Annotated in this window: 56 protein-coding genes and 1 riboswitch (1 of these 57 running past the window's edge); of the genes, 34 read left to right on the top strand and 22 right to left on the bottom strand. The window is 68.0% G+C overall.

The features are described from left to right. On the bottom strand, positions 1–138 hold the start of the coding sequence (locus ACFULV_RS27280; RefSeq protein WP_378661464.1) for a sugar kinase. Its footprint begins 960 nt before the window's first position; 138 of the gene's 1098 nt are visible here — the first part of the coding sequence; its start codon is at positions 136–138; its stop codon lies off the left edge, out of view. A 91-nt stretch (positions 139–229) separates the two neighbouring features. Here ACFULV_RS27280 and ACFULV_RS27275 point away from each other — a divergent pair, with 91 nt between their 5' ends. The 5 genes from ACFULV_RS27275 (at position 230) to ACFULV_RS27255 (ending at position 6566) form a co-directional block, all read left to right on the top strand. Beyond that, a complete protein-coding gene (locus ACFULV_RS27275; RefSeq protein ID WP_378661462.1) occupies positions 230–1525 on the top strand; it encodes an amino acid deaminase in 1296 nt (431 codons plus the stop codon). Between the two features lie 9 nt (positions 1526–1534). Further along, on the top strand, positions 1535–3148 hold the full coding sequence (locus ACFULV_RS27270; protein WP_378661459.1) for an amidohydrolase family protein: 1614 nt from the start codon (positions 1535–1537) through the stop codon (positions 3146–3148). Then, positions 3145–3786 (top strand): bifunctional 4-hydroxy-2-oxoglutarate aldolase/2-dehydro-3-deoxy-phosphogluconate aldolase, encoded by a 642-nt coding sequence (locus ACFULV_RS27265; RefSeq protein WP_378636977.1) that lies wholly within the window; start codon positions 3145–3147, stop codon positions 3784–3786. Before ACFULV_RS27270 ends, ACFULV_RS27265 begins: the two co-directional genes overlap by 4 nt. 10 nt (positions 3787–3796) lie before the next feature. Then, entirely contained in the window at positions 3797–5230 is a 1434-nt protein-coding gene (locus tag ACFULV_RS27260; RefSeq protein WP_378661457.1) for a GntP family permease, read from the top strand. A gap of 238 nt (positions 5231–5468) precedes the next feature. Then, positions 5469–6566, top strand: a complete 1098-nt coding sequence (locus ACFULV_RS27255) for an FAD-dependent monooxygenase (RefSeq protein ID WP_378661454.1) — start codon at positions 5469–5471, stop codon at positions 6564–6566. A gap of 2 nt (positions 6567–6568) precedes the next feature. Here ACFULV_RS27255 and ACFULV_RS27250 read toward each other — a convergent pair whose 3' ends face one another. Beyond that, entirely contained in the window at positions 6569–7468 is a 900-nt protein-coding gene (locus tag ACFULV_RS27250) for an MBL fold metallo-hydrolase (protein WP_378661451.1), read from the bottom strand. Between the two features lie 134 nt (positions 7469–7602). Between ACFULV_RS27250 and ACFULV_RS27245 the strand changes: the two genes are divergently transcribed. Further along, entirely contained in the window at positions 7603–8010 is a 408-nt protein-coding gene (locus ACFULV_RS27245) for a MerR family transcriptional regulator (protein ID WP_378636966.1), read from the top strand. A 20-nt stretch (positions 8011–8030) separates the two neighbouring features. Here the strand turns inward: ACFULV_RS27245 and ACFULV_RS27240 are convergent, their stop codons facing one another. After that, positions 8031–9011, bottom strand: a complete 981-nt coding sequence (locus ACFULV_RS27240) for a helix-turn-helix transcriptional regulator (RefSeq protein ID WP_378661448.1) — start codon at positions 9009–9011, stop codon at positions 8031–8033. Between the two features lie 62 nt (positions 9012–9073). Between ACFULV_RS27240 and ACFULV_RS27235 the strand changes: the two genes are divergently transcribed. Genes ACFULV_RS27235 through ACFULV_RS27190 form a run of 10 tightly spaced genes read left to right on the top strand, consistent with a single transcriptional unit; the run spans position 9074 to position 17916 of the window. Then, positions 9074–9565: a pyridoxamine 5'-phosphate oxidase family protein gene (locus ACFULV_RS27235; RefSeq protein WP_378636960.1), complete on the top strand. Its 492-nt coding sequence runs from the start codon at positions 9074–9076 to the stop codon at positions 9563–9565. 50 nt (positions 9566–9615) lie between these two features. After that, positions 9616–10185, top strand: coding sequence for a TetR/AcrR family transcriptional regulator (locus ACFULV_RS27230; protein WP_378661445.1), 570 nt, complete (start codon positions 9616–9618; stop codon positions 10183–10185). Continuing rightward, the gene (locus tag ACFULV_RS27225) at positions 10182–10748 is read left to right on the top strand and encodes a hypothetical protein (RefSeq protein WP_378661442.1); all 567 of its coding nucleotides are present in this window, start codon (positions 10182–10184) and stop codon (positions 10746–10748) included. Before ACFULV_RS27230 ends, ACFULV_RS27225 begins: the two co-directional genes overlap by 4 nt. 58 nt (positions 10749–10806) lie before the next feature. After that, positions 10807–12030, top strand: coding sequence for a cation:proton antiporter (locus ACFULV_RS27220; RefSeq protein WP_378661439.1), 1224 nt, complete (start codon positions 10807–10809; stop codon positions 12028–12030). Positions 12031–12057: 27 nt separating this feature from the next. Next, positions 12058–13116, top strand: coding sequence for an N-acetyl-gamma-glutamyl-phosphate reductase (gene argC, locus ACFULV_RS27215; protein WP_378661436.1), 1059 nt, complete (start codon positions 12058–12060; stop codon positions 13114–13116). Then, complete coding sequence (gene argJ / locus ACFULV_RS27210) at positions 13113–14339, top strand: bifunctional glutamate N-acetyltransferase/amino-acid acetyltransferase ArgJ (RefSeq protein WP_378661433.1); 1227 nt, start codon at positions 13113–13115, stop codon at positions 14337–14339. Before argC ends, argJ begins: the two co-directional genes overlap by 4 nt. Continuing rightward, a complete protein-coding gene (gene argB / locus ACFULV_RS27205; RefSeq protein WP_378661431.1) occupies positions 14336–15250 on the top strand; it encodes an acetylglutamate kinase in 915 nt (304 codons plus the stop codon). Before argJ ends, argB begins: the two co-directional genes overlap by 4 nt. Next, the gene (locus tag ACFULV_RS27200) at positions 15247–16449 is read left to right on the top strand and encodes an acetylornithine transaminase (protein WP_378636941.1); all 1203 of its coding nucleotides are present in this window, start codon (positions 15247–15249) and stop codon (positions 16447–16449) included. Before argB ends, ACFULV_RS27200 begins: the two co-directional genes overlap by 4 nt. After that, positions 16446–17378 (top strand): ornithine carbamoyltransferase, encoded by a 933-nt coding sequence (gene argF / locus ACFULV_RS27195; RefSeq protein WP_378636939.1) that lies wholly within the window; start codon positions 16446–16448, stop codon positions 17376–17378. The genes ACFULV_RS27200 and argF overlap by 4 nt, the downstream gene beginning before the upstream one ends. Positions 17379–17412: 34 nt before the next feature. Next, positions 17413–17916 (top strand): arginine repressor, encoded by a 504-nt coding sequence (locus tag ACFULV_RS27190; RefSeq protein ID WP_378636937.1) that lies wholly within the window; start codon positions 17413–17415, stop codon positions 17914–17916. On the opposite strand, the gene ACFULV_RS27185 is transcribed toward ACFULV_RS27190, so the two are convergent. Further along, a complete protein-coding gene (locus ACFULV_RS27185) occupies positions 17913–18476 on the bottom strand; it encodes a TetR/AcrR family transcriptional regulator (RefSeq protein ID WP_378661428.1) in 564 nt (187 codons plus the stop codon). The genes ACFULV_RS27190 and ACFULV_RS27185 overlap by 4 nt on opposite strands. A 126-nt stretch (positions 18477–18602) precedes the next feature. Here ACFULV_RS27185 and ACFULV_RS27180 point away from each other — a divergent pair, with 126 nt between their 5' ends. Further along, complete coding sequence (locus tag ACFULV_RS27180) at positions 18603–20018, top strand: MFS transporter (protein ID WP_378661427.1); 1416 nt, start codon at positions 18603–18605, stop codon at positions 20016–20018. Here ACFULV_RS27180 and ACFULV_RS27175 read toward each other — a convergent pair. The 5 genes from ACFULV_RS27175 to ACFULV_RS27155 form a co-directional block, all read right to left on the bottom strand. Further along, positions 19902–20723, bottom strand: a complete 822-nt coding sequence (locus ACFULV_RS27175) for a DUF4184 family protein (RefSeq protein ID WP_378661425.1) — start codon at positions 20721–20723, stop codon at positions 19902–19904. The genes ACFULV_RS27180 and ACFULV_RS27175 overlap by 117 nt on opposite strands. A 30-nt stretch (positions 20724–20753) precedes the next feature. Then, complete coding sequence (locus ACFULV_RS27170; RefSeq protein WP_378661422.1) at positions 20754–21575, bottom strand: aldose 1-epimerase; 822 nt, start codon at positions 21573–21575, stop codon at positions 20754–20756. A gap of 73 nt (positions 21576–21648) precedes the next feature. Then, a complete protein-coding gene (locus tag ACFULV_RS27165; protein WP_378636924.1) occupies positions 21649–21804 on the bottom strand; it encodes a hypothetical protein in 156 nt (51 codons plus the stop codon). Between the two features lie 62 nt (positions 21805–21866). Beyond that, positions 21867–21998, bottom strand: coding sequence for a hypothetical protein (locus ACFULV_RS27160; RefSeq protein WP_281258043.1), 132 nt, complete (start codon positions 21996–21998; stop codon positions 21867–21869). A 31-nt stretch (positions 21999–22029) separates the two neighbouring features. Continuing rightward, on the bottom strand, positions 22030–22170 hold the full coding sequence (locus ACFULV_RS27155; RefSeq protein WP_378636920.1) for a hypothetical protein: 141 nt from the start codon (positions 22168–22170) through the stop codon (positions 22030–22032). Between the two features lie 226 nt (positions 22171–22396). On the opposite strand from ACFULV_RS27155, the gene ACFULV_RS27150 reads away from it, so the two are divergent. From ACFULV_RS27150 to ACFULV_RS27140, 3 genes are all read left to right on the top strand, one after another. Further along, positions 22397–23599, top strand: coding sequence for an argininosuccinate synthase (locus tag ACFULV_RS27150; protein ID WP_056824327.1), 1203 nt, complete (start codon positions 22397–22399; stop codon positions 23597–23599). 232 nt (positions 23600–23831) lie between these two features. Beyond that, complete coding sequence (gene argH / locus ACFULV_RS27145) at positions 23832–25250, top strand: argininosuccinate lyase (RefSeq protein WP_378661420.1); 1419 nt, start codon at positions 23832–23834, stop codon at positions 25248–25250. 65 nt (positions 25251–25315) lie between these two features. Beyond that, positions 25316–25380: riboswitch (guanidine-III (ykkC-III) riboswitch) on the top strand. A 10-nt stretch (positions 25381–25390) separates the two neighbouring features. After that, positions 25391–25705, top strand: coding sequence for a multidrug efflux SMR transporter (locus ACFULV_RS27140; RefSeq protein ID WP_358114922.1), 315 nt, complete (start codon positions 25391–25393; stop codon positions 25703–25705). Positions 25706–25755: 50 nt separating this feature from the next. Here the strand turns inward: ACFULV_RS27140 and ilvA are convergent, their stop codons facing one another. Then, positions 25756–26979 (bottom strand): threonine ammonia-lyase, encoded by a 1224-nt coding sequence (ilvA, locus tag ACFULV_RS27135; RefSeq protein WP_378637338.1) that lies wholly within the window; start codon positions 26977–26979, stop codon positions 25756–25758. An 80-nt stretch (positions 26980–27059) separates the two neighbouring features. Continuing rightward, a complete protein-coding gene (locus ACFULV_RS27130; protein ID WP_378636913.1) occupies positions 27060–28238 on the bottom strand; it encodes a serine hydrolase domain-containing protein in 1179 nt (392 codons plus the stop codon). 106 nt (positions 28239–28344) lie between these two features. On the opposite strand from ACFULV_RS27130, the gene ACFULV_RS27125 reads away from it, so the two are divergent. The 3 genes from ACFULV_RS27125 to ACFULV_RS27115 all read left to right on the top strand — a co-directional run bounded on the left by ACFULV_RS27125 (position 28345) and on the right by ACFULV_RS27115 (position 31367). Continuing rightward, positions 28345–29067 carry a GntR family transcriptional regulator gene (locus tag ACFULV_RS27125; RefSeq protein ID WP_378636910.1) on the top strand — a complete coding sequence of 241 codons (723 nt, stop codon included), beginning with the start codon at positions 28345–28347 and terminating at the stop codon, positions 29065–29067. Between the two features lie 84 nt (positions 29068–29151). Continuing rightward, positions 29152–30639 (top strand): NCS1 family nucleobase:cation symporter-1, encoded by a 1488-nt coding sequence (locus ACFULV_RS27120; protein WP_378661417.1) that lies wholly within the window; start codon positions 29152–29154, stop codon positions 30637–30639. Beyond that, positions 30639–31367 (top strand): aspartate/glutamate racemase family protein, encoded by a 729-nt coding sequence (locus ACFULV_RS27115; RefSeq protein ID WP_378661414.1) that lies wholly within the window; start codon positions 30639–30641, stop codon positions 31365–31367. Before ACFULV_RS27120 ends, ACFULV_RS27115 begins: the two co-directional genes overlap by 1 nt. A 7-nt stretch (positions 31368–31374) precedes the next feature. Here the strand turns inward: ACFULV_RS27115 and ACFULV_RS27110 are convergent, their stop codons facing one another. From ACFULV_RS27110 to ACFULV_RS27090, 5 genes are all read right to left on the bottom strand, one after another. Further along, a complete protein-coding gene (locus ACFULV_RS27110; RefSeq protein WP_378636902.1) occupies positions 31375–31746 on the bottom strand; it encodes a hypothetical protein in 372 nt (123 codons plus the stop codon). Positions 31747–31917: 171 nt separating this feature from the next. Beyond that, positions 31918–32478 (bottom strand): isopentenyl-diphosphate Delta-isomerase, encoded by a 561-nt coding sequence (gene idi / locus ACFULV_RS27105; protein WP_378661412.1) that lies wholly within the window; start codon positions 32476–32478, stop codon positions 31918–31920. Continuing rightward, positions 32475–33347 carry a geranyl diphosphate 2-C-methyltransferase gene (locus ACFULV_RS27100; RefSeq protein ID WP_378636896.1) on the bottom strand — a complete coding sequence of 291 codons (873 nt, stop codon included), beginning with the start codon at positions 33345–33347 and terminating at the stop codon, positions 32475–32477. The genes idi and ACFULV_RS27100 overlap by 4 nt, the downstream gene beginning before the upstream one ends. Continuing rightward, the gene (locus ACFULV_RS27095; protein WP_378661410.1) at positions 33344–34621 is read right to left on the bottom strand and encodes a family 2 encapsulin nanocompartment cargo protein terpene cyclase; all 1278 of its coding nucleotides are present in this window, start codon (positions 34619–34621) and stop codon (positions 33344–33346) included. Before ACFULV_RS27095 ends, ACFULV_RS27100 begins: the two co-directional genes overlap by 4 nt. Positions 34622–34633: 12 nt before the next feature. Next, a complete protein-coding gene (locus ACFULV_RS27090; protein ID WP_378636890.1) occupies positions 34634–36040 on the bottom strand; it encodes a family 2B encapsulin nanocompartment shell protein in 1407 nt (468 codons plus the stop codon). A gap of 560 nt (positions 36041–36600) precedes the next feature. Here ACFULV_RS27090 and ACFULV_RS27085 point away from each other — a divergent pair. Then, positions 36601–39558, top strand: coding sequence for an AMP-binding protein (locus ACFULV_RS27085; protein WP_378661408.1), 2958 nt, complete (start codon positions 36601–36603; stop codon positions 39556–39558). Between the two features lie 57 nt (positions 39559–39615). Here the strand turns inward: ACFULV_RS27085 and rffA are convergent, their stop codons facing one another. Beyond that, a complete protein-coding gene (gene rffA / locus ACFULV_RS27080; RefSeq protein WP_378661406.1) occupies positions 39616–40752 on the bottom strand; it encodes a dTDP-4-amino-4,6-dideoxygalactose transaminase in 1137 nt (378 codons plus the stop codon). Further along, the gene (locus ACFULV_RS27075; protein ID WP_378636883.1) at positions 40749–41789 is read right to left on the bottom strand and encodes a glycosyltransferase; all 1041 of its coding nucleotides are present in this window, start codon (positions 41787–41789) and stop codon (positions 40749–40751) included. Before ACFULV_RS27075 ends, rffA begins: the two co-directional genes overlap by 4 nt. A 266-nt stretch (positions 41790–42055) precedes the next feature. On the opposite strand from ACFULV_RS27075, the gene ACFULV_RS27070 reads away from it, so the two are divergent. From ACFULV_RS27070 to ACFULV_RS27060, 3 genes are read left to right on the top strand one after another with little or no spacing between them, the layout of a single operon-like run. Continuing rightward, positions 42056–44251, top strand: a complete 2196-nt coding sequence (locus tag ACFULV_RS27070; RefSeq protein ID WP_378661404.1) for a hypothetical protein — start codon at positions 42056–42058, stop codon at positions 44249–44251. Continuing rightward, on the top strand, positions 44248–44685 hold the full coding sequence (locus ACFULV_RS27065) for a GtrA family protein (RefSeq protein WP_378636878.1): 438 nt from the start codon (positions 44248–44250) through the stop codon (positions 44683–44685). The genes ACFULV_RS27070 and ACFULV_RS27065 overlap by 4 nt, the downstream gene beginning before the upstream one ends. Before the next feature lie 9 nt (positions 44686–44694). Then, positions 44695–44919, top strand: coding sequence for a Trm112 family protein (locus ACFULV_RS27060; protein ID WP_378636876.1), 225 nt, complete (start codon positions 44695–44697; stop codon positions 44917–44919). Positions 44920–44944: 25 nt separating this feature from the next. Here ACFULV_RS27060 and ACFULV_RS27055 read toward each other — a convergent pair whose 3' ends face one another. The 4 genes from ACFULV_RS27055 to ACFULV_RS27040 form a co-directional block, all read right to left on the bottom strand. After that, complete coding sequence (locus tag ACFULV_RS27055) at positions 44945–45580, bottom strand: TetR family transcriptional regulator (RefSeq protein ID WP_378661401.1); 636 nt, start codon at positions 45578–45580, stop codon at positions 44945–44947. Positions 45581–45611: 31 nt separating this feature from the next. Continuing rightward, positions 45612–46373: an ABC transporter permease gene (locus ACFULV_RS27050; RefSeq protein ID WP_378661398.1), complete on the bottom strand. Its 762-nt coding sequence runs from the start codon at positions 46371–46373 to the stop codon at positions 45612–45614. Next, complete coding sequence (locus tag ACFULV_RS27045) at positions 46370–47104, bottom strand: ABC transporter ATP-binding protein (RefSeq protein ID WP_378661395.1); 735 nt, start codon at positions 47102–47104, stop codon at positions 46370–46372. Before ACFULV_RS27045 ends, ACFULV_RS27050 begins: the two co-directional genes overlap by 4 nt. 72 nt (positions 47105–47176) lie before the next feature. Next, complete coding sequence (locus ACFULV_RS27040) at positions 47177–48691, bottom strand: multicopper oxidase family protein (protein ID WP_378661392.1); 1515 nt, start codon at positions 48689–48691, stop codon at positions 47177–47179. Positions 48692–48878: 187 nt separating this feature from the next. Between ACFULV_RS27040 and ACFULV_RS27035 the strand changes: the two genes are divergently transcribed. From ACFULV_RS27035 to tyrS, 7 genes are all read left to right on the top strand, one after another. After that, positions 48879–50057: an NAD(P)/FAD-dependent oxidoreductase gene (locus ACFULV_RS27035; protein WP_378661389.1), complete on the top strand. Its 1179-nt coding sequence runs from the start codon at positions 48879–48881 to the stop codon at positions 50055–50057. 89 nt (positions 50058–50146) lie between these two features. Then, the gene (locus ACFULV_RS27030; RefSeq protein WP_378661386.1) at positions 50147–51025 is read left to right on the top strand and encodes an RNA polymerase sigma-70 factor; all 879 of its coding nucleotides are present in this window, start codon (positions 50147–50149) and stop codon (positions 51023–51025) included. A gap of 43 nt (positions 51026–51068) precedes the next feature. Continuing rightward, complete coding sequence (locus tag ACFULV_RS27025; protein WP_378661383.1) at positions 51069–52214, top strand: low temperature requirement protein A; 1146 nt, start codon at positions 51069–51071, stop codon at positions 52212–52214. A gap of 84 nt (positions 52215–52298) precedes the next feature. Next, positions 52299–52907, top strand: a complete 609-nt coding sequence (locus ACFULV_RS27020; protein ID WP_378661380.1) for a DNA-3-methyladenine glycosylase — start codon at positions 52299–52301, stop codon at positions 52905–52907. Between the two features lie 108 nt (positions 52908–53015). Continuing rightward, positions 53016–53441 (top strand): DoxX family protein, encoded by a 426-nt coding sequence (locus tag ACFULV_RS27015; RefSeq protein ID WP_378661377.1) that lies wholly within the window; start codon positions 53016–53018, stop codon positions 53439–53441. 188 nt (positions 53442–53629) lie between these two features. Then, entirely contained in the window at positions 53630–54478 is an 849-nt protein-coding gene (locus tag ACFULV_RS27010; protein ID WP_378636849.1) for an alpha/beta fold hydrolase, read from the top strand. 28 nt (positions 54479–54506) lie between these two features. Further along, positions 54507–55793 (top strand): tyrosine--tRNA ligase, encoded by a 1287-nt coding sequence (tyrS, locus tag ACFULV_RS27005; protein WP_378661375.1) that lies wholly within the window; start codon positions 54507–54509, stop codon positions 55791–55793. The last annotated feature ends 462 nt before the right edge of the window (positions 55794–56255 follow it).

Here is a 56255-nt window from a genome sequence, read left to right as displayed (position 1 = left end):
CGCGCCCGCGATCAGGACGGCCAGCCCCTCGCCGACAGTGACCGCCCTGGGCGGAGTGGATGTTGCCTGGGTCACCTTGTTCGCCCTTTCGTGCTTGCGGTCACTGCCTTCGAGATGCACAATAACGAGCAGAAACATTCAGCGCAACCACCGTTGCATACTGTGCAATGTTTGTTCGATATGACTGATCGAGCCGCCATCCCGGGCTCGGTCGACAGAAAGGGATGCTGTGATCATCGACAACGACGTCGTGGACGCCCTCGCCGACGAGTTGCTCGGACCCCATGCCAAGAGCGCGCCGCCTGCGGCGTGGGGGAGCACCGTGCGCGAATATCTCGCCGGCGCACCGCGACTCGACCAGTGGCAGACGCCGTTGCTCACCCTCGACCGCGGCAGGCTCGACGCGAACCGCGACCTCATGGCCGAGTGGACCGCCACGGCGGGCGTCGCGCTCGCCCCGCACGGCAAGACGACGATGGCGCCGCAGCTGTGGCGCGAGCAGCTCGTGGCCGGATCGTGGGGGATCACCTTGGCCACCGCGTGGCAGGCGCAGCTCGCGCGCTCGTTCGGTGTCGGCCGGATCATGCTCGCCAACACCCTGCTCGACCCGGTCGGGTTGGCGTGGGCCGCAGCGGAATCGGCACGCGAGGCCGACTTCGAGTTGTACTGCTGGGCCGACGGCGTCGCCACCGTCGAACTGATGGACAAGATCCTGCGCGAGACCGCCGCGGGTTCGCGGGTGCGGGTGCTGGTCGAGCTGGGGGGACCGCACGGCCGGACCGGTGCCCGCACCCGGGCCCAAGCGCACGCGGTCGCCGCCGCCATCGGCGCGAGCGAGCGGCTGAGCCTGGCCGGAGTCGCGGGCTACGAGGGCGCGCTGGCTCACGATCGCAGCGCCGAGGGTGTCGCAGCGGTGCGCGGCTATCTGCGCGAACTCGCCGCGCTGCACACTGAACTCGGTGCGGCAGGCGCCTATTCGGGCCCGGCGGTGGTCACCGCGGGCGGCAGCGCCTACCCCGAGCTCGTGGTCGAGGAACTCGCCGGACTGGCCGACCCCGAGGGTGCGCGCGGCGTGCCGACCACGGTGGTTCTGCGCAGCGGCGCTTACGTCGTTCACGACGACGGCTTCTACGCGGGAATCTCCCCGCTCGCCGCGCCCGTGAAGGAGCCGGGGCTGCGGTCCGCCATGCACGGCTGGGCCAGGGTGGTCTCGCGGCCGGAACCGGAGCTGGCCCTGCTCGACGGCGGCAAACGCGATTTCCCCTTCGACGAGGGTCTGCCGGTGCCCCAACTGGTGGTCGGCGGCACTCTTGCGCCGAACGCGGTGGTCACCGCGCTCAACGATCAGCACACCTTCCTGCGGTTGCCCGGCGCCGATGCGGCCGATCTCCCGGTCGGCTCCGTCGTGCGCCTCGGTCTCTCACACCCGTGCACCGCGTTCGACAAGTGGCGCCTGATCCCGGTGATCGACAGCGTCGACGCGCCCGACCCGCGCGTGGTCGACCTGATCCGCACCTACTTCTGACGGATGACCATGACGCACTTGCTCTTTCGTGACATCGATATCGTCGACGGCACCGGCGGCCCACGCACCAGGGGCGACGTGCTGGTCCGCGACGGCCGCATCGCCGAGATCGCGCCACCGGGCACTATCGGCTCCGACGCGAGAGTCGTTCCGGTACAGCCGGGTTCGGTCATCGCACCCGGATTCATCGACATGCACGCGCATTCCGACCTCTACCTGCTCACCCATCCCGATCACTTCCCGAAGATCACCCAGGGCGTCACCACCGAGGTGATCGGCCAGGACGGGCTGTCCTACGCGCCGATCGACGATGCCGCACTCGCGGTGGTGCGCAAGCAGATCGCGGGCTGGAACGGTAACCCGGGCGACTTCGACTTCAGCTGGCGCACCGTCGCGCAATACCTGGACCGCCTCGATCAGGGCATCACGCCCAACGCCGCCTACCTCGTTCCGCAGGGCACGCTGCGCATGCTCGTCGTCGGCAGCGAGCAGCGGGCGGCCACCGCCGCCGAGATCGACCGGATGTGCGCACTGCTGGCCGAGGGGTTCGAACAGGGTGCGGTCGGCATGTCCAGTGGGCTCACCTACACGCCCGGAATGTACGCCGACACAAGCGAACTCGCGGCGCTGTGCGCGGTGGTTGCCTCCTACGGCGGCTTCTACGCACCTCACACCCGCTCCTACGGCGCGGGCGCGCTCGAGGCCTACGCGGAGATGATCGGCCTGGCGAAAGCGACCGGCTGCGCGCTGCACCTGACCCACGCCACCATGAACTTCGGCGTGAACCGCGGCCGCGCACCGGAATTCCTCGCGATGCTCGCCGCGGCCCGCGCCGACGGCTGCGACATCACCCTCGACACCTATCCCTATCTGCCCGGCTCGACCACCCTGTCCGCGCTGCTGCCCAGCTGGGCGATGTCGGGCGGTCCCGACGCCGCGCTCGCCCGGCTCGACGATCCGGCCGAGCGCGCCAGGATCACCGACGATGTCGATGTCAACGGCTCCGACGGCTGCCACGGCGTCACCGTCGAATGGGAGACCATCCAGATCAGCGGCGTCGGCGACGACGCGCTCTCGGATGTAGTGGGCCGCACCGTCGCCGAGCTCGCGACCGAGCGCGGCATCGCCCCGGCGGAGGTGTTCTTCGACCTGCTGCGCCGCGACCAGCTCGCCACGACGATCCTGCAGCACGTCGGTCACGAGGAGAACGTGCGCGCCATCATGGTCGACCCCGGCCACATGGGCGGCAGCGACGGACTGCTCGTCGGCGCCCGGCCGCACCCGCGCGCCTGGGGCACCTTCCCGCGCTACCTCTCGCGCTACGTCCGGGAACTGGGCGTGCTCGGTCTCGAGGACTGCGTGCATCACCTCACCGGCCGCCCGGCCGCGCGGCTCCGCCTGGCCGAACGTGGCCTGATCCGGCGCGGTTACGCCGCCGACCTGGTCGTCTTCGATCCGGCGACGATCCACGACACGGCGACGTTCGAGCATCCCCAGCAGCAGGCCCGTGGCATCCAGCACGTACTGGTCAACGGTGAATTCGCGCTGGAGAACGGCACCGCGACCGGTGTGCGCGCCGGTCGCTCCCTGCGCCTGGACACCACGAAGGAGGAAACCCGATGAACCCGATGCTGAGCTCGTCGTCGGAGGCCATGGACGTGATCCGCGCGGATCGTGCCCTCACGGTGGTCCGCGCCCCCGACATCCCCGACCCGGCCGCGCTGGCCGAAGCGCTCGCCGGCGCCGGTCTGCGGGCGGTCGAACTGACGTTCACCACGCTCGGTGTGCTCGACGCGATCAGCAAGGCGAGCGCGGTCACCGACGCCGTGATCGGGGTCGGCACCGTCACCACCCGTGCGCAGGCCGAAGCGGCCATCGAGGTCGGCGCCCGCTTCCTGGTGACACCCGCGCTGCGCCCCGAGGTCGCCGAAGTGGCAGCGGCACACACGATTCCGGTGATCATGGGCGCGTTCACGCCGTCGGAGGTCCTCGCCGCGGCGGAGCTGGGGGCGGCGGCGGTGAAGATCTTCCCGGCTCGCGCGCTCGGCCCGCAGTACTTCAAGGATCTGCTCGGGCCGTTCCCGCACATGTTCCTGATCCCCTCCGGCGGCGTCAATTCCCACAACGCCCGCGATTTCCTCCGAGCGGGCGCGATCGCCGTCACCGCGGGCACCGAAGTGGTCGCCCCGGCCGACGTCGAGGCCGCGCGCTGGTCCCACATCGGCTCCAAAGCCGCGCATTTCGTTCATTCGCTGGATTGAGAGGTTTTCCATGGGCGCCACCATCGACTGGTTGCGCACCACCACCCCCGGGTTGCTGGTGCTGTGCGGTCTCGCGATCGCTGTCCTGCTCATCGCCATCATCAAGGTCAAACTGGAGCCGTTCGTCGCGCTGCTGCTGACCGGACTCCTGCTGGCGCTGGCCGCCGGGCTGCCGATCTCCCAGATCGTCGGCACACCGCTGAAAGCCGGTGAGTCACTGCTGGAAACAGGCTTCGGTGGCATCCTCGGCCACATCGCGGTGATCATCGGTCTGGGAACCGTGCTCGGCGCGATCCTCGAAAGATCTGGTGGCGCCGATGTTCTCACCGACAAACTGCTGAAGATGTTCGGCGAGAAGGGCGCTCCGGTCGCGATGGGCCTGCTCGGGCTCATCTTCGGTATCCCGGTGTTCTTCGACATCGGTATCTTCGTGCTCGCGCCACTGGTCTATGTCGCGGCCAAGCGCGGCGGGCGCTCGCTGGTCCTCTACGCCATGCCGATGCTCGCCGGTCTGTCGATGACGCACGCCTTCCTGCCGCCGCACCCCGGCCCCGTCGCACTCGGTGGGCTGCTCGGGGTGAGCCTGGGCTGGCTTATTCTCATGGGCTTCGTCTGTGGCATCCCGGGTTTCATCGCCGCGGGCATCGTGTGGGGCTCCTATATCGGTAAGCGCGTGCAGGTTTCGGTGCCCGAGGAGTTCGTGCCGTTGGAGCCCGAGCCGGAGCCGGAGCAGGCCGACGGTTCGGGCGGGACCGCGGTGCTCACGAAATCGCCGCCCTCGGTCGCGCTGATCGGCGGCATCATCGCGATCCCGCTGGTCTTGATCCTGGGCGCCACATTCGGTTACCAGCTGCTGGACAAGGATTCGACGCTGCTGCAGGTGCTCACCTTCTTCGGTACCCCGGCGGTCGCGCTGCTCATCACCGTGCTCGTCGCGTTCTATCTCCTCGGGATCCGGCGCGGTTCGACGGTGCAGGAACTGAGCACCATCACCGCCGAATCGCTCAAGCCGGTCGGCATGGTGCTGCTGGTGGTCGGCGCGGGCGCCTTCTTCGGCAAGGTCATCTCGGCCACCGGCATCGGGACGGCCCTGGCCGACACGATGTCCGCGGCGGGACTGCCGATCATCGTGCTCGCCTACCTGATCAGCTGCGGACTGCGCATCGCCCAGGGTTCGGCAACGGTCGCCATCGTCACCACCGGCGGCATCGTCGCGCCGCTGGTGGCCGAGCAGGGCTACTCGCAGATGTCGATCGCGCTGATCGCCATGGCGATCGCGGCGGGCTCGATCATCCTCAGCCACGTCAACGACGGCGGCTTCTGGATCATCGCGAAGTACTTCAACATGACGGTGAAGCAGACCCTGCAGACCTGGACGGTTCTCGAAACCATCCTGTCGGTGGTCAGTTTCGCGGTCGCGGCCCTGTTGTTCTCGATCGTCTGACACCTACCGCGAAGCCGGGCTGTCCCCACGGGGCAGCCCGGCTTCGTGTTGGCCGAGCACGGATCGGCGGACGGCCGCGACCGGCCCGGACGAAGTCGGGACATGCCGGGCGCGCAGCCGCTGGTGCCCACGATGCACCGACTCGGCGAGAATGGGCATCGTCTGCGACTCGCCGAACAGCCGAGCGCGGCTGTGTGCGGACGCGGTTCGTGTCGTACTCGAAACGAGGGAGTGTGCGATGTCCACAGCAATCGTCGTCGGCGGCGGAATCGGCGGAACGGCCGCGGCGCTCGCGCTCGTTCGGAAGGGGTGGTCGGTTCAGGTGCTGGAACGGGCGCCGGAGGTCGCCGACGTGGGATCCGGGATTTCCCTGTGGTCCAATGCCTTACGGGCGCTGGATGCCCTCGGTGTCGGTGACACGGTCCGTGCGCAGGGCCTGGCGGAGGTGTCGGCCGGGATCAGGGACGACCGTGGGCGATGGCTCTCACGCACCGATGTGGCGACCCTGCGCGAGCGGTTCGGTGCTCCGGTGGTGATCCACCGCGCCCGGCTGCTGGACATTCTGCGCGGGGCGCTTCCCGAAGGGGTTGTGCGCACCGGGATCTCGGTGCGTGAGGCGACGACCGACGGAGTGGTGGTGCACTCCTCGGGCACCTCCTCCGCCGATCTGGTCGTAGGTGCCGACGGGATTCGCAGCGTCGTCCGGCGTGCGGTCTGCGGGGAAGTCGCGCCACGCTACGCCGGCTACACCGCCTGGCGCGCGGTGGTCGACATCGACGAGCCGCTCACCGAGTTCGGTGAAACCTGGGGTCGCGGCGCACGTTTCGGCATGGCCCCGCTCGCGGACGGTCGCGTCTACTGCTTCGCCGTCTACGACGCCCCCGAGAACGCCCCCGGCAGCCTCGCCGAAGTGCGCGACCGCTTCGACAACTGGCACCACCCGATCTCGGCCCTCCTCGCCGCCGCGGACCAGAACACGGTGCTGCACAACGACATCTATGACCTACCGGCGCTGCCGACCTTCACCGCCGGCCGCATCGCCCTGCTCGGCGACGCCGCCCACGCGATGACGCCGAACCTCGGCCAGGGCGGCTGCCAGGCCCTGGAGGACGCGGTGGTCGTGGCCCGCTCGGCGAGCGAGCCGAACGGCCTCGCCCGCTACGACCGGGAGCGCCGCGCCCGAACCCAGATGATCGTCGCCCGCTCCGCCCGGATCGGCACCATCGCCCAGTTGTCCGCGCGCCCCCTGGTCACCCTGCGCAACACGGCACTACGCCTGACCCCCACCTCGACCCAGTTGCGTTCCCTGGCAGAGATTCTCGACTGGAAGTCTTGAGGTCAGATCTCCCTCGACCGAAGTGCGCGCGGGTTCTCGTGCCATGCGCACGCCGCCCGATGGTCGTGACTGGGAATGATGCGAACCGCGCTGCGGATCGCGTGCAGCCGGTGGACAGTACGCCAGGTCTCGGTGCGGTCGTTGTCGGCCAGCATGCCGGGATAGCCGGACTTCTGTCGTAGCTCCTCGGTCTGGAGGTTGTGCCAGATCGCGTCCCCCGCGAGCAGGACCGGACCGTGCTCGGTGCGTAAGAGCACACCGACGCTGCCCGGGGTGTGGCCGGACAGGTCGACGAGGACCACCGCGCCGTCCCCGAAGAGATCGCGGCTGCGGGCGAAGGTGAGAACGGGTGGACCGTCCAGATCGTAGACATCGAGAGGTCGTTCGCGAACGGCGCGCCGCACGCCGCCGACCGGCGCCACCGGACCCTTCATCGCCCACTCGTGCTCTGGTCGGTGCAGGCGCAGTGCCAGCCCGGGGAGATCGAGAAGGCCGGCGATATGGTCCCAGTGCAGATGTGTCGGCAGCGCGAAGTCGAGGGCGTTCGCCTCGATTCCACTGCGACGCAGTGACTCGCGTATGTCGAGTACGTCCTTCGGAGGCGTCACCGCGAGCCGCAATATCCGGGGGAGTTCCACCACCGCTCGGTCTTGGACGTCGACGCAGATGCCCGGGTCGACGAGAAAGGTCGCCCTCGGATGCCGGACCACGAAAGCCGTCATCGCGGAATCGATCCGTTGCGGGGCGAACAGGCCTTCGACGATCGCTGCCGTCGGCACACTCTTGGCGTTCTGCGCCAGAACTGTCAGCTCGACCGTCGTTGTGCCGCGTGGTAGGCCGTGATCGGGCAACGAGGCCAGGAACCGGCGGTCGGGTTGTCGTGGCCGCAGCGCGCCCGTCACCGCCGATCCCACGGATCGGCAACAGCGCCACAAGTCCGGTGCCGCGACCGAGTCGATCAATGGAGTCCGATTGTCGTTGTGTCCCATGCGAAGTACGCTAAAACTTCAGGTCGACCTGAAGTAAAGGGGTGAATATGCCGCGTGCCGACGAGCTGCGCCGCATCGGTGACGCCGCCGCCGAATTGGGCGTCGCCGCTCATGTCCTGCGTCACTGGGAGGACGCCGGTGTCCTGGTTCCGCCCCGCGCGCCCGGCGGGCAACGGATCTACAACGGCGCCCTGATCGTTCAGGCCCGCCTCGTCCAGCTCTGTCAACGAGCGGGGCTGTCCCTGGCGGAGATCAAAGATCTTTTCGACACGAGGTCGAGGGCCCGGCGCGTAGCGCTCTTCGCGGACAAGCAAGCCGAACTGCGAGCCCACGTCGACGACCTCACCCGAACCATCGACTTCCTCGGTCACGTGCTGCGCTGTACTCACCCGATCGTCGACGAATGCCCTGACTGCGTCGAGTTCAGCCGGCCGGGCACCTCGCAGTCGGCGTAGGTTTCGCGGTGCTCGGGCGCCTAGATCGCCGTCGAGCGCTGGTAGCGGGCGAGCATGGCTGCGGCGGTGGCGGTCATGGTCGCGCGGAGCTCGGGTGGGGTGAGGACTTCGATGTGTTCACCGAGGGGGAGTAGGGCGTGGGCCAGGACTTCGTAGGACTCGGCGGGGATGGTGATGTCGGCCCAGCCGTCCGCGTCGGGGGTACCCGTCGAGGCGAGGGCTTCGCGGACGGCGGCGGGATCGTTCATGAGGCGCAGCAGGCTCAGGTGGTCGATGGAGATCCGGCAGTGTGCGCTGACGCGCAGCATGGATCGGGCGAACTCCTCGGCGGCGGACTGCCAGTGCTCGGCCAGGTCGAAAGGCGTTGGGCGGATGAATGATTCGCCGGTGTGGACCGCGGTGGCGATGCGGCTCGCCCGGTACGAGCGGATGTCGGTGTGTTCGCGGGCGATCAGGTACCAGGTGCCTGCCTTCATGACCAGGCCGAGTGGGTCGAGGGTCCGTTCCACCGTGCGATCGCGGCGCCGGTAGGTGATCGCGAGGCGGCGGTCGTGCCAGAGGGCATCGGCCACCGTGGCGAGGGTGGGGGTGTCGTCGGGGCGCTGGAACCAGCCGGGCATGTCGATGTGGACGCGTTCGGCGATGCGGGTCGCCCGGCCGCGGAGTTCCGGTGGCAGCGCGGCGAGCATCTTCAGCTGGGCGGTGGCCAGCACGGTCCCGAGGCCGAGGTCGGCGGCAGCGCCGGGGAGGCCGGCGAGAAGGACCGCGTCGGCTTCGTCGGAGGTGAGGCCGGTGAGCCGGGTGCGGTAGCCGTCGATCAGCCGGACACCGCCACCGCGCCCCGGCTCGCTGTACACCGGAACGCCTGCGGCCGAGAGCGCTTCCACGTCCCGATACACCGTGCGCACCGACACCTCGAGCTCGCGGGCCAACTCGCTCGCGGTCGCGCCGCCGCCCGCTTGTAACAGCAGCAGCAACTGCACCAACCTGCTCGCTCGCATATTCCGAGACTAGCCGCGAAACCTGACACAAGGTGTCAAGGTTGAGTCGTACCGTACGAGATATGACCACGTGGAGCCAGTTCACCGAAGAAGCACCGAGCATCGCGGCCTTGTTCCAGCGCAGACACCAGGCCACCGGCAAACTCTGCATGCTCGGCACCCTGCGCGCCGACGGATCGCCACGCATCAGCCCGATCGAGCCGATGGTCTTCGAGGACATGCTGGTTCTGGCCGGCATGCCCAATACCCGAAAATTCGACGACCTCGCGCGCGACCCACGCTTCTGCCTGCACACCGCCACCGTCGACACCATGGTCTCCGACGGCGACGCGAAACTCTTCGGCACCGTCACCGACCTGAAGGACGAAACCGTCCACGCCCGCTTCGCCCAAAAGCTGTTCGACGACAGCGGTTTCGACATCCGCGGCGAGAAATTCGACCACTTCTACGTCGCCGACCTCACCGGAGCCTCCACCGTCGAAACCAACGACGACCACCTCGACATCACCGTCTGGAAACCGGGCGCGGGCGAAACCGTCGTTCGCAAGCACTGAGTCACTCACCCTTCGTTGATTATGACTGTCCAGTCAGTCATAATCGGAGCATGCCGAAGCGAGTGGACGTGCATGCCCGGCGCACCGAAATCCTGGATGCGGCCGTCCGGGTGTTCGCGCGCAAGGGCTTCGCCGCATCCCGGATCGAGGATGTCGCGGCCGAGGCCGGTGTCGCGAAAGGCAGTGTCTACCTCGCGGTCAGCAGCCGAGAGGAGTTGCTGACCGCGGCGTTCGACCAGTACCGCGCTCGCGCGCGGGAACAGCTCGCCATTTCTGGCGCCGGTTCGGCACTGGATCGGCTGGCCGCGCTGATCCGGGCGACAGTCACGATGCTGGCCGCTCATCCCGACCACGCACGCGTGCTGCTGGACGTGTGGGCCGCCCGCACCCCGATAGACATGGCCACCGTGTACGCGGAATACCGCGCGGCGATCGCCGAGCTGCTGCGTGAGGCAGGCGCCGACGGACAGTTGCGGGCGGGGATCGGGCCGGGGCACGCGGCCGTGATCGTCGGTGCGATCGAAGGCTGCCTGGTGCAGTGGCTGGCCGACGATCAGGTCCGGCTCGCCGATCTGGCCGAACCCCTGGTGCAGATCTGTGTGGACGGGGTCCGGCGATGACGATCACCGACCGGCTGATCGCCCCGAACGCGACGAGAAGTGAAGCCGCCCTGTGCTATTCGGCGGCGGTCGCCGGCGCGGCGGTGGCCGGTCTGCTGGCTCGGCACGCGGGTGGATCCGCGGTGGTGATCATCGTGGTCGCGCTGGTCGGGTTCGACCTGTTCGGCGGCGCGGTGGTGAACGCGACCGACTCGGCGAAGCGCTGGTTCCACCGGCCCGGCCGCGATGCTCGCCACCACCTCGCGTTCGTGGCGATCCACGCACAGCCGTTCCTGCTCGCCCTCGTCGTGCCCGGGTTCGGCTGGTGGACGGCGGCCGCGATCTACGGATTCGTCGTCGTGGCCGCCATAGCGGTCACCGCGACGCCACGCCACCTCCGCACCCCGGTCGCCTTCGCCGCCACCGTCTTCGGTGCCACGCTCACCACCGCCGTGCTCGCGGTCCCGACGTTCCTGGTCTGGTTCGGACCCGTTCTGCTGATCAAACTCCTCCTCGCCCACCTCTTGCCGGAGCCGGGCGCCGTCGACGAGCGCCTGCCGATCACGCCGCGCCCGGTGGCGTGACCGATCGCCCGCGCGCGGTTTCGGGGATCGGGCATGCCGCTGTGCCACGATGACCTGCATGGATCTGCTCGCGTCCGAAGGTGTCGGCGATCCCTCGCCGATCGTCTCGCTGTTCTGGATCGCGCTCATCGCGGTGATCGCACCGCTGCTGTCGCGGCTGGTGCGCGGGTATCTGCCGGATGTGGTGATCCTGCTGGTGGCCGGGGCGGTAGTCGGACCGCATGTGCTCGGGTGGGCGAGCAGCGAGGGCGGGGTCGACCTGGTCAGCGAGTTGGGCCTGGGGATGCTGTTCCTGCTGGCGGGCTACGAGCTCGATCCGCAGTTGCTGCGCGGCCGCTCGGGGCGGACGGCGTGGGTGGTGTGGATCGTGTGTCTGCTGTTCGCGTTCGTGATCGTGATGGTCGCGACGGACACCTCGAGCGGCACCCGCGTCGCGGTCGCGATCGCGTTGACCTCCACCGCGCTCGGCACCCTGCTGCCGATCCTGAAGCAGGCGGGAATCCTCGACACACGGCTGGGCCGGGCGGTGATGACGCACGGCGCGGTGGGCGAGCTGGGGCCCATCGTGGCGATGTCGGTGCTGCTCACCAGTCGTGATGCGGGCAGCGCGGTGGTGGTCGTCGTGATGTTCGTGGTGGCGGCCGTGGTCGTCGGATTCGTGCCGGTGCGGATGCTCGATCGCATGCCGGGTCTGGGCGCCGGGCTGGCCAAGCTGGGCGGTGGCACCTCGCAGCTGCCCGTGCGCGGGGTGGTGCTGCTGCTGTTGGTGCTGATGGTGGTCGCCGAGGTCTTCGATCTGGACGTGGTCCTCGGCGCGTTCGCCGCGGGCATGATTCTGCGGCGGCTCATCGCGGCGGGGCATCCGGATGTGGACTCCTCGCTCGAGGCCATCGGCTACGGGTTGCTGATCCCGGTGTTCTTCGTGGTGTCGGGCATGGGCATCGACGTGGCGGCGGTCGGCCGGAGTCCAGCACTGTGGTTGTGGTTCGTGGTCACCATCGCGATCGCCCGCGGGTTGCCCGTCTGGCTGAGCGAGCGGTTCGTGCCGCGCGCGGACACCCTGCCGACCGCGCGGGAGCGCGTCGAATTGGCGCTCTTTGCCGCCACGGGCCTGCCGATCATCGTCGCGGTGACCCAGGTGGCCACCCAGACGGGCTTGCTGACCGCTGATGTCGCCTCGATCCTGGTCGCGGCGGGCGCGACGACCGTTCTGGTGTTTCCACTGGTCGCGCGCCTGATCGGGGCGTCGGAGGCGAAGTCGGTCACACCCGCTCATGAATGAGCTTGCATAGTCGTGCATAATCATCACATGGTTGATTCGTCGGGAGGACCCGTGTTGCGGGTGGCGGTTGCCGGTGCGAGTGGATACGCCGGTGGCGAAGTGTTGCGTCTACTGCTCGGTCATCCCGAATACCGAGCGGGGCGCCTCGAGATCGGGGCGCTGACCGCCGGATCCAACGCGGGTACCGCCCTGGGCGCGCTGCAGCCGCATCTGCTGCCCCTGGCGGACCGGATTCTCGAGGAGACCACTCCCGAGGTCCTGGCCGGTCACGACATCGTGTTCCTCGGCCTCCCGCACGGCCAGTCCGGCGCCATCGCGGCAGCCCTGCCCGACGAGACCGTCATCATCGACTGCGGCGCCGACTACCGGCTCACCGACGCCGCCGCCTGGGAGCGGTACTACGGCAGCCCCCATGCGGGCAGCTGGCCCTATGGTCTGCCCGAACTGCCCGGTGGGCGGGCGAAGCTCACCGGCGCCCGGCGCATCGCCGTGCCCGGCTGCTACCCGACCGTGTCGAGTGTGGCGCTGGCCCCGGCGATCGCCGCCGGAATCATCGAGCCCGCCGTGAATGTCGTCGCCGTGAGCGGTACTTCGGGTGCCGGCCGCAAGCTCGATGTCGGTCTGCTCGGTTCCGAGGTGATGGGCAGCGTTCGGGCCTACGGCATCGCGGGCGCGCACCGGCACACTCCCGAGATCGCGCAGAATCTGAAAGCCGCTGGCGGCGTAAATGTCTCGGTGTCGTTCACCCCGGTGCTGGCCCCGATGCCGCGCGGCATCCTCGCCACCTGCACCGCCCCGGTGAAGGTCGACGCCGCGCAGGCGCGCGCCGTCTACGAAAAAGCCTATGCCGACGAGCCTTTCGTGCACCTGCTGCCCGAAGGCGTACTGCCGCAGACCGGTTCGGTGCTCGGCTCCAACGCCATCACCCTGCAGGTCACCGTCGACGCCGACGCGGGCCTGCTCGTGGTGATCGGCGCGATCGACAACTTGACCAAGGGCACCGCGGGCGCCGCGGTGCAATCGATGAATCTGGCCGTCGGATTCGACGAGACCGCAGGACTTTCCACCGTAGGAGTGGCACCGTGACGACCCCTGATCCGCAGACCCCGGACCACGGCAAACTGATCCACACCCAGGGCGTCACCGCGCCACTGGGATTCCGCGCGGCGGGCATCGCGGCCGGTATCAAGGCCAGCGGCAAGCCGGACCTCGCGCTGGTGCTCAACGAGGGTCCCGAATACGCGGCGGCCGGTGTCTTCACCAGCAACCAGGTCAAGGCCGCGCCGGTGCTGTGGTCGCAGCAGGTGCTCAAGACCGGTCACCTGCGCGCGGTGATCCTGAACTCCGGCGGTGCGAACGCCTGCACCGGCCACGGCGGTTTCCAGGACACCCACAAGACCGCCGAGGAACTCGCCGCGGCACTGAGCAATTGGGGCACCGAGACCGGCGCGGGCGAGATCGCGGTCTGCTCCACCGGTCTCATCGGTGACCGCCTGCCGATGGACAAGCTCATCCCGGCGGTCACCGAGATCGTGCACGAGATGGGCGGCGGCATGTCGGGTGGCTCCGACGCCGCCCACGCCATCATGACCACCGACACCGTGCCGAAGGAGTCGGCATTCCACAGCGAGGACAAGTGGAATGTGGGCGGCATGGCCAAGGGCGCGGGCATGCTCGCGCCGTCGCTGGCCACCATGCTCGTCGTGCTCACCACCGACGCCGTGGCCACGCCCGAGCAGCTCGATTCCGCCCTGCGCAAGGCCACCAAATACACCTTCGACCGGCTCGATGTCGACGGTTCCTGCTCCACCAACGACACCGTGCTGCTGCTGGCCAACGGCGCCAGCGGCGTCGCGCCCACGCAGGAGGATCTCGACGCCGCGGTGTTCACCGTGTGTGACGACCTGGCCGCCCAGCTGATGGCCGACGCCGAGGGCGTCACCAAGCGGGTCCAGGTCACCGTCGCCGGCGCGGCGTCCGAGGACGAGGCGCTCACCGTCGCCCGCGCGGTCGCCCGCGACAGCCTGGTCAAGACCGCGCTGTTCGGCTCCGACCCGAACTGGGGTCGCGTGCTCGCCGCAGTCGGCATCGCGCCGGTGACCCTGGATCCGAACCGGATCACGGTGTCGTTCAACGGCAATCCGGTCTGCGTCGACAGTGTCGGCGCGCCCGGCGCCCGCGAGGTCGACCTGTCCGGCGAGGACGTCGACGTGCTGATCGAGCTCAACGTGGGCGAGGGCACCGCGATGGTGCGCACCACCGACCTCTCGCACGCCTACGTCGAAGAGAACTCGGCGTACAGCTCATGAGTAGCAGTGCGGTGCACGACCTTTCGGCGCTGGACAAAGCGCACGTGCTCGCCGACGCGCTGCCGTGGCTGCAGAAGTTCCGCGGCAAGATCGTGGTCGTGAAGTACGGCGGCAACGCCATGGTCGACGACGAACTCAAGGCCGCCTTCGCCGCCGACATGGCGTTCCTGCGCACCGTCGGCGTGCATCCCGTAGTCGTGCACGGTGGCGGCCCGCAGATCAACGCCATGCTGAAAAGGCTCGGCATGGCAGGCGAATTCCGCGGCGGCTTCCGCGTCACCACCCCCGAGGTGATGGACGTGGTCCGGATGGTGCTGTTCGGTCAGGTGGGCCGTGAGCTCGTCGGGCTGATCAACGCGCACGGCCCGTACGCGGTCGGCATCTCCGGCGAGGACGCGCACCTGTTCACCGCCACCCGGCGCACCGTCGCCGTGGAGGGTGTCGCCACCGATATCGGCCTGGTCGGCGACGTCACCGAGGTCAACCCCGGCGCCGTGCTCGACCTGATCGACGCGGGCCGCATCCCGGTGGTCTCCACCATCGCCCCCGATGCCGACGGCGTGGTGCACAACATCAACGCCGACACCGCCGCCGCCGCGCTGGCCGAGGGTATCGGCGCCGAGAAACTCGTCGTGCTCACCGACGTCGAGGGCCTCTACACCGACTGGCCGGACCGCTCCTCGCTGACCAGTCGGATCGACACCGACGCGTTGGCGAAGTTGCTGCCACGGCTGGATGCGGGCATGGTGCCGAAGATGGAAGCGTGCTTGCGCGCCGTGCTCGGCGGGGTCCCCAGTGCCCACGTGATCGACGGGCGGGTCCCGCATTCGGTACTACTGGAGCTGTTCACCGGAGAAGGAATCGGAACCATGGTGACCCCCGCAGGGTCGCCGGATGGAACGCAATCATGAGCGAAGTAGAGAAGCTGCAGCAGCGGTGGTCGGCCGCGATGATGGACAACTACGGCACCCCGAAGGTCGCGCTGGTGCGCGGCGCCGGTGCGGTGCTCTACGACGCCGACGGCAAGCGCTATATCGACTTCCTCGGCGGTATCGCGGTCAACAGCCTCGGCCACGCCCACCCCGCCATTCTGGAAGCGGTGACCCAGCAGCTGGGCACGCTCGGCCACGTGTCGAACCTGTACGCCAGCGAGCCCGTGATCGAGCTGGCCGAGAAGCTGCTGGCCCACTTCGGTGACGGTGAGGGCAAGGCGTTCTTCTGCAACTCCGGCACCGAGGCCAACGAGGCCGCGTTCAAGATCGCGCGGCTCACCGGGCGGTCCAAGATCGTCGCCGCCGAGGAGGCGTTCCACGGTCGCACCATGGGCGCGCTCGCCCTCACCGGTCAGCCCGCCAAGCGCACGCCGTTCGAGCCGATGCCGCCCGGCGTCGTGCACGTGCCCTACGGTGACGCCGCCGCGCTCGACGCGGTGGTCGACTCCGACACGGCCGCGGTGTTCCTCGAACCGATGATGGGGGAGAGCGGTGTGGTCGTCCCGCCGTTCGACTATCTCGCCAAGGCGCGGGAGATCACGTCCAGGGCCGGGGCGCTGCTGATCCTCGATGAGGTCCAGACCGGAATCGGGCGCACCGGAACATTTTTCGCGCACCAGGCGGCGGGCATCGTGCCCGACGCGATCACCCTGGCCAAGGGGCTCGGTGGCGGCCTGCCGATCGGCGCGGTGCTGGCCCAGGGCCGCGCCGCCGAACTGCTCACGCCGGGTCTGCACGGCACCACCTTCGGCGGCAATCCCGTCTGTGCCGCAGCGGCTTTGGCCGTGCTGCGCACGATCGACTCCGACAACCTGCTGACCCATGTGGAGTGGGTGGGCAAGAAGCTCAGCGACGGTATCGCGTTGCTCGAGCATCCCGAGATCGACCACGTGCGTGGTGCGGGTCTGCTCATCGGCATCGTGCTGAAGAACGACATCTCCGCGTATGTCGACGAACGGGCGCGCGAGGCCGGCTACCTGCTGAACCCCGCCAAGCCCAACGTGATCCGGTTGGCGCCACCCCTGGTGCTCACCGAAACCCAGGCCGACAATTTCGTCGCCGACCTGCCCGAGATCCTCGACAAGGCCGCCGCCGATGCTAAGGGAGCGACCAAGTGACCCTGCGTCATTTCTTGCGCGACGACGATGTGACGCAGGCCGAACAGGCCGAGATCCTCGCCATCGCCGCCGAATTGAAGAAGGACCCCTTCGCGCACCGGCCGCTCGACGGCCCGCGCGGAGTCGGGGTGATCTTCGAGAAGAACTCCACCCGCACCCGCTTCTCGTTCGAGCTGGGTATCGCTCAGCTCGGCGGGCACGCGGTGGTCGTCGACGGTCGCGACACCCAGCTGGGTCGTGAGGAGACCCTCGGCGACACCGGCAGCGTGCTCTCGCGCTACGTCGACGCCATCGTGTGGCGGACCTTCGAACAGTCCCGCCTCGACGAGATGGCCGTCACCGCGACGGTTCCCGTGGTGAACGCACTGTCCAACGAGTTCCACCCCTGCCAGGTGCTGGCCGATCTGCAGACGATCAGCGAGCGCAAGGGATCGCTCGCGGGGCTGAACCTCACCTACTTCGGCGACGGCGCCAACAATATGGCGCACTCGCTGTTGCTCGGTGGCGTGACGGCGGGCATGAATGTGACCGTGGCCGCGCCCGCGGGCTTCGAACCGCTGCCGTGGATCCTGGACGCCGCCGCCAAGCGCGCCGCGGAAACCGGTGCGACCGTGTCGGTCACGGGTGACCCGGTGGTCGGCGCGACCGGCGCGGACGTGCTCGTCACCGATACCTGGACCTCCATGGGGCAAGAGAACGACGGCCTCGACCGTGTCGGCCCGTTCCGCCCGTTCCAGCTCAACGCCGAGCTGCTCGCCCACGCGACTCCGGAAGTGATTGTGCTGCACTGTCTTCCGGCGCACCGCGGCGAAGAGATCACCGACGAGGTCCTCGACGGTGGGCACAGTGTGGTCTGGGACGAAGCCGAGAATCGCCTGCACGCGCAGAAGGCGCTGCTGGTGTGGCTGCTCGCGAAAGCCGCCGCGTGAGACCGCGAACCGGGGCCGGCGTAGGGGCTGGGCGATGAGCGCGCCTGAAAAGGGCTCGCCCGCGATCGCTCGCACCCGCGCCGGCCGCCAGTCACGCATCATCGAACTGCTGACCTCGCATTCGGTCCGCAGTCAGACCGAACTCGCCGCGCTGCTGTCGGCCGAGGGTATCGAGACCACCCAGGCCACCCTGTCGCGCGACCTCGACGAACTCGGCGCGGTGAAACTGCGCGCGGCCGACGGTGGCGCGGGCGTCTACATCGTCCCCGAGGACGGCAGCCCCGTGCGTGGGGTCACCGGCGGTACCGGCCGTCTGTCCAAACTCCTCGGTGACCTGCTCGTCTCCACCGACGCCAGCGGCAATCTCGCCGTCCTGCGCACCCCGCCCGGCGCCGCCCACTTCCTGGCCAGCGCCCTCGACCGCGCCGCCCTGCCCTACATCGTCGGCACCATCGCCGGCGACGACACCATCGCCGTCATCGCCCGCGAACCACTCACCGGCGCCGAACTGGCGGCGAAGATCGAGGGCCTGGCCTAACGCTGGACGCGCAGGCCCGCGAGCGCCACGTCGGTGAGCAGTGGTGCGGAGTCGGCCGCGGCTTGGCAGCCCGCGCCGATGCCGTGGCCCAGGCGCAGGATGTCGCGGGGGCTCACTTCGGGGCGGATGATGCCTGCCTCCTGCACCGGAATCAGCACGCTGCCCGCGGCTTCGGCCAGCAGGGTGGAGCAGGCGGTGAAGGTCTCCGAGGTGCGGTCGATGGCCGCTTTGAGAGTGGTTGCCAGGCCGTGCTTTTCGAGGATATAGGTGACCAGTTCGCCGAACCAGGCGTCGAACGCGTCGAGGGGGGCGTGGGTTCGGCGTAATTCGTCGGCCCGTGCGGCGAGGGTCTCGATGTTGGAGCGGTACACCGCCTCCATGAGCGTGGTGCGATTCGGGAAGTGGCGATACAGCGTCCCCGGGCCGACCCCTGCGCGCCGTGCGATGTCATCGAGGGGCGCGTCGGTGCCGTGCTCGGCGAACGCGTCGCGGGCGCAGTCGACGATGCGCTCGTAATTGCGGCGTGCGTCGGCGCGCATCGGCCGCGACGGTGCGTCCACGAGATCCTCCACTGGAAACGGATGAAGTCTCCGTTTAGTCTTGCGGAACCGGAGACTTTCTCCCTATGCTAACTCTGTCATAAACGGAGACTCTCTCCGTTTGAGTTCCTTGTTGATGGAGCGTTCTTGACTACCACCACTTTCTCGGAAAAACCCCAGGTGGACCGTGTACGGCCACGGCTCGTCCTGGTCACTTTGCTGACCTGTCAGCTCATGATCATCCTCGACATCACCGTGATGAATGTGGCGCTGCCGCACATCAGAGCCGACCTCGAGTTCAGTGCTACCGGCCTGTCCTGGGTGATGAACTCCTACACGCTGGTCTTCGGTGGCCTGCTGCTGCTCGGCGGTCGCGCCGGCGACCTGTTCGGCAGGCGCCGGATGTTCCTCGCGGGCGCACTGCTGTTCACCCTCGCCTCGCTGGCCGGTGGGCTGGCGCCCTCTGCTGGGTGGTTGCTCGCGGCCCGTGTGCTCCAGGGCATCGGCGGCGCGATGGCCGGTCCCAATACCCTTGCGCTGCTGACTACTACGTTCACCGAGCCCAAGGCGCGGATTCGGGTACTGGCCCTGTTCTCCGGCATGTCGAGCGCCGGCTTCGCGATCGGCCTGATCGTCGGCGGACTGCTGACCGAATGGTTCGGCTGGCGCTCGGTGCTGTTCATCAATGTGCCGTTCGGCCTGGTCATCGCCGTGCTCGCGCTGCGCTGCCTGCCCGATCTGCCCCGGCGCGCCGCCCGGCTCGACCTGCCCGGTGCGGTGACCGCGACCGCGGGCGTGGCCGCCCTCGTCTACGGTTTCATCAGCGCGGCCTCGCACGGGTGGGCCGCGGCGGGCACCGACATCTGGCTCGCGGTCGGAGTGGCGCTGTTGGCGGCGTTCATCGCCATCGAACTGCGTGCGCCGCAACCACTTCTGCCACTGCACCTGTTCGCCGACCGCAATCGCGCCGCCGCATATCTGAACATGTTCCTCGGCCCGATGGCGGGCATGTCGATGTTCTTCTTCCTCACCCAGTATCTGCAAGATGTGCTGGGGATGAGTTCGCTGGCAACAGGTTTCGCGTTCCTGCCGACGGCGGTGCTGATGTTCGCGATGATCCGCCTGATCCCGCGGCTGCTGGCGCGTTTCGGACCCAAGCCGGTGACCTTGACCGGCGCCGTCGCCATGGTCACCGGACTCGTGCTGCTGACCAGGCTTTCGGAGGATTCCGGCTACTTCCCCCTGCTGTTCGTGGCGATGGTCGCGATGGGCTGCGGCATCGGGCTCGCGTTCTCTCCGCTGAACGTGATCATCATGTCCACCGTCTCGCCCGACGAGGCGGGCGCTGCGGGCGGCGCTCTCCAGACCATGCAGCAGACCGGTGGCGCGCTGGGCTTGGCCGTTCTGGTGACGATCTTCGGCACCGCCGCGCGCGACGCGGGCGGTTCACCCACCCATGCCCTGGTCGGCGGCATGACCGCCGCCTTCGCGGCAGCCGCCGTCATCGCCGCCCTGACCTTCCTGGTCGCCCTCACCTTCCGCAGCGTCCGCTCGCCGCGGTGAGCGCACGCGACCTGTGCCGAGGTGCCAGAGCACGGCGTAGACGGCCCAGGCGACAACCGTCGCCCGAGCCGCGCCGACGATCGTGTGTCGGATCAGGTCGTAGGTGCTGACTCGGGTGACCGGGTCGTCGACGGCGAGTGCCGCACCGATGACCGGCGCGGCGAGCAGCACGGCGACGACGGCCCGGTGCGTCCACGTGGGTGCGCGAACCTCGCGCCAGGTGCGGCGCACCACAAGGTAGGTGAGGACCGCTGTTCCGGCGAGCGAGGAGAGATAGCCGAGGACGTTGTAGGTCTTGTGCGGCTCGATGATCGACGTCCGCACCAGAGCCGAGTGCTGGACCACGAAACCTGTTGTCTGAGTGAAAGAATCCCAGACCACGTGTGTCGCGGCACCGAGCACGAGGGCGGTGACCGTCGAAACCGCCGCGAGCCCCGCTGATCTGTGATCAGGGGACGAGGAGGGCGCCAGGCGGAGAAGCGCCGAGGCCGGGCCGGCGGAAAGCCGGAAAGCGACGAGTAGTACCAGGCCGATCAGCAGGTCCCAGCACAGAACGCCGACAACCGAGTGGGTTGTGGTGCCGGACATGGGACCGGGCAGGTAGTAGACGACGTCGGGAGCGATGGATCCCGCGACGAGTGCGGGAAGGGGGAGATATCGAGCGAAGGGCAGCACCGCAACGGGATGGGCGAACGTGATCGGCACGCAATCACCGTAATCGGCTGTGGTGCTGGGCTACTCGGGCCGCGGAGTCGTTCGGTTCCGCGACAGGCGTTGCCATGTCCAGTCCACGTGGACATCGAGTGGTGAATCCGGTGTGACCATCCGTGGTTCGGTGTTGAGGCCGTTAGGTGGGCCGGACTGGGCCTCCACCGACAGGGATCGCTCCGGCAGGGTCCAGACGACCACGTCGTGGACCGGGCTGGTGATGGTGAACTCCAGGAATCCGGGCCAGGTGAGGCGGGCGAGAACGCCGTCGGGCATGCCGAAGCAGTCGTCCCACGGCGGCGGTGTCGGCGCGATCTCTCGGCCGGTGGGCAGGTAGTCGTCGCCGCGTTCGTACTGCCAGACCGGGGCGAAATCGAGTCGCACCGGGCCGGTCGCCGGCGGGACTTCGCGCAGGAACCACGGATGCCAGCCGCCTTGGGCGGGGAATGCATCGTGGTCGGTGGTGATGCGCATCGCCAGGGCGAGGCCGGTGTCGGTCAGGGTGAAAGTCTGAGTGACGGTGCCCGCGAACGGCCACGGGTCACCGAGGCGATGGCTGATCGTCGCCTCGGTCGGCGACGCGGCCACCACGTCCCAGCGTCCGTCGCGCGCGGTGCCGTGGATGCTGTGCGGCGGATTGTTGATCGGCAGCTGATAGGTGCGATCGCCGACGCGCAGCTCGCCGTCGCCGAGCCGACCGGCCCACGGCGCCATGACGAAACACCCGGTCCCCGGGTCTTGCCGGAGCAGCTCAGTGCCGTCGACGGTGAGGCTGTGGATCGCGCCGCCGTCGCCGGGGGCGATCGTGAGACCCGCGGAACCTGTGTCGAGCCGCACATCGTCGGTCATGGCTCGCAGACTAGCGGCGTGGGTCGGCGATCGGCGGTAACCCGCGCCGGAATCCCCGTGAGACCGAGGAGCCTCAGTTGAACGGGTACTGGCCGCCGCCCGCGCCGCCGCCGCGGTTGTTCGGCGTGGCGATGTCGATGATGTCCTGAACCAGGTCGACGACGGCCCTGCCGACATCGAGAACACCGTTGCCGAGGGTCGAGAATTCCTGCGCGATGTAATGGAGCATCTTGTTCGTCCTCCCGTGTGGCGAGCCGAATAGTGCTCTCCCAGCGTGCCATACGCGAGGTGTCAGGAGTTGAGGAAATTCAGGATCAGCAGCGTCAGCGGAGCGGTGATCTCGAATCCTGTTTGCAAGACATACAGCCCGAGACCAGCGATGGCGTTGTAATTGTCGGAGAGGAACTGCAGGACTTCGTCCATGATGTGCTCCCTGGATTCGAGTTCGATGGGGTCAGGCGAAGAACCCCTGGAGCAGCGGGGTACCGAGCTCGATGACGGTCTTGGCCACCGTCAAGCCGAGGTTCCCGAGTCCGATGACCACGGTGCCGATGAGGTCGTAGTTGGCCTCGGCGAAATCACGTAGCGACTGCATGATGGCTCCTTTGGTCCCGACCCGCGGCTATCTGCTGTGACCAGCGTCTCACAGCCGAGACTGCTCGCCAAGGGGGCTTACGGTATCGCCATACCCCCGGTTATGAATGAGATTGCATCATCATGCATAATCATTTGTAGCAACGGCGTGAGCCGAACCGGCGGCCGGAGCATCCATACTGCTCACGGCAGGCCTTACGTACCAGACTTCGAGGAGCACAACAGACATGTCCGATCGCGTCGTACTCGCCTACTCCGGTGGGCTTGACACCTCCGTCGCCATCAGCTGGATCGCGAAGGAGACCGGTTCCGAGGTGGTGGCCGTGGCCATCGACCTGGGCCAGGGCGGCGAGGACATGAGCGCGATCCGGCAGCGCGCACTGGACTGCGGCGCCGTGGAGGCCATCGTGGTCGACGCGCGCGACGAGTTCGCCGACGAGTACTGCCTGCCCACCATCCAGGCCAACGCCATGTACATGGGCCAGTACCCGCTCGTCTCGGCCATCAGCCGCCCGCTGATCGTCAAGCACCTGGTCGAGGCCGCGAAGTTCCACAACGCCACCACCGTCTCGCACGGCTGCACCGGCAAGGGCAACGACCAGGTCCGCTTCGAGGTCGGCATCGGCGCGCTCGCCCCCGACCTCGAGGTCATCGCCCCGGTTCGCGACTACGCCTGGACCCGGGAGAAGGCCATCGCCTTCGCCGAGCAGAACAGCCTGCCGATCAACGTCACCAAGAAGTCGCCGTTCTCCATCGACCAGAACGTGTGGGGCCGCGCGGTCGAGACCGGGTTCCTCGAGGACCTGTGGAACGCGCCCACCAAGGACGTCTACGACTACACCGCCGATCCGACGGTGAACTTCGAAGCGCCCGACGAGGTCATCATCACCTTCGAGAAGGGTGTGCCGGTCGCCATCGACGGCCGCCCGGTCTCCGTGCTGCAGGCCATCGAGGAGATGAACACCCGCGCGGGCCGTCAGGGCGTGGGCCGTCTCGACATGGTCGAGGACCGCCTCGTCGGCATCAAGAGCCGCGAGATCTACGAGGCACCGGGCGCCATCGCGCTGATCACCGCGCACCAGGCCCTCGAAGCCGTCACCGTCGAGCGTGAGCTGGCCCGCTACAAGCGCCAGGTCGAGCAGCGCTGGGGCGAGCTGGCCTACGACGGCCTGTGGTATTCCCCGCTCAAGCGCGCACTCGACGCCTTCATCTCCGATACCCAGCAGACCGTCACCGGCGAGATCCGGATGGTGCTGCACGGTGGGTCCGCGGTGGTCAACGGCCGTCGCTCCGAGCAGTCGCTCTACGACTTCAACCTGGCCACCTACGACGAGGGCGACACCTTCGACCAGTCGCTGGCCAAGGGCTTCGTCCAGATCCACGGCCTGTCCTCGAAGGTTGCCGCGCGCCGCGACCTGAACCAGAAGTAAGCTCGCCCGCCGCCTTCCCGCCTCCCCGCGACTTCTGCCGGTCGTAGGGTGGCGGTTGGCGTCGGTTCCGGGCTCACCTGAGGTGTACACCTGTTCTGGGCGTGCCCGATGAGTTACCCATGTTCTCGCTAGATCAGTTGGCAACCGTAGGCTCGATTCGGTTGCCCTTCGTGCGCTGGCAGCCGATGTGCGACTGTGAGCGCGACCGCCTATACCCAGGAGAGGGCACACGATGACCCATAGTGGAACCAACGAAGGTGCCCTCTGGGGTGGGCGATTCGCTTCCGGTCCGGCCGAGGCGATGGCGGCGCTGAGCAAGTCGACCCACTTCGACTGGGTGCTGGCTCCCTATGACATTCGCGCGTCCAAGGCGCATGCTCGCGTGCTGCACAAGGCCGGGCTGCTCGCCGACGAGGATCTGCCCGCCATGCTGGCCGGTCTCGACGCGCTCGCGGCCGACGTCGCCTCGGGCGCCTACGGCCCCGCCGACTCCGACGAGGATGTGCACGGTGCGCTCGAGCGCGGGCTGATCGAGCGGGTCGGCACCGAGCTCGGTGGTCGGCTGCGGGCCGGTCGTTCGCGCAATGACCAGGTGGCGACCCTGTTCCGGATGTGGCTGCGCGACGGTGTGCGTCGCGTCGCCGCCGGTGTGCTCGATGTTGTCGACGCGCTGGTCGCGCAGGCGGCCGCGCATCCCGACGCCGTGATGCCGGGCAAGACCCACCTCCAGGCCGCCCAGCCGGTACTGCTCTCGCATCACCTGCTCGCCCACGCGCATCCGCTGCTGCGCGATCTGGAACGCCTGCGCGATTTCGACAAGCGCGCCGCCATCTCGCCGTACGGTTCGGGCGCGCTGGCCGGTTCCTCGCTGGGCCTCGATCCCGAGCAGATCGCCGCCGAACTGGATTTCACCGCCTCCGCCGCCAATTCGATCGACGCCACCTCCTCGCGTGACTTCGCCGCCGAGGCCGCCTTCGTGCTGGCCATGATCGGCGTCGATCTGAGCCGGATGGCCGAAGAGGTCATCATCTGGAGCACACCGGAATTCGGCTACGTGACCCTGGCCGACGCCTGGTCCACCGGTTCGTCGATCATGCCGCAGAAGAAGAACCCCGATGTCTCCGAGCTCACCCGTGGCAAGGCAGGCCGCCTGATCGGAAACCTGACCGGCCTGCTCGCCACGCTGAAAGCCCAACCGCTGGCGTACAACCGGGACCTGCAGGAAGACAAAGAGCCGGTCTTCGACTCGGTCGCGCAGCTCGAACTGCTCCTGCCCGCCATCGCGGGCCTGGTCGCCACCTTGACCTTTCACACCGACCGGATGGCCGAACTCGCACCCGCCGGGTTCACCCTCGCCACCGATATCGCGGAATGGATGGTGCGCCGAGGTGTTCCGTTCCGCGTCGCCCACGAGGCGGCCGGTGCGTGCGTGCGCGTCGCGGAGGCGCGCGGTGTCGGTCTCGACGAGCTGACCGACGACGAGTTCGCCGCCGTGGACCCCGCGCTCACCGCCGGTGTGCGCGAGGTGCTCACGGTCCAGGGTTCGATCGCCTCGCGCAACGCGCGGGGTGGTACCGCCGGTGTGCGTGTGGCCGAACAGCTCGACGAGGTCCGCAAGACCGCGGACGACGCTCGCGCCTGGTTGAGCTGAGGCGGGGAGGTGGTGACTTCACCCACCACCCGCTTGCCAAGAGGTTGCCGCTGTGACAACTTGGCAGTGAGCCCGAACGGGGCTCCCGGACGAGGGTAGCCGTACCCGGAACGCGACAAGACGGCCACAGGAGGCTCGTCATGTCATGGATTCTGCTCGTCATCTCCGGTGTGCTCGAAGCAGTATGGGCCACCGCGCTGGGCCGAACCGAAGGGTTCACCCGACTCGTCCCGACCGTGGTTTTCGGCGTAGCTCTGGCAGCCAGCATGACCGGGCTGGCGCTGGCCATGCGCGATCTCCCCGTCGGCACCGCGTATGCGGTCTGGGTGGGCATCGGTGCCGTCCTGACCGTCGTCTATGCCATGGTCACCGGCGCGGAAGCCTTTTCGGTCGTGAAGGCCGTGTTCCTGGTGATGATCGTTGCCGGTGTGGTCGGGCTGAAAATGGCGCACTGACGCGGTGATCTCCGGGCTCGTGGTGCGGGAACTCGGTGAGCGGACGGTTGCTAGAGCTCGGCGTGTACACGAAAACCCGAGTCACGCAGTGCGTCCAGGACGTCGTCGCGGTGCGCGGAGCCGCGGGTTTCCACGGTGAGCGACACCTCGACCTCGTCGACGGCCAGCCACGGCCCCGTTCGCGAGTGCACGACATCCACCACGCTCGCGCCCGCTCGCCCGACCACGGCGAGCAGCGCGGACAGGGCTCCTGGCCGGTCGTCGATCGTCACGTGCATGGCCAGGTAGCGGCCCGCGGCGCTGAGACCGTGGCCGATCACGCGCGTGAGTAACAGCGGGTCGATATTTCCGCCCGACAGGATGGTCACCACCGGGCCGGGCAGATCCTCGAGAGCGGAGGTGAGCAAGGCGGCGACGCCCGCCGCACCCGCGGGTTCGACGACGAGTTTGGCCCGTTCGAGGCAGAGCAACAGGGCCCTGGACAGGGCGTCCTCGTCGACGGTGACGATCTCGGACACCAGCTCGGCGACATGGGCGAAGGGCACCGCGCCGGGTAGTCCGACCGCGATACCGTCGGCCATCGTCGACATCCGTGGCACCCGGACCGGCCTGCCCGCCGCCAGCGAATCCGGCCACGCCGCCGCCTCGGCGGCTTGCACGCCGATCACCCGGACATTCGGCGCCAACGCCTGCAACGCCACGGCGACACCCGCGAGCAACCCGCCACCACCGGTGGGCACGACGACCGTGCCCACCTCGGGAACCTGCTCGAGAATCTCGAGCGCGACTGTCGCCTGACCGGCGACGATGTCGGGATGGTCGAAAGGATGGATCAGGGTCGCGCCGGTGCGGTCGGCGAAGTCCTGTGCGGCGACCAAGGATTCGTCGATCGTGTCACCCACCAGATGCACGTCGGCACCATAGGCGCGCGTCGCGACGAGCTTCGGCAACGAGGCCCCGACCGGCATGAACACCGTCGAGGCGATCCCGAGTTCGCTCGCCGCCCACGCCACACCCTGCGCATGGTTGCCGGCGCTGGCCGCCACCACGCCCCGCGCCCGATCCGCCGCCGGGAGATTGGCGATCCGGTTATAGGCCCCGCGGGGTTTGAACGACCCGGTCCGCTGCAAGTTCTCGCATTTGAGCAGCACCTGCGTCCCCGCGCGCTCCGACAACACCCGCGACCCCACGATCGGTGTCCGTCGAATCACCGGCGCCAGCAGTCGCGCGGCTTCCTCGATCCGCTCCAGTCCCACGGTCTCCATCGGCCACATGGTGCCAGGTTCGGCATCGCGAGTCGTGTATCCAGGTGTTGCGTCCATATTGTGCAGTGATCATCCGACCCGCGACTGGCTCAGGGGAGTTGCGACGACTTCGCGATGTTGTGGGCGATGGTGCCGAGGCGGGTGAGGCGGGCGTCGCCGAGCGGGGTGAGTCTGCCGCCGAGACGATTGGTGACGAAGGCGAGGGAGAGGCCGGTTTCGGGATCGGCGAAGGCGCCGGAGCCGCCGAGGCCGAAGTGGCCGAAGGCGGAGATCGGGTCGGCCTTGGAGGGTTTCATCGGGACACCGTGGAAGCCCATGGCCCAGGGGATGCGGAATGCCAGGACGTAGTCGGGGGTGAAGACCTGGCGCGCGGCGAAGCGGGGGATCGAGCCGGGGGACAGGATGCGGGTGCCGTCGAGTTCGCCGCCGTTGGCCAGGGCGGCGTACACGCGGGCGAGCGCGCGGGCGGAGAAGACACCGTTCACGCCGGGCATCACCGAATCGTGGACGCGTTCATCGACGATCAGGTCGGCGAACCCGCGCGGGGTGGTCTCGGCGGCGGCGGCGAAACGGGTACGGGTGAGCAGATCGGAGCCAGTATCCCAATCCATGCCCGCGGCGCGCAGGCGCGGGAAGGTGGTGGCGATGCGGTGGCGCTGATCGTGCGGCACCCGGAACCAGAGTTCTTCGGCGTCGAGAGGTTCGGCCAGTTCGGTGCGCACCACATCGACGAATTCGCGGCCGGTTACCCGCGCGACGATCTCGGCGGCCAAGTGCCCGTAGCTGATTCCGTGATAGCCGCTGGTGACACGGTGCCGCGGATCGGGAGTGGCGGCGGCCAGCGCGGCGGTGACGGCACCGTCATCGAGGAAACTCTCGATCGGCCCGGGCAGCAGACCACGCAGCCGGTGCAGACCGGCGCGGTGGGTGAGTACATCGCGCACGGTGATGCCGGCCTTGCCCGCCGCGGCGAACTCCGGCCAGTACTCGGCGACCGGGCTGTCGTAGTCGAGCTGTCCCCGATCGGCCAGCTGATGAATCACGGTGGAGGCCACGCCTTTTCCGGTGGAGAAGCCCAACGCCACCGAGTCCGCCGTCCATGGCACGCCCGGACTCGCGTAGCCCGCCCAAACATCGACGACGGGCTCGCCGTGCAGATATACGCACAGTGCGCCACCGCCGTGTGAGGGCTTGCGGAACAGATGGTCGAAGACGGTGACCAAGCGGACGAAACGGCGATCCACCGACTGCGCTGTCGAAACTCCCATCCTCCGAGCATGCCATCACACACTAGGGACCGGTCGGTACGGTGAACGTTTCCTAACTGTCACACCGAACACTCCGCACGCAATACGTGGTCCATAGCATGTTCGCATGCCCCCGAGACGACGATCGGCGCTGCTCGCAAGGCTTGTGGTCGATGAGCCAGGCCGACCGCAAGTGATTCTGGGCGAACTGCGCCGGGTGATCCTCGACGGTGCCGTACCGCCGTGCACCGTGATCCCGCTGCGTGAAGTCGCCGAGCTGTTCGGGGTGAGTCACATCCCGGTCCGTGAGGCGCTCAAGACGCTGATCGGGGAGGGCCTGGTCACCCACCGTCAGCAGCGCGGCTACCAGGTGGCCCAGCTCACCGCCCGTGAACTGCGCGAAATGTACATCGTGCGTGACACTTTGGAGACGGCGTCACTCGCCGCGGCCGCGCTGCACGCCGACGAGGCCGAACGCGCGCACCTGCTCGCGGTGAACGACCTGCTCGAACGCGCCATCCTCGACGACGATCCCGAGTCGTACCAGCGCCAGTCCCGCAGCTTCCACGTGGCGCTGACCCGGCCGTCACGGATGTTCCGGCTGCTGTACATGCTCGAAGCCGCGTGGAATGTCACCGAGCCGGTGCAGTCGATGGTCCACATCGACCGACTCGACCGCGAGCGCCTGCACATCGACCACATCGCCATGCTCGACGCGTTCCTCGCCCGCGATGTCGACCGTCTGCTCGTGGCCGCCGAGGAGCACCACCGCAGGCTGGAAACCGTGGTCGCGACCCTGCCGACCGATACCGGGCTGCTCGCTCCGGAAGATATATCTTCGGTGCAATAGGCGCGAAATTCCCGGGAAACCGCTGGGCAATTGCTGATACTTACCGTCAATTCAGCAGATGTACCCTTTCGGACGGGAACGATCATGACCGACACCCTTACGTCCTCGGCGGTTCCCGCCGGCGAACCGCCCATTTACGACCCGCGGCTGACGAACGAGGATCTGGCACCCCTGCGCAAGCAGAGCTGGGGCACTTACAACATCTTCGCGTTCTGGATGTCGGATGTGCACAGCGTCGGCGGATATGTCACGGCGGGAAGCCTTTTCGCACTCGGGCTGGCCAGTTGGCAGGTGCTCGCCGCACTGCTCATCGGCATCACCATCGTGTACTTCTTCTGTAATCTGGTGGCGAAACCGAGTCAGATGACCGGGGTGCCCTATCCGGTGATCTGCCGCAGTGCGTTCGGCGTGCTCGGCGCGAATATTCCCGCGATCATCCGCGGTCTGATCGCGGTGGCCTGGTACGGCATTCAGACTTTCCTCGCGTCGGCGGCGCTGGATGTCGTTCTGGTGAAACTGTTTCCGGGATTGGCGCCCTACGCCGTCACCGCCGACTACGGGTTCCTCGGACTGTCGGCCCTGGGCTGGGGCAGCTTCCTGCTGCTGTGGGTGGTGCAGGCGTGCGTGTTCTGGCGGGGCATGGAATCGATTCGCCGGTTCATCGACTTCTGCGGTCCCGCCGTCTACGTCGTCATGTTCCTGCTGTGCGGCTACCTCATCGCGAAGGCGGGCTGGAGTGCCATCGACCTGAAACTCGGCGATGTGAAATACACCGGCTGGGCGTCGGTGCCGGTGATGCTCGGCGCGATCGCCCTCGTCGTGTCGTATTTCTCGGGGCCGATGCTCAATTTCGGTGACTTCTCCCGATACGGCAAGAGCTTCGCCGCGGTGAAGAAGGGGAACTTCCTCGGGCTTCCGGTGAATTTCCTGGTCTTCTCGGTACTGGTGGTGGTCACCGCCTCCCTGACATTGCCGGTGTACGGCGAGCTCATCACCGATCCGGTCGCCACCGTCGCCAAGATCGATTCCACTTTCGCGATCGTGCTCGGCGCACTCACCTTCACCGTCGCCACCATCGGGATCAATATCGTCGCGAACTTCATCTCACCGGCTTTCGATTTCTCGAACGTCAGTCCGCAGCGGATCAGCTGGCGGGCGGGCGGCATGATCGCGGCGGTCGGTTCGGTCCTGATCACGCCCTGGAATCTGTACAACAATCCTGACGTCATCCACTACACCCTCGAGGTTCTCGGGGCCTTCATCGGACCGCTGTTCGGGGTGCTGATCTGCGATTACTACCTGGTGCGCAAGCAGAAGGTGGTCGTCGACGATCTGTTCACGATGTCGGAGCAGGGGACGTATTACTACGCGAAGGGCTATCACCCGGCCGCGATCATCGCGACCGCGGTGGCCGCCGCGGTGGCGGTGTTCCCGGTGCTGGCCAACAGCCTGCCCGGCATGCACACCGCCGCCCAATACAGCTGGTTCATCGGGTGCGGCATCGGCTTCGCCGTCTACTACCTGCTGACGGGCGACGCGCGGACGGCCGCTGCCGAGGAGGTCGGTGTCTGATGCGCATCCGGGTCGTCAACCCGAACACCACGCGGGCGATGACCGACACGATCGAGCAGTGTGCGCTGGCCGTCGCGGGCCCGGGCACGCTGCTCGACGCGGTCACCTCCGAGATCGGGCCCGCCTCGATCGAGAGCCACTACGACGAGGCGATGAGCGTGCCGGGCCTGCTCGCCGCGATCCGGCAGGGCGAGGCCGACGGGGTGGACGGGTACGTCATCGCCTGCTTCGGAGATCCGGGCTTGGACGCGGCACGGGAACTGGCGGCGGGGCCGGTGATCGGGATCGCCGAGGCGGCCATGCACACCGCGAGCCATCTGGGTCGCGGATTCAGTGTCGTCACGACGCTCGGCCGCACCATCGGGCGGGCGGCCGATCTCGCGGAACACTATGGGATGCAACGGTTCTGCCGGGGAATCCACGCGTGCGAGATCCCGGTACTCGCCCTCGACACCGATCCGGACGCGCGCAAGATCGTCACCGAGGCGTGCCGGGTCGCCGTCGCGCAGGACGGGTCCGATGCTGTGGTGCTCGGGTGTGCCGGAATGGCGGATCTGTGCGCGCACATCCGCGACGAGATCGGGGTGCCGGTGATCGACGGCGTCGCGGCGGCGACCTTGACCGTGCAGTCGCTGCTGACGATGGGCCTGCGCAAGTCGGGTAGGGGAGAGTTCGCGACGCCGCCGCCGAAGACGTACGAGGGACTGCTGGAATCGTTCGGTTCGTGAAGGCCGGTCAGACGCCGGCGGTCTCGGTGCCCAGTGCGTTCAGCACCGCGGCGAGATCGTCGACGTCGACGACCAGGCGGGTGAAGTCGGGCCCGTCCAGGTCGATCCGCACGGCACTGCCGCCGAAAGTGGTGTCCCAGAACTCTTTGCGGCCCTTGCCGCGGTAGACGCCCGCGGCGATCACGCCGGGGATGAAGGTGCCGGGGGCACGGACCCACGGGGGCCGCAGGTCCACTTCGGCGGTAGCGATCTCGGTGATCGCGGCGCGGTCGATCACGACCTGCTGGCGCAGAGCGAGCAGGCGATGCCCACCGAGCACATTGACCGTCACCGTGTCGTCGTTGATCTCGACCTCGACCATCGCTACCTCACTCGCCATCGTGCGGACCGTTCGATGTCCAGTTTCGCCGGGCGGCCTGTTCACGGACTGTGGTGAGCCTGTGAGTTCCCCAAGGAACTCGAAACCATCTACAAATATAGATATGCGCATCTGTTCGATATATCGTCACGGGAGGCCCCGGGACGAGAAAAGAAAGCCGGGACAGCCAGGTCAGCGCTGGTGGGCCTGATCGGCGATCTCGAGCACCTGGGACAGCCACGGCGTGAACTTGCCGGGGTTCTCCGCCAGATCCGCACGCACCTCCTGCGGGGGGATCCACGCCCAGCGGGCGATCTCGGCCGGGTCCGGCCGCGGGGGCACCTCGCCGACCACACCGATCAGGACATGGTCGTACTCGTGCTCCACACGGCCGGTCTTCTCGTCGCCGGCGAGGTAGGTGAACACGCCGACCTTCGTGAGTTCGGCGGCCATCCCGAACTCCTCGCGCAACCGGATCGCAGCGGCCTCGACAACGCTCTGACCCGGCAGCGGATGCCCGCAGCAGGTGTTCGCCCACTGGAGCGGGAACCGGGTCTTCACCGCCGCGCGCTGCTGGAGCAGGACGTGTCCGCGCGAGTCGAACAGCAGCACGGAGAAGGCGCGGTGGAGCGTGCCCGGTGGCCGATGGGCATCGGCCACCGAGCACGCTCCGATCGCGGCGCCTGATTCGTCGACCAGCTCGACGAGCATGGTTTCGCGGTCGGTCGACGGGTCGGCGAGCTTCTCGGTCACCTGGCCACCTTATCGGCGACGATCATCAGGTACTGGAAGCTGCCCTCGCGGTAGGCGGTGAGGAACGGCTGTTCGACGCCGGTGGCGAGCTCGGAATGGGTGCGCAACTCCCAGTACGGGATGGTGTCGGGCGTGAGGTCGACGACCGTGGTGGGGACGAGGCCGCTGTCGGACAGTGCGCGGAAGTACTCGCTGCGCGGGTGGATCATGCAGCCGTAGTGCGCGTCGATCCAGCTGACCGAGGCGGACCGGCCGCCGGTGACGTCGTTGGAGCAGCCGGTGATGCACACGTAGCGCCCACCCGGTTCGAGCACGCGGGCGAATTCGTCGAAGAGATCGAAAAGGTCGACGTACATGGTGGTTTCGTTGGTCCAGATGGCCCGAGCCGACTCGTCGACGAAGCCGGTGTCGAGCATATTGCGGAAGTGGAACCCGACCCGCTCCGTCACACCGCGCGCCTCGGCCTGATCGTTGGCGAAGCCGACCTGGTACTCGGAGATGCTGACGCCGTCGACGTGGCAGCCGAATCGATCGGCGGCCATGAAACTGGTGCCGCCGCGGCCCGAGCCGCCGTCGATCAGCCGGTCGTCGGGGGTGATGGCGCCGAGGTTGTCGAGCAGATAGTCGGCCTGGGCGGTCTCGAGGCGGTGTAGTTCGCGCACGATCCGTTCCTGCCGGGTCTTCTCCGGGCCTTCGAGCACCGACCAATCGGGTTCGCCGATGCCGTAGTGGTGGTGGTAGAGGCCGTCGACCTTGCCCAGTTCGGTATTGACCCGGTCGTCGTTGGGATTGTTGTTCCAGTACGCGGCGACCGAACGCTGATAGGTGGTGCGCAGGACCGAGCGGTCGGGGGTGTTGACGATGGTCATCTGTCGTCCTCTCCTGGTGCGATGTCGTGGTAGCGGCGACTGCCCGCGTGCCAGGCGCGGTTGCCGCCCATCCAGGCCCACAGCCCGGCCAGGAAGCGGCGCAGCTGGGGGGAGCCCGAGGCGGCGAGGGGGGCCGCCTCCCGTTCGAAGCGATGCATCAGTTCGTCGTGGATCTGGGCGGTGCGCAGCACGGCGTCGGCCCGGCTGCAGCCCTCCTCGGCGGCCAGGACCGTCGGCAGGTTGAACTCCCTGCCGCCCGAAAGGTCCTCGCGCACCATCGAATACAGGTCGTTCACCATCTGGGCGGCCAGCGCGGCGGTGGTGGTCACCCGGCGCACCGCCGGATCGGCGTAGTCGGCGGCGGTGAGTTCGTAGCCGCCGACCGCGTCGATCGGTGCCATACACGGCAGGAAACTGTGCGGCTGCCGGTTGGTCAGGTACTCCCAGACCGGCGGCATCCGGTCCGCGGTGCGCCAGCCCGCCTCCGCGCCGAGCGCGATGAACCACCCCGCGATCTCGGTGCGTAACCGGGCCAGCTGCGCCGGGCTCGCGTACCCCGCCAGGTGCGCGAACGAGGTGCGGAACGCGCGCAGGATCGGGTCGGCCTGCATGGCCTGTTCGAGTCTGGGCGCGTACCGCGTGGGTAGATGGGCCGGATCCATCGCGGCGGCGGCCAACTCGAGCCGTGGCCCGAGTTCGGCGGCGGCGCTGGACGGCGTGCCGTCGGGTGCGGTGTCGCCAGGGGCGTCCTCCTCGCAGTAGTAGTCGTCGACCGACCATTCCGCCACCGCGCAGCGTGCGGCGGCCAGCAGCCGGTCGGGATCGTCGCAATCGGGATGGGCGAGCATGATCAACCGGCCGAAGTCGGCCTTGGCGAGCTCGTCCAGACGGCCGTCGTAGAGGCCGATCTCGGCGGCCCAGGCGAGCAGACCCGCGTTGACGGCCTCGGCCAGCGCCGGGTCGTCACGCTCGGGAGGTGGGCAGTAGAGGGCGGGAATCGACTGTTGCCCAGTGGAATTCGTTGTCTCCGCAGCGGGAGCGGCAGGAGAATTCTGTGCAGGGAACAATCGCAGGCCTGAAGTGCCTATCCCGGTCGGACCGCGAAGACGACGTGGCGTGACGGAGCCGGTGGGCGCACTGTGTGCGCGTCGGGGGAGCGTCGCGGTGCCGGAGAACAGGTCGGCCGGGGCGGCGGCGCCGTGCAACAGGGCCGCCACCGCGACAGCCAGCTCGCCTGCCGCGATGGGAGCGCCGACCCTGGTGAGGATGGACACGGTCCGCGCCGATCAGTCGGCGCGACGCGCGACGAGCACGTCGTCCAGCACGCCGAGCGCATCGGGAACGAGGACGGCCGCGGAGTAATAGCAGCTCACCAGGTACGACATGATCGACTGGTCGTCGATCTGCTTGAACCGGACGTTGAGGCTCGGCTCGTATTCGTCGGGAATGCCGGTCTGATGCAGCCCCACGACGCCCTGATCCTTCTCACCGATGCGCATCGCCATGATCGATGTGGTCTGGGTGTCGCTGACCGGGATCTTGCCGCACGGCAGCAGGGGCACGCCGCGCCAGGCGGGCACCCGGTGCCCCTGGTACTCCACGGGATCGGGATACAGACCGCGGCGCGAACACTCGCGACCGAACGCGGCGATCGCTTTCGGATGTGCGAGAAAGAATTTGGTGCCGCGCCGCATGCTGAGCAGCTCGTCCATGTCGTCGGGGGTCGGCGCGCCGGATTCGGTGGTGATGCGCTGTTTGAGGTCGCAGTTGTGCAGCAGCCCGAACTCGGCATTGTTCACCAGGTCGTGCTCGCGTCGCTCGTAGAGCGCTTCGACGGTGAGCCGCAGCTGCTGGTCGACCTGGTTCATCGGATCGTTGAACAGGTCGGCGACGCGGGTGTGCACGCGCAGCACGCTCTGGGCCAGGCTGAGTTCGTATTCGCGGGGGCTGGCGTCGTAGTCGACGAAAGTGCCTTCGAGCAGCGGTTCACCGGAGTGGCCGGAGGCGATCTCGATATCGGCTTCACCCTTGGAGTTCTGGAGCCGGCTCGACCGCTGGGCCGCTTCGGTGCGGATCTGATCCAGCTCCGGGTTCAGTTCGAGGAATTGCTCGAATTGTTGTCTCGGCAGGCAGAGGATGGTGGTTCTGGTCACCGTCTTCACCGTGTCCGGCCAGATCGCCGAAGGATCGGTGAGCATTTCCTCGCCGTAATAGTCGCCGCCGGACAGCAGGCCGAGTTTGGTCGACTCGCCGTATTGACCGGAGCCGAGTCGGGCGAGTTTTCCGTGCACGACGAGGATCACCTGATCCATCGGATTGCCGAATTCGGCGACGACCGATCCCGGATCGAGGTCGTATTGCACGAATTTGTCCGCGAGCGGGCGCAGGAGTTCGTCGTCGTCGATATTGCGCAGCGGCGGAAGCTCACGGAGTTCCTGTGGAATCACCCTGGCCCGGGATCCGTCGACGACGAATTCCACTTCGCCGTTGCCGACAGTGTGAGTGAGCCTGCGGTTGACCCGGTAGATACCGCCCGCGACCTGCACCCATGGCAGGGCGCGTGAGAGCCAGCGCGAGCTGATGCCCTGCATCTGCGGTTCGGATTTGGTGGTATGTGTCAGCTTGTGCGCGGCCGTGGTACTCAGGCTCTTGCGCACGGAATTGTCTGTGGGCAACGGCATTTCGATGGTCATGGGATATGTCCTCACCTCGGGACGGAAAATCGGCACGGCCGATCGACCTGTGTGGCGCGACAATGCGCGACAGGCTTTGGGGTGTGGTTGATGGTGCGAAGCGAATGGTCCTGCGCGGATAACCGGGCGTGTGAAACGGTGTTACACGAAATCTGATGCGTGTCAGTGCGTTCCGGACGATAACGATGGTAGGTGGTTGCGGAGGCCGCGCGCCGGATATTCGGGAAAACATGGTGATGACCGGGAGAACCGTTGTGCGGGAGGCGATTGCGGACAGGTGCGTGTCCGGGGGTGGCCCGCGCTGTGTTCTCGGCGCCGATGCTCGGCCGCCACCTCTGCCCCGGACTGTCGGTTCCCGGACGATCTCGGCGGGACAGCGAACCGTACGAGAGTTGTGACCTCAGTGTTATCGGCCGTTGAGCGGGGCATGTGATTCGAATCGCCGGAACATGCGGCCTGTCACAGCCGACACATAATGGAGGTCCGATGTGGCAAGCTCATATGAGCACATCGGGGTGTGTGAGGTGTGTCACTTTGAGCAGGTAGGCCAGGTGGGAACGGTGGATATCAGTCCAAAAGGTGTGGTCGGTTCGGTGCAGCGGTTGCTGGCTACCGCGCAGAACGGGCTGGAGGTGATCCGCTTCGGCGGGTTGTCACACGATGTCGAGTCCTCGCCCTTCGAGGTCGTCGAGCGTCGGCGCATGTACCGGCTGCGACATTACTTCCCCGACGATACGACGCCGGGGCGTCCGGTGGCGTTGCTGGTGCCGCCGTTGATGGTGAACGCCGACATCTGGGACGTGAACGCGGCAGGCGGCGCGGTCGGCATCCTGCACGAGAGCGGAATCGACTGCTGGGTCATCGATTTCGGCTCACCCGCGACTGAGGAGGGCGGCTGGGAGCGCGACCTGGCCGACCACGTGCTCGCGGTGAACTCCGCGATCGACACTGTCTGTGATGCCACCGGCGCGCAGCTGCATTTGATGGGGTACTCCCAGGGCGGCATGTTCGCCTACCAGACCACCGCCTATCGCTACGGCAAGGGCGTGGCCTCCATCGTCACCTTCGGCAGCCCTGTCGACATCGTCAACGGGATGCCGTTCGGTCTGCCCTACGGTCTGGTTTCCGAAGTCGCCGATTTCCTCGCCGACCACGTGATGCACCGGCTGCCGATCACCGAATCGATGGTCCGCATCGGCTTCCAGATGCTCGACCCGGTGAAGACCGCCAAGTCGCGGATCGACTTCCTGCTGCAATTGCACGATCGGGAAGCGTTGCTGCCCAAGGAACGTCAGCGCCGCTTCCTCAACAGCGATGGCTGGGTGGGGTATTCGGGTCCGGCGGTGGCCGATCTGCTCAAGCAGTTCGTCGCCCACAACCGGATGATGCTCGGCGGATTCGTGATTCGCGACCACCCGGTATCGCTCGCTGAGCTCAAGTGCCCGATCCTGGCCTTCGTCGGCGAGGTGGACGACATCGGTCAGCCCGCCGCGGTGCGTGGCATCGTGCGGGCCGCCCCCAATGCCGAGGTGTACGAAGCGAGTTTGGTGGCAGGCCATTTCGGGCTCGTCGCCGGCTCGACGGCCACCAACCACACCTGGCCGATGGTGCGCGACTGGATCGCCTGGATGGACGGCAACGGCACCCTGCCCGAGCAGATCGTGCCCATGCAGGAACACGTCGCGAGCAACGCGCCGCGCACCGCCGCCACCCGGATGGTGCACACCGCCGCCGGCCTGGCCGAGGCGGGCGCGGGTGTCGGCAAGGCACTGGAAGGCATCGCGGGCAACACGATTCGCGGATCGCTCGAAATGGCGGGGGAGGCGGCGCGGGCACTGCCCCGGCTGACCCGGCTCGGGATGATCCAGCCGCATACCCGCATCTCGCTCGGCAAACTGCTCAGTGAGCACGCGAGCCGCGCGCCGCAGAAGGACCTGGTCCTCTTCGACGACCGGGTGCACACCAATGCCGCCGTCGAGGAGCGCGTCGACAATGTCGTGCGCGGCCTGATCTCGGTCGGCATCCGCCCCGCCATGCGCGTCGGCATCATGATGGAGACGCGCCCGAGCGCCCTGGCCTCGGTCGCGGCGCTCTCCCGCATCGGCGCCGTCGCGGTGCTGCTGGCGCCGGGCGCCGAACTCGACCGGGCCATCGAGCTGACCGGCGTGCAGACGCTGATCGCCGATCCGGAGAACCTGCGCACCGCCGCCGCGACGGCCGCCAGGGTGCTGGTACTCGGCGGTGGCGACAGCCGCGCGCTCGCGGTGCCGACCAGCGATCGGGTGATCGACCTCGAGCAGATCGACCCGGCGAAGGTCCGGGTGCCCGCCTGGTACCGGCCGAACCCGGGCCTGGCGCGCGAACTCGCGTTCGTGCTCGTCCTCGGCTCCGGCGAGCGCCTCGAGGCGAAGTACATCACCAACCACCGCTGGGCCCTGTCGGCGTTCGGCACCGCGAGCGCGGCCGACCTCGACCGTCGTGACACGGTCTACTGCCTTGCGCCACTGCACCATTCGTCCGGGCTGCTGGTGAGCCTCGGCGGGGCGATCGCCGGCGGCAGCCGCATCGCGCTGGCTCGGCCGATGGACATGGATCCGGGCCGGTTCGCCGAAGAGGTGCACCGCTACGGCGTCACCGTCGTCACCTACACCTGGACGATGCTGCGCGACCTGCTCGACTCCCAGGTCTTCCCCGCAGGCCACAACCATCCGATCCGGCTGTTCATCGGTTCCGGTATGCCCGCGGGTCTGTGGCGGCGCACCATCGAACAGTTCGCCCCGGCCAGGGTGCTCGAGTTCTACGCCTCGATCGACGGCGACGTGGTGCTGGCGAATGTCACCGGCGCCAAGATCGGATCGAAGGGCAGGCCGGTTCCGGGCACCGCGCGGGTCGAATTGGTCGCCTACGACCCGGTCAGCGAGCAGATCCTCGTCGGCGACGACGGGTTCGCCCGCCGCTGCGCCGACAACGAACCCGGGTTGCTGCTCGGCAAGGCCGTAGACGGTGGCGACATCTCCGACGGTGGGCTGCGCGGTGTGTTCCGCGCCGGTGACGCCTGGTGGCCGACGGAGAACCTGTTCCGGCGTGACAGCGACGGTGACTACTGGTTGGTCGACCGTCGCGACACCGTGATCCGTGCCGTGCGCGGCCCCGTGTTCACCCAGCCGATCGTGGACGTGCTCAACGACATCACCCCGGTCGACATGGAGGTCGCGTTCGGGCTGAAGACCGCGGCGGGGGTGATCGCCGCGGCCGCCCTGAGCGTGCGTGACGGGTTCCGGATCGAACCGGGCGACGTCACCGAGGCGATGCGCGGGCTGGAGCCAGGCCAGCGCCCTGACCTGGTCTACGTCGTCGACGAGATCCCGCGCAGTTCCAGCTTCCGCCCCTCGGCCTCGGCGATCCACGCCGCGGGTCTGCCCAAGGCCGGACCGGGTACCTGGATCTACAACCGGGAGACCGAGGCTTACGAGGTGCTCAGCAACGCCGCGGCGGCGACGCTGTTCGGCGGAAGCTGACCGCACAATGCGAAGGCCGCCCGGCAGAAACCGGGCGGCCTTTGTTCGATTTTGCGGCTACACCTGGTATTCGGTGACCGCGTCGACGACACGACCGAGCTGCGCCTCGCTGAGCAATGGCCACAGCGGCAGGCGCACGATCGTCGCCGAGAAATTCGCCGAGCGGGTGCACGGCACCGGGGTACGGCCGTACTTGAGGCCCGCGGGGCTCGAATCCAGCGGAATGTAGTGGAACGGCGCCACGATGCCGCGTTCGGCCAGGTGGGCGATGATGCCGTCGCGGCTGTCCTCGCTGGGCATGCGCAGGTAGAACAGGTGCGCGGTGTGCCCCGCGTCGGCGGGCACCGTCATCGGGCGCACGTCGTTGCGTGCCGCCCAGTCGGGCAGCGCGGCCGCGTAGGTGTCCCACACGCGGTGACGGTTGGCCTGGATGGTGTCGAATTCGGCCAGCTGGGCGTCGAGCACGGCGGCATTGAGCTCGCTGGGCAGGTAGCTGGAACCGATGTCCTGCCAGGAGTACTTGTCGACCTGGCCGCGCAGGAAGCGAGCGCGGTCGGTGCCCTTCTCCCGCATGATCTCGGCGCGGCCCATCAGGATCTCGTCCGACAGCAGCAGCGCGCCGCCCTCACCGCAGTGCACGTTCTTGGTGTCGTGGAAACTCTGCGTGCCGAGGGTGCCGATCGTGCCGAGCTGCCGACCACGCCAGGTGCCACCGAGACCGTGCGCGTTGTCCTCGATGATCGCCACGCCGTGCTGGGCCGCCAGCGCGAGCAGCGGCTCCATGTCGGCGGCGACACCGCCGTAGTGCATCACCACGATGGCCTTGGTGCGGTCGGTGATCGCGGCGGCCGTGGCGGCGGGGTCGATATTGCCGGTGGACTCGTCGATGTCGACGAACACACAGGTGGAACCGCGCAGGGCCATCGAGGTGGCCGCGGAGGTGAACGCGAAACTGGGGACGATCACCTCGTCGTCGGGGCCCAGCTCCAGCAGCAGGGCGCCCAATTCGAGCGCGTGCGTGCAGGAGGTGGTGAGCAGCGCGTGATCGGCGCCGGTGATGGCTTTGATCTTCGCCGTCGCCGACTTGGTGAACTGACCGTCGCCGTGACTGTGATCGGAATCGAGCACGGTCATCAGATTGGGGCGTTCAGCGGCAGCCCGGAACGGCCTGCTGAAGATGATGCGGTCGCTCACGCGCGCTGGCCCTTCTCCGTCGCGGCTGCCGGTACCGCGGCGTCGACTCGATGGTTCACGGCCGGCGCATGCATCGTATCCGGGCGCGGTGTCGGGGTCTGCACGGTGAGGTAGAGCGGCTTGCCGACCAGGATGTGCAGTGCGACACCGAGATACTCGGCGATCAAACCGAGCGAGAACAGCATCGCGCCCGAGCACAGCAGCATCACGACGATGATCGATGCCCAGCCCTCGGGATCGTGGTTGTCCTGCGTCAGCGCCTGCACGATCACCACCGCGGCCATGATCACCCCGGCCAGCGCGAGAGTGACCCCGAGCATGCTCACCAGCCGCAGGCCGCGAGTGCCGCTGCACAGCACCATCTTCCAGAACAGTGAGAACAGGCGGCGATAGTTGTACCCGGACTCCTCGCGCCCTTCGGCGCGCAGCACCACCGGCACCGAGACCGTATTGCCGACGACCCAGGTGAGCGCCACGTCCAGGTACACCCCGTTGGCCGCGACCTCGGCGAGCTGACGGCCGATGTCGCCGCGGATCAGCCGGAAGCTCTCGAAGCGCGTCGAATCCGGGAACGCGAACACCGTCGCGAGCACGATCTTGGCGCCGCGTGAGGTGAGATTGCGCAGGAAGCCGTGCGGGCGGGTATTGGACGGTTTCGAATAGACCAGGTCCGCGCGCGAGGCCAGCGCCGCGTCGAGGAAGTCCGCGATGAACGCGGGGTCGTGCTGACCGTCCTCGTCCATCGTGACGATCCAGTCGCCCTGTGCCGCCGCCATCCCGGCGATCGTCGCCGCGTCCTGACCGAAGTTGCGGCTCAACCACACCGCGCGCACCTGCGGGAAGGAGCCTTCCAATTCCTGCAGGACGACATCGGAGCGGTCGGGGCCGTTGTCGTGCACGAGGATGATCTCCTCGACCGCGAACCGGGCGCCCGCCGCGGTCGTACTCGGGCCCGTCAGCCGGTCCAGCTCGGCGACCAGTGCCGCGATCGTGTCCTCGCCCCGATACACCGGAACGACCACCGACACCGAATGCACCGGGCTCGACCCGTTGCGATCGGGCGCGCCCGATCGCACGACAGTGTCGGGCCTGGACAAAGGTGCGGACGGAATCGGCATCGCGGACACTTTCGGTGTTTCGGAGGTATTGACCCAACAGTGAGCGCACTTTAACACCGGCGCGTGACACGTCGGTGGAAGCGATCCCGCTGTGCGACGGTGCCAGTCGGGCCGTGTGCCTGTAGGGTCTGGTCCTCGTGGTGGAAAGTAGAACCCCGTCCCGTCGGTCCGTCTATATCTGGGGCTTGATCACCTCCCTCGGAGTGATCGCGGGCTATGGTGCGGTTCTCCTCGCCAACGTTCGGCACTTCTATACCGACGACACCGAATCCCAGTACGTCCCGCTGTGGGTGATGCTCGGCAACCGGCTGCGCAACGGTGATCTGCCGGTGATGGTGCCCGAGCACTGGATGGCCGGAAACTACTCGATCGAGGAAGCCGGGCTGCTGAATCCGCCGCAGCTGCTGATCGATCTCATCGCGCCCTCGGTGGACAACCTGGTGCTGTACGCGACCGTGGTGAAGCTGATCTTCGCGATCATCCTCGGCCTCGGCGTCTACCGGATCTGCCTGGCCTACGGCTCGCGGGTGCAGTGGGCGGCGCTGGCCGGGGTCTCGATTCCGTTCACCGGCTGGCTGCTGTTCTTCGACGAGGCCAGCTGGATGACCGCCTTCACCGGCACCGCGTGGATGGTGCACGCGTGGGCGTCGGGCGTGCGCTACTCGCGTGGTCGCGGCGGGCCGATCCCCGTGTTCGTGTATCTCTACCTGGCGATCTCGGTGCAGTACATCTTCCCGGCGGTGGAAGCCGGTCTGATGATCGGCGCGGTCGCGGTCGGTGAGCTGATCTACCAGCGGACCTGGCGCCCGTCGCTGAAACTGCTGACGGTGGCGGGGCTGGCGGCACTGGCCGGAGCGGCCACCTATCTGCCGAGCATGCTCTCGGCGAAGGTCACCTGGCGTGGCACCGCCCAGATCAACAACGACATGTTCCTCACTGTGCCCTGGTCGGAATCGCTGAACGCGAGCCTGCCCTCGACCCTGCCCGCCTTCACCTCGTGGTGGGGTTACGTCCAGCCACTGCCGGTGGTCTACATCGCCTGGTTCCTGATTCCGGCCCTGGCGTTCATCGACTGGGGTAAGGCGCGCGCGGCCTGGCGTGAGCTCAGCGGCATCGGGCTGTTCGCGATCGCGGCGCTGATGTGGACGGCCGGACCCGGCACGATCGGCCCGCTGCGCTGGCCCGCCCGCGTGCTGCCGATGGTGGCGCTGGGTCTGCTGCTGCTGGTGTGCGTGCTGCTCGGGCGGTTCGCGACCTTCAAGGACTGGCGTGCGCGGGGGATCGCGGCGGCCGTGCTGATCGGGCTGCTGTGGGTGCGCTCGTTCTCCGCCGACCCGCACAACTGGATCGCGCATGTGATCGCCGCGCTGGCCATCGCCGCGCTCGGGGCCGCGCTGGTGTGGCTTGCGGTGAACAAGGGGATCTCCGCGGCGGTCGCGCTGGCGATCATCGCGGTGTCCCCGATCGCCTATGTCCAGGTGGAACGGGCACAGCCGACGCCGATGAGCTGGAATCTGCCCAGCGATCGGGCCGCTGCCCGCGCGGCGTTCCCGGAATTCGCGGGGACCACGCTGCAGCTCGGCGATCGCGCGCTGATCCAACCGGGGGAGCGCACCCTCGACGGCGCCTACGGCTCGCTGGTGTTCGGCAACTACGCCAAGGACATCGAGCGCACCTATGTCAGCGGCTACACCCCGAACGGTCACTTCTGGTTCGGCGACATGCTCTGCATGCGCTGGGACACCAGCGTGTGCCCCGACGCCTACCGCCGCGCGTTCGCGGTCGAGCCGTCGACGGGCAAAACAGTCGTCGACCTGATGAACATCGACCGGGTGGTGCTGCAACGCGCGCTCTACCCGGCCGCGCGGACCGAGCCCGCGCCCGACGGGTGGAAATGGGTCGACTACCCCGGCCACGAGAACTACATCTCGGTCCTCGAACGTGCGGACGGGCTGATCTCGACCCGCAACGGCCGGATCTCGGCGGTCGAGAACGCCACTGCGGTCTCGACCTCGGAAAGCGATACGACGAGCCGGGTCACCGTGAGCTCCCAGTCCGGTGGTCGCGTGGTGTTCGCGCGTCTGGGCTGGCCCGGCTACCGGGTGAGCCTCGACGGCAAGGACATCCCGTTCAAGGTCGTCGCGAAGAGTTTCGTCGCGGTCGACATCCCGGCCGGGACGACGAACGGCGATCTCGAGCTGACCTGGCGTCCGCCGGGCTGGAAGATCGGCGGCGCCGCGATCGGCCTCGGACTGCTCGGACTCGCGGTGTTCCAGTGGCTGTACGTGCGTGGGCGTAAGCCCGACGACGAGGAGCTGGACGCCCCGGCGGCGGAGTCGATCGCCGACGACGACACCGCGCTCGCGGACGCGCTGCGATGATCGCCGAGGCGGCGGGCGGCGTGCTCGAGACACCGGGCCCGCTGCTGCGGATCGTGAAACGTCAGGAGCTGGCGTTCGCGATCGTCGGCGGGTTCAACACCCTGCTCGGCATGGCGCTCGTCGTCTTCTGGCTACAGGTGCTCGGCGACGGCAGGCCCGGCGTGGCTGTTGTCGCTGCCTACGCGGTGAGCACGGTGGTCGCGTTCGTGTTGCATCGCACGCTGGTGTTCCGCGTTCACGGCCATCTCCTGCGTGACTTTCTCGCGTTCTGTGGGGTGAACGCCGGTGGTCTGGTGCTCAACGTGATCCTGGTGGAGCTGGCGGTCACCGGCCTCGGGTTTCCCGCCGCTCCCGCCTCGGTGATCGTGATGGGTCTGGTGGCGGTGCTGAGCTTCTTCGGACACCGCTACATCTCGTTCCGCCGGGCGCGGTAGGTTAGGCACATGGCGCACGAATCCACCATCGACGCAACCCTGCTCGGCCTGCTGGCCTGCCCCCAGGACAAGGGCCCATTGCAGCTGGTGCGCACCGAAGCCGATGTGAGCGTGCTCTACAACCCGCGTCTGCGTCGCGCGTACCCGATCGACAACGGCATCCCGGTGCTGCTGATCGACGAGGCCCGCGACGTCTCCGACGCCGAACACGAATTCTTCGTCGCCGAATCCTGATCCTCGAACGATTTCCGGCGCTGGATCACCAACTGCCGGTATCGATGTCCCCGGTCAGGTAGCGCTGGATCACCGGGCCGACGGCATCGACCACCGCATCGATCGGCATCGAGGCCAGCGGCTCCAGCGCGATGATCTTGCGGGCGGTCAACACCCCGATCATCTGGGACGCGGCCAGGGCGACCCTGGCGCGACCGTCGTCGTCGGCGGTGGCGATGCGCACCCGGACCCGTTCCAGCACCACCTGGAGCAGGAACGTGCGCGCGAGATTCTGATCGCCGCCCGCGAAGATGCTGCGGACCATGGCCACGATGCCGGGTCCGGCGGGGGAGTCCCACACCGTGACGACCGCGCGCACGATCGTCGCGCCGAGTTCGTCGATCGGTGCGGCGTCGACGGCGTCGAGCGTGGTGTCCGGGTCGACCGGGAAATCCACCGCGGCGGCGAACAGCTGCTGCTTGTTGCCGAAGTAGTGGTGCACCAGCGCCGGGTCGACATCGGCATCGGCCGCGATCGCGCGGATCGAGGTCTTATCGAATCCGGCGCCGGCGAACCGGACCCGCGCCGCGTCGAGGATCGCCAGTTTGGTGTCGGCGTTGCCCGGCCTGCGGCCGGTGCGCCCGGATTTCGCTGTGCCGGCACCGGATTCGCCGTCACTCATCATGGATCCTCTCGTCGGGGTTCTTTGTTCGCTACGGGGTGCGTCGACGCAGAGTAGCCGCGGCGAGTCCGAGCGCCACCACCGCGAACCCGGCGACGACGGCGATATCGCGCCACATCGCGGCTGTCGGCTCCGCGTGAACCGACACCTGCTGGAGCGCGTCGACCGCATAGCTCAACGGCATCACATTGCTGATCGCCTCGAGCCAGCCGGGCAGCCGGTCGCGCGGTACCAGCAGCCCACACAGGAAGATCTGCGGCGCGACGATCACCGGCATGAACTGCACGGCCTGGAATTCGGTGCGCGCGAACGCACTCGCCAGCAGGCCGAGCCCGACGCCGCACACCGCGTCGACCATCGCGATCAGCATGACCCAGCCCGGACTGCCCGCCGCGGTCAACCCGAGCAGCCAGAACGCGACCACGCAGGCGACCGCGGCCTGCGCGGCGGCGGCGAGGGAGAACGCGCTGCCGTACCCGGCGAGCAGGTCGAGCTTGCTCAGCGGTGTGGTGAGCAGCCGTTCGAGGGTTCCCGATGTGCGTTCGCGCTGCATCGCGATCGCGGTGATCAGGAACATCACGATGAACGGCAGGATTCCGAGCATCGTGATGCCGACCCGGTCGAACATCGTCAGCGGGGCGTGCGGCGGGCGTGGTGCGTCCTGGTAGATGAAGTACAGCAGCGTCATCAGCAGGGCGGGGACCACCAGGATCATGGCGACGGTGCGGTGATCGTTGCGCAGTTGCCGCAGGATCCGGGCGGTCGTGGCGGTGTAGGGGCGCAGGGTGGTCATGCGTGCTCTCCCATCGTGATCAAGGTCAGGAAAGCGGCCTCGAGGTTCTGTTCGTCGGTGCGCTCGCGCAGTTCGTCCGGGCTGAGCTGGGCGAGCAGGTTGCCCTCGCGCATCAGCAGCAGCTTGTCGCAGTGCTCGGCTTCGTCCATCACGTGACTCGACACGAGCAGAGTCGTTCCCGCCGCGGCCAATTCACGGAACTGCTTCCACAGCTCCACGCGCAACACCGGATCGAGGCCGACCGTGGGTTCGTCGAGCACCAGGAGTTCCGGCTTGCCCACGAGCGCGCACGCCAGCGACGCCCTGGTCTTCTGGCCACCCGAGAGCTGGTCGCCGAGCTGATCCGCGTGATCGGCCAAACCGACTGCGACGAGCGCGGATTCGGTGTCGTCGCGGTTGCGGCCGTAGAGCGCGGCGTAGTACGCCACGTTGTCGCGGACGCTGATGTCGGCGTAGATGCTCGGCGCCTGGGTGACATAACCGACCCGGCGGCGCAGCCCGCTGCTGCCCGCGGGTTCGCCGAGCACGGTGACGGTGCCCGATTCCACCAGCTGCGTTCCCACGATGCTGCGCAGCAGGGTGGTCTTCCCGCAGCCGGACGGACCGAGCAGACCGGTGATCGAGCCGCGCGGGATGTCGAGGGTGAGGCCGTGCAGGACGGGGCGTTTTCCGCGTGTGACGGTCAGGTCCGCGACTTGGACGGCGATCGGTGGCGGTGCGCTGCGCGACATGGTCGCCTCAATTCATCGAGTGTTGAATTCACTACGTGATGAATTTAGCGCGATCGTGTCTGTGTGGCAAGGTCAGTGGGCGTGTCCAGGGGGTGTCACGGCCTGCTGACCTGGTTCGACGACGGTGAACTGGCCCATCATCCCGACATCCTCGTGCCACAGCAGATGGCAGTGATACATGTACGGCGTCGTCGGATCGGCGGGCCCGTCGAACCGTAGAGCCAGCGTCGTCGCCGTATTCGGTGGCAGGAAGATGGTGTCCTTGGCGCCGGTCAGCTCGGGCGGGGGCGGGCCGCCGTCGTAATCGAGCACCCGGAACTGCACATCGTGGACGTGAAAGTTGTGCGGCATGCCGTCGACGTTGCGCACGACCCAGGTCTCGGTGGTGCCCCGGGTGACCGTGGTGTCGATGCGGCTCATGTCCATGCGCTCGCCGTTGATACCGGCCAGGGTCAGGTCGAAGCGCCGTTGCGTGACGGAGTCGGCTCCCTCGGGAATCGACAGCGGCACAAGGCTTTCCGGTAATGCGGCGGAGGGGCGCAAGGTCGACGCGGCGCGCAGTTCGAGCACATCGAACGTGTCGTCACCGCCCGAGAACCGGTTCGACCAGAAATCGAGACCCGCCGCGAGTTTCTCGCTGCGCAGCACAGTGCGCTCACCGGGCCGCATCCGCACCACGATCTCCGCGCGTTCGCCGGGTGAGAGGCGGAGGTGATCGAGGGTGGTGGGGCGTTCGAGCAGGCCACCGTCGGAACCGATCATCGCGAACGAGCGGGCGTCGTCGAAGGCGAAGGTGTAGATCCGCGCGGTCGAGGCATTGAGCAGGCGCAGCCGCACCAGTTCGTCCCCGACCTCCTGGTAGGGGGACAGGGTGCCGTTGACCATGGTGCGATCGCCGAGGAATCCGATGTCACGGAAGATCGCGTGCGCCCCGTCGAGGCGGCTACCGCGCAGACGCATGTCCTGCACGATCACCGGGATGTCGTCAACGCCGTAGGTGTTGGGCAGCGGCAGTTCCGCACTCGGTGCGTCATCGATGAGGAACAGGCCCGCCAGGCCGCGGCGCACATGGTCCTCGGTCGCGCCGTGCGGGTGCGGGTGATACCAGAGAGTCGAAGCCGGTTGATCCACAGTCCATTCCGGTGTCCATGTCGCACCGGGGTCGACCATCTGGTGCGGCCCGCCGTCCATGGCGGCGGGGAGGTGCATGCCGTGCCAGTGCACTGTCGATCCCTCGGGGAGCTGGTTGCGCACCTGGACTCGCACGCGTTCGCCGCGGGCCGCACGCACGGTGGGGCCGAGGTAGCTGCCGTTGAAGCCCCACGTCTCGGTGGCGCGTCCGGGCTCGAATGTGGTTGTCCCGGTGCGCATATCGAGGGCGAACACCCGTGTTCCGGTCGAGTCGACAGTCGAATCCGCCAGCGGCGGGATGCGCAGTGGCCGAGTGAATTCCGTGGTGCCGACCGTCGAGATGTCGGCGGAGCTCCAGGTCCACGCCACCCCGGCGCCGATCGCGGTGACCAGGGTGACGACGAGGGCGCACGCGCCGAGCAGGATGCGGCGTAGCCGACGTGGGGGAGAAGCCATGCATCGACGGTAGGGACGCGCACCCGCCGCCACATCCGGGTCCGTCCCCGGTTCGACCCCGATTTCCGGTCGCGGATTTCAGGGTTTCCCGCAGGTCAGGAGCATGTGAGGTGGATCACAATGCCGGGCTGTCACGTTCGGGCGAGCTGCTTTGTCCCATGAACATCCCACCGACAGGAGTACCGCAATGACCACCACTACGCACCGCATCGTCGTCCTCGGCGCCGGCTACACCGGCATGCTGGCCGCGATCCGCCTGGCCCGGCGCACCAGAAAACTGGCTGTGGTGATCACCCTGGTCAATCCGTCGGCCCGCTTCACCGAGCGGCTGCGGATGCACCAGATCGCCGCCGGTCAGGAACTCGCCCACCACGACATCCCGGAAATCCTCGACGGCACCGGCGTCGAATTCGTGCAGGGCTGGGTCACCGCGATCGACCCCACCGCGCAGCGCGTCCACGTCGACGGTGTCGGCGAACTCGTCTACGACGAGCTGATCTACGCCCTCGGCAGCACTGCCGAGACGACCCTGGTGCCCGGCGTCGCCGACCACGCCTTCACCCTCGACGACCCGCGCCTCGCCCACGAATTCGCGGGCAAGCTCGTCACCCTCGCGGCTCAGGGTGCCGCCGTCGCCGTGTGCGGTGGCGGACTCACCGGTATCGAAGCCGCGACCGAGATCGCGGAAAGCCACCCCGGTCTGCGCGTCACCCTGATCAGCTCGGGCGAGCCGGGCGCGGTGATGGGCGACAAAGCCCGCGCCCACCTGAACAAGGCGATGGACCGGCTCGGCATCGTCCGCGAGATCGGCGTGCGCGTCGCCAAGGTGCAGCCCGACGCGGTCGAACTCGCCGACGGCACGGTGATCGGCGCCGACCTCACGCTGTGGACCACCGGCGTGCGGGTCTCGCCGCTGGCCGCCGAGGCGGGGATCGAGACCGACGCGCGTGGCCTCATCGTCGTGGACCCGACACTGAAGTCGATCTCGCACCCCATGATTCACGCCATCGGCGACGCGGCCGCCGTCCGCCAGGGGTGGGGGCAGGTGCACGGTACCTGCCAGAGCGGTCTGCCCACCGCCGCCTACACCGCCGACCTGATCGCCGCCGAACTGCGCGGCAAGACGGTCCGGCCGTTCCGCTTCGGGTACTTCCACCAGCCGGTCAGCCTGGGCCGCCGCGACGCGGTCATCCAGTTCACCAACGCCGACGACACCCCGCGCCGCCTCTACCTCACCGGCTGGGCCGCGCGCATCTACAAGGAGCTGGTCAGCAGCAGCCCCGTTCCGACGTTCAAGGCCAGCAGGAAGATGACCATGAACGTGCAATTGTCCAAGGGCGGCAAGGCAACTCGCGCCCTCGCGTGAACAGCCGGCACCGTCGCCGATCGGGCGCCGAGCCTGCTCGGCGCCCACCGATTCGCCACCGTGACGGAGCGTGCGACATGGTAGATCGTATGTCCGATCAGGATCCGTTTCTCGAACACCGCCGCCTGCTGTTCGCGACCGCTTACCGCATGCTCGGTACGGTCACCGACGCCGAGGACGTCCTGCAGGACACCTGGCTCAAGTGGAACGACACCGACCACGCCGCGGTCACCCACCCCAAGGCCTACCTGGTCCGCACGGTCACCAATCTCTCGCTGAACCGGCTCACCTCCGCCCGCGCGACCCGCGAAAGCTATGTCGGCCCTTGGCTTCCCGAGCCGGTCCTGACATCGCCCGATATCGCCGAGGACACCGAATTGGCCGATACCGTCTCCACCGCCATGCTCGTCGTGCTGGAAACCCTCACCCCCGTCGAACGCGCGGTGTTCCTGCTGCGCGAAGTGTTCGGTTACTCGCACGCCGAGATCGCCGAAGCCCTCGAACGGTCCGAGGCGAGCGTGCGCCAGATCGCGCACCGCGCGAAGAACCACGTCCACTCGCGCCGCCCGCGGTTCGATACCGACAAGGCCGCCCGCGCCCAGGTCACCGCACAGTTCATGGCCGCCTGCGCAGGCGGCGACCTCAACGCCCTGATGGACCTGCTCGCTCCCGACGTCACGTGCTGGTCCGACGGCGGCGGCGTGGTCACCGCCGCCCGCCGCCCCCTGCACGGCCCCGACCACGTCGCCCGCTGGATCCTGGGCGTTCTCGCCAAACCGCAGTCCGCGGGTTTCGAACTCACCGCTGCCGACATCAACGGCGAGCTCGGCACCCTGGCCTCCTTCGCTGGAAACCCCGGCGCCGCCTTCACTTTCGACCTCGTCGACGGACACATCCAGAATCTGCGCTTCCAGGTCAACCCCAGCAAGCTGGCCGGGCTGTACCGCGGCACCGACCTGCTCGGCTGAGCAACCCCTCGCGCGAACCGGTCACTGGCCCTACCATTCTGCCGTGTCAAGCAATCTCAACGACCGGGCCGAAGGTGGCCAGGTCAGGGCCTCGACCCTGGAACTGTTCTTCGACCTGGTCTTCGTTTTCACGATCACCCAGCTCACCCATGTGTTCGTGCACCACCCGGGATGGGAAGCGGTTCTGCAGGTCTCGCTGATGTTCGGCGTGATCTGGTGGATGTACAGCGGGTACGTCTGGCTGACCAACGAGGTGGCGCCGAGCTCGTCCTCGCGCCGGACCTGGTTGCTGGTCGGGATGTCGGCGTTCTTCATGCTCGCGCTCGCCGTGCCCGACGCCTTCCACGGCACCGGTGTCGCCTTCGGCATCGGCTACCTGCTGGTGACCGCGATCCACACCGCGATGTTCGCCTCGGCGGGCGGGGCGTCGGCCGTCCTGGCGATCCGCCGGATCGGGCCACTCAACGCGGTATCGGCCACCCTGGTCGTGGCGGGCGGATTCACCCACCCGCCGCTGCAATACCTGCTCTGGGCAGGTGCTTTCGCGGTGCAGATCCTCAGTCCCTACCTCGTCGACACCGCCGGGTTCCGGGTGCGCGTCTCGCACTTCTGCGAGCGGCACGGACTGGTGGTGATCGTCGCGCTCGGCGAATCGATCGTCGCCCTCGGCGTCGGGCTGGCAGGCGAACCGATCACCGTCGCGCTGCTGGCCATGGTCGCGTTGGGGCTGGCGCTGGCGTACGTGCTGTGGTGGGCCTACTTCGGTTTCGACGACGAACGCGGCGAGCACGCGCTGGGCGAACGACCCGACCTCGAGCGGGTACGGCCGGCGCTCGTCGCCTACGACTACGCGCTCTATCCGCTCCTGGTCGGCGTCATCCTCACGTCGGCAGGTATCGCGCTGAGTATCGCGCACGGCGGCGAACCGGTGAGCTGGGCCGCCGCGGGCGCGTTGTCCGGCGGCGTCGCGCTCTACTTCGCCGGACAGTCCTGGTTCCGGGCCGCGCTCGGCCTGTCCGGGTCACGCGGCAGGCTGCTGGGCGCCCTCGCGGTCGCCGCCACCACTCCGATCGGGGTGTACTGGCTCGCTTGGGGTCAGCTCGCCGCCCTGGTAGCGGTCGCTTACGCGGTGGTGATCGTCGACGATCGGCGCATCCTGCGCGCCGGGCAGCACAGCGCCTACGCCTGAGTGCCGATCGCATCGACGCACCTTCGGCCACGCGCGGCGGAGCAATGCCGCGCGTGGGTGCCCGGTTGGGTGACAATGACGGTCGTGTCCGCCCAGGAACTGGCCGTTGATCCGCCTACCGCCGCCCGCAGGTTGCTCGGCGCGATCCTGTGGTCGGGTCCGGTGGCGCTGCGCATCGTGGAAGTCGAGGCCTACGGCAGCGACCCCGACGGACCGTGGCCCGATCCGGCCGCACACTCCTGGCCGGGGCCGACGGCCCGCAATGCGGTGATGTTCGGCCCGGCCGGGCGGCTCTACGTCTACCGCTCGTACGGAATTCATCTCTGTGTCAACGTGACCGGTGGTTACGACGGTGAAGCCGGTGCGGTGCTCGTGCGTGCGGCGGAAGTGGTCGAGGGCATCGACCTCGCCCGCGAACGCAGGCCCGCCGCCCGCAGGGACGCGGATCTGGCGCGGGGGCCGGGCAATGTCGGCAGCGCACTCGGCATCAGCATGTCCGACTACGGAACCGAGCTGTTCGACCCGTTCTCTGCGCTGCGCCTCCAACTGGAACCACCCGTGCCGCAGTCCGATATCGCCACCGGTCCCAGAGTGGGTGTCAGCGTGGCCGCCGAGATCCCGTGGCGGTTCTGGCTACCGGCCTCGCCCGCTGTGTCGGTCTATCGGCGCAGCCCTCGCGCCCCGATGCCCTAGCGACGATTTCGACAGACTTCGCCGACAGCGATGAGTTTTCCGGCGACGGTCCGTCCTATCAGTTGAACGCGCTACCAACCCGGCGCGACCGACTCGAAGGACGAGACCATGACCACTGCGACCCCCTCCGCGAACCTCTCCCACGCCGCCGACTACCACCCCGGCAAGATCCGCAACCGCGTCCTGTGGACCCTGCAGATCGTGCTCGGCCTGTTCTTCGTCATCGCCTCGGGCGGCCCGAAGCTCGTCATCCCGAACACGTTGATGGACAACGCCCCCGAGAACCTGACCATCCCGATCGGCCTGCTGATCTTCATCGGAGTCGTCGAGGTGGCGGGCGGAATCGGTCTGATGGTGCCGCGCCTGTCCGGTCTGGCCGCCGCCGGTCTGTCCGTGCTCACCGTGCTCGCCGCGGCGACACAGGCTTTCATCGCCGACAAGCCCGCGATGGGGATCTTCCCGCTGGTGCTGGCCGCGATCTTCGCCTGGATCGCCTACGAACGCCGCGCCACCATCACCGCGCTGGTGCGATGAGCCACCACTCGACACGCCGATAATCGCCGGAGCCATCGGGTTCCGGCGATTGTCGGCGTGTCGAGGGGGGTTCGGTGACGGAGCTGATCTCGCGCTCCCGATTTCGTCGCCGAACCCAATAGGGCGATTCCATCGCAGGTGCGACGATCGAGGACCACGTCGAGAAGACCGTACGAGCAGGAGCGCCCGTGTTCACTTTCCCCAGCAGCGACGGCACCACGATCCACGTGCGGAGCTGGCTCCCCACGGAGACCGAGCCGCGCCGGGTCGTGCAGATCGCGCACGGCATGGGCGAACATTCCGACCGCTACAGCCACCTCGCCGAACGACTGGCCGGTCTCGGGTTCGCCGTCTACGCCGACGACCACCGCGGGCACGGGCTCAGCATGGGTGCCGTACCGGGCGACCTGGGTCCCGACGGCTGGAACCTGCTCGTCGCCGACGAGGTCGCGCTCACCGAGATCCTGCGGGAACGGCATCCCGGGCTGCCCGTCACCCTGATCGGCCACAGCCTCGGCTCCTTCGCCGTGCAGCAGTACCTGCTCGACCATTCCGGCCTCGTCGACGAAGTGGTGCTGAGCGGCACGACCGCGGTCGACGGCCTGTTCGGCGAGATCGCGGCCGCCGGCGGTGACCTGATCGGCTTCTTCAACGCGGAGTTCCAGCCCACCCGCACCGACGCCGACTGGATCAGTCGCGACGAAGCCCAGGTCGATGCCTACAACGCCGACCCCTGGTGCGGTTTCGCCATCGACGACGCCAACATGGGCCTGCTCGCGGCCAACGCCCAGACGCGGCTGTCCGATCCGAGCACCGTGCGCGCCGACCTGCCCCTCTACGTGATGGTCGGCGACAAGGACCCGCTCAACAACAAGCTCCGCCTGTCCGACCTGCTCGTCCAACGCTACCGCGACGCGGGCCTCGCCGACCTCACCTACCAGGTCTACGCGGACGCCCGTCACGAAGTCCTCAACGAAACCAACCGCGACGAGGTCGAAGCCGATCTGCTCGCCTGGCTCACCCGCGCACGCGACTGACGAACCGCATGCGGAAAGATGGGTCAGCGTGACCGGCGACATCTTCGACGAACTGACCTGGCGCGGCCTGATCGCGCAGTCCACCGACCTGGACGAGCTGCGCGCTGCCGCGGCCACCGCGCCCCTGACGCTCTATGCCGGCTTCGACCCGACCGCCGCCAGCCTGCACGCCGGCCACCTCGTCCCGCTGCTCGCGCTCAAGCGCTTCCAGCTGGCCGGGCATCGGCCGATCGTGCTCGCCGGCGGCGCGACCGGCATGATCGGCGACCCGCGTGACGTGGGCGAACGCACCATGAACTCGACCGACACCGTCGCCGAGTGGGCACAGCGCATCCGGGGCCAGCTCGAGCGGTTCGTCGACCTCGACGAGTCGCCGACCGGTGCGGTCATCGTCAACAACATGGACTGGACCGGCCCGCTGTCGACCGTGGACTTCCTGCGCGATGTCGGCAAGCACTTCTCGGTGAACGTGATGCTCGCCCGCGACACCGTCAAACGGCGGCTCGAAGGCGACGGCATCTCCTACACCGAGTTCAGCTACATGCTGCTGCAGGCCAACGACTACCTGCAGCTGCGGCGCGAGCACGGGTGCACGCTGCAGGTCGGTGGCTCCGATCAGTGGGGCAACATCATCGCCGGTGTCGAACTGAACCGGCGCGTCGACGGTGCGCATGTGCACGCGCTCACCGTGCCACTGGTGACCTCGGCCGACGGCAAGAAGTTCGGCAAGTCCACCGGCGGCGGCAGCCTGTGGCTCGACCCCGAACTGACCAGCCCCTACGCCTGGTACCAGTACTTCGTGAACACCGCCGACGCCGATGTCGTGCGCTACCTGCGCTGGTTCACCTTCCTGAGCCGCGAAGAACTCGACGAACTCGAGCAGGCGACGGCGGAACGCCCGTTCGCCCGCGAGGCGCAGAAGCGCCTGGCAGCGGAGATGACCACGCTGGTGCACGGCGAGGCCGAGACCCGCGCGGCGGAATTGGCCAGCCACGCCCTGTTCGGCCGCGGTGAGCTCGGCGAACTTCCGCTGTCCACGCTCGGCGCCGCGCTGCGCGAAGCCGCGGTCGACGGCAAGGTCGCCGAGGTGGTGCCGGGTGAACCGAACACGATCGTCGACCTGCTCGTCGCCTCGGGCCTGTGTGAGAGCAAGGGCGCGGCCCGTCGGGTCGTCAACGAAGGCGGTGTTTCGGTGAACAACCAGCGGGTCGGCGACGTCGAGTGGACTCCGTCCGATGCCGACTACCTGCACGGTGAGTGGCTGGTGCTGCGGCGCGGAAAGAAGAACATGGCGGGCGTGCATCGGATAGCCTGACGTCGTTGCGGAGGCCTGAGTCACATGCGTGTGATTCAGGCCGGCGCAAGCGCTGAGCGCACCGCCGTGACCTGCGGAGATCCGGTGCTGTCCAGGCGATTTGACGCGGCGTTATCCGGCGCGTAACTTATTGGAAGTCAGAGCGACACGGACACCAACCCGGAGCCGAGACGCTAGCCCGAGAGGCTGGCGGGCCAAGGGAAAACGCGGTAGTACGGGGAAGCGCCTGACAGGGCTGAAGATCTTGTGACCAGGCTTACGATTGACTTCGTCTGGACGTGAGGTTAGGCTGGAACAGTTGCCCTTCGGAAGATCCGGAACGATCCGGTCATTCCGTTTGTGCGTGTGTTCTTTGAGAACTCAATAGTGTGTCGATGAATGTCAGTGCCAATATTTATATTGGTTCCAGCCTTCGCGTACCCCCCGGTCGTGGAAGGTTGGACATTGAAAAACAACAGCGAA

The organism is Nocardia sp. NPDC057272, from assembly GCF_042668615.1.
Taxonomy (GTDB): Bacteria; Actinomycetota; Actinomycetes; order Mycobacteriales; family Mycobacteriaceae; genus Nocardia.
Note: the sequence above shows the minus strand (reverse complement) of the source record. Positions and strands in the feature narration are given on the sequence as shown.

What these genes read in the sequence shown, in the direction of transcription:
- ACFULV_RS27100 (WP_378636896.1), bottom strand. Translation starts at nt 33,347, where the DNA reads ATGACCATCGTCAACACCCCCGACCGCTCGGTCCTGCGCACCACCTAT.
- ACFULV_RS27125 (WP_378636910.1), top strand. Translation starts at nt 28,345, where the DNA reads ATGCCCCCGAGACGACGATCGGCGCTGCTCGCAAGGCTTGTGGTCGAT.
- ACFULV_RS27245 (WP_378636966.1), top strand. Translation starts at nt 7,603, where the DNA reads ATGCCGCGTGCCGACGAGCTGCGCCGCATCGGTGACGCCGCCGCCGAA.
- ACFULV_RS27240 (WP_378661448.1), bottom strand. Translation starts at nt 9,011, where the DNA reads ATGCGAGCGAGCAGGTTGGTGCAGTTGCTGCTGCTGTTACAAGCGGGC.
- ACFULV_RS27110 (WP_378636902.1), bottom strand. Translation starts at nt 31,746, where the DNA reads ATGGCGAGTGAGGTAGCGATGGTCGAGGTCGAGATCAACGACGACACG.
- ACFULV_RS27200 (WP_378636941.1), top strand. Translation starts at nt 15,247, where the DNA reads ATGAGCGAAGTAGAGAAGCTGCAGCAGCGGTGGTCGGCCGCGATGATG.
- ACFULV_RS27235 (WP_378636960.1), top strand. Translation starts at nt 9,074, where the DNA reads ATGACCACGTGGAGCCAGTTCACCGAAGAAGCACCGAGCATCGCGGCC.
- ACFULV_RS27060 (WP_378636876.1), top strand. Translation starts at nt 44,695, where the DNA reads ATGGCGCACGAATCCACCATCGACGCAACCCTGCTCGGCCTGCTGGCC.
- ACFULV_RS27090 (WP_378636890.1), bottom strand. Translation starts at nt 36,040, where the DNA reads ATGACCATCGAAATGCCGTTGCCCACAGACAATTCCGTGCGCAAGAGC.
- ACFULV_RS27190 (WP_378636937.1), top strand. Translation starts at nt 17,413, where the DNA reads ATGAGCGCGCCTGAAAAGGGCTCGCCCGCGATCGCTCGCACCCGCGCC.
- ACFULV_RS27260 (WP_378661457.1), top strand. Translation starts at nt 3,797, where the DNA reads ATGGGCGCCACCATCGACTGGTTGCGCACCACCACCCCCGGGTTGCTG.
- argB (WP_378661431.1), top strand. Translation starts at nt 14,336, where the DNA reads ATGAGTAGCAGTGCGGTGCACGACCTTTCGGCGCTGGACAAAGCGCAC.
- ACFULV_RS27155 (WP_378636920.1), bottom strand. Translation starts at nt 22,170, where the DNA reads ATGCAGTCGCTACGTGATTTCGCCGAGGCCAACTACGACCTCATCGGC.
- ACFULV_RS27265 (WP_378636977.1), top strand. Translation starts at nt 3,145, where the DNA reads ATGAACCCGATGCTGAGCTCGTCGTCGGAGGCCATGGACGTGATCCGC.
- ACFULV_RS27225 (WP_378661442.1), top strand. Translation starts at nt 10,182, where the DNA reads ATGACGATCACCGACCGGCTGATCGCCCCGAACGCGACGAGAAGTGAA.
- ACFULV_RS27160 (WP_281258043.1), bottom strand. Translation starts at nt 21,998, where the DNA reads ATGGACGAAGTCCTGCAGTTCCTCTCCGACAATTACAACGCCATCGCT.
- ACFULV_RS27035 (WP_378661389.1), top strand. Translation starts at nt 48,879, where the DNA reads ATGACCACCACTACGCACCGCATCGTCGTCCTCGGCGCCGGCTACACC.
- ACFULV_RS27150 (WP_056824327.1), top strand. Translation starts at nt 22,397, where the DNA reads ATGTCCGATCGCGTCGTACTCGCCTACTCCGGTGGGCTTGACACCTCC.
- ACFULV_RS27050 (WP_378661398.1), bottom strand. Translation starts at nt 46,373, where the DNA reads ATGACCACCCTGCGCCCCTACACCGCCACGACCGCCCGGATCCTGCGG.
- ilvA (WP_378637338.1), bottom strand. Translation starts at nt 26,979, where the DNA reads ATGTGGCCGATGGAGACCGTGGGACTGGAGCGGATCGAGGAAGCCGCG.
- ACFULV_RS27055 (WP_378661401.1), bottom strand. Translation starts at nt 45,580, where the DNA reads ATGAGTGACGGCGAATCCGGTGCCGGCACAGCGAAATCCGGGCGCACC.
- ACFULV_RS27040 (WP_378661392.1), bottom strand. Translation starts at nt 48,691, where the DNA reads ATGGCTTCTCCCCCACGTCGGCTACGCCGCATCCTGCTCGGCGCGTGC.
- ACFULV_RS27115 (WP_378661414.1), top strand. Translation starts at nt 30,639, where the DNA reads ATGCGCATCCGGGTCGTCAACCCGAACACCACGCGGGCGATGACCGAC.
- argH (WP_378661420.1), top strand. Translation starts at nt 23,832, where the DNA reads ATGACCCATAGTGGAACCAACGAAGGTGCCCTCTGGGGTGGGCGATTC.
- ACFULV_RS27230 (WP_378661445.1), top strand. Translation starts at nt 9,616, where the DNA reads ATGCCGAAGCGAGTGGACGTGCATGCCCGGCGCACCGAAATCCTGGAT.
- ACFULV_RS27140 (WP_358114922.1), top strand. Translation starts at nt 25,391, where the DNA reads ATGTCATGGATTCTGCTCGTCATCTCCGGTGTGCTCGAAGCAGTATGG.
- ACFULV_RS27130 (WP_378636913.1), bottom strand. Translation starts at nt 28,238, where the DNA reads ATGGGAGTTTCGACAGCGCAGTCGGTGGATCGCCGTTTCGTCCGCTTG.
- ACFULV_RS27045 (WP_378661395.1), bottom strand. Translation starts at nt 47,104, where the DNA reads ATGTCGCGCAGCGCACCGCCACCGATCGCCGTCCAAGTCGCGGACCTG.
- argC (WP_378661436.1), top strand. Translation starts at nt 12,058, where the DNA reads ATGGTTGATTCGTCGGGAGGACCCGTGTTGCGGGTGGCGGTTGCCGGT.
- ACFULV_RS27220 (WP_378661439.1), top strand. Translation starts at nt 10,807, where the DNA reads ATGGATCTGCTCGCGTCCGAAGGTGTCGGCGATCCCTCGCCGATCGTC.
- ACFULV_RS27170 (WP_378661422.1), bottom strand. Translation starts at nt 21,575, where the DNA reads ATGACCGACGATGTGCGGCTCGACACAGGTTCCGCGGGTCTCACGATC.
- ACFULV_RS27270 (WP_378661459.1), top strand. Translation starts at nt 1,535, where the DNA reads ATGACGCACTTGCTCTTTCGTGACATCGATATCGTCGACGGCACCGGC.
- ACFULV_RS27015 (WP_378661377.1), top strand. Translation starts at nt 53,016, where the DNA reads ATGACCACTGCGACCCCCTCCGCGAACCTCTCCCACGCCGCCGACTAC.
- ACFULV_RS27165 (WP_378636924.1), bottom strand. Translation starts at nt 21,804, where the DNA reads ATGCTCCATTACATCGCGCAGGAATTCTCGACCCTCGGCAACGGTGTT.
- ACFULV_RS27255 (WP_378661454.1), top strand. Translation starts at nt 5,469, where the DNA reads ATGTCCACAGCAATCGTCGTCGGCGGCGGAATCGGCGGAACGGCCGCG.
- ACFULV_RS27120 (WP_378661417.1), top strand. Translation starts at nt 29,152, where the DNA reads ATGACCGACACCCTTACGTCCTCGGCGGTTCCCGCCGGCGAACCGCCC.
- ACFULV_RS27065 (WP_378636878.1), top strand. Translation starts at nt 44,248, where the DNA reads ATGATCGCCGAGGCGGCGGGCGGCGTGCTCGAGACACCGGGCCCGCTG.
- ACFULV_RS27030 (WP_378661386.1), top strand. Translation starts at nt 50,147, where the DNA reads ATGTCCGATCAGGATCCGTTTCTCGAACACCGCCGCCTGCTGTTCGCG.